Consider the following 57,671-nt stretch of genomic DNA (forward strand, 5'->3'; position numbering starts at 1 on the left):
TTCATGACTATATGCATTATTATAATCATGAGCGTATTCAACTTAAATTAAAAGGACTGAGTCCTGTGCAATACAGAACTCAGTCCTTGGGGTAAACTAAACCGTCCAACATTTGGGGGTCAGTTCAGCTTTGAGGTTTTTTGTTATCTATAAGTAATGAAAGTCAATATTTCTTATCAGCCATTATATAGTAGCACTTAATGTAGTAGCACTTAACATAATCACTTTTATTATAGTAGCCCTTACTTATCGCCATTCGCTTATGAGGTCTGTCATGCGCAAAATCCCTGTTTATACCCATCCTGCTGCTGGTTGGCCAGCGCTGATCTCATCAACTCGTAAATTGATGGATTACAAGGCGCTTATGCGCGGTAGTGTCAGCGTCTTACATAGCAATCAGCCTAAGGGCGGCTTTGACTGTCCGGGCTGTGCGTGGCCTGACCATAAGACCCATAAAGTTATCGATGTCTGTGAAAACGGTATCAAAGTCATTGCCAGTGAAACCATGAATCAACGTGCAGATGCGGCGTTTTTTGCCAGACATAGCGTGACCGAACTGCAAAGTTGGTCAGGCTATGAGCTTGAGCATAGCGGGCGCTTATCAGAGCCGTTATATTATGATGCAGCGCAAGATCGTTACATCGCTATTTCTTGGCAAGCGGCTTATGAGCGTATCGCTGATGTCTTAAAAAATCTTGATTCACCAGATGAAGCCTTATTTTATACTTCAGGACGCGTGACCAACGAGCCAGCTTTTATGTTTCAGCTGTTTGTACGCTGTTTTGGCACCAATAATTTGCCAGATTGCTCAAACATGTGTCACGAGCCAACGTCAGTGATGCTTGGCAAACAATTAGGCGTCGGTAAAGCCACCGTAGTTTTGGAAGATTTTGAGCAAGCAAAGTTGATTATGCTGTTTGGGCAAAATCCTGCCACCAATCATCCGCGTATGCTTGAGATGCTAGCGCACGCTCATAAACAAGGCTGCCGTATTATCTCTATTAATCCGATGCGTGAGCAGGGTTTAAGCAAGTTTAGAAATCCGCAAAAACCAACCCATATGGCTGCAGGACAAAGCGATGAGATGGTCGATGAGGTCATTCAAATTCAAATCGGCGGTGATGTCGCTTTATTGACTGGTTTGGCTAAATGGCTGGTAGAAAACGATAAGATTGATAGTGAGTTTATTAGCACTCATACTTCAGGGTTTGATGATTTAAAACAATGGCTGATCGCCCAATCTTGGACAGATATCGAACTTGGCTCTGGTATTACGCAAGCAGACATCATCAACCTTGCCAAGCTCGTGGCAGACAGTCCTGCTACTATCTGTACGTGGGGCATGGGCATTACCCAACACGTACAGGGCGAAGATAATGTCGCCATGATTACCAATTTGCTGCTGCTGATGGGCATGATTGGTATCGATGGTGCAGGCGCCTCGCCCGTTCGTGGTCACTCCAATGTGCAAGGCGATCGCACCATGGGTATCCATGAGCGCCCTAAACAAAGCCTACTTGATAGCCTTGAGCGCGTGTTTCAGCGCCCTATGCCGCAAGAAGACGGGCTTGATGTCATTGCTGGAGCTAAAGCATTGATGCAAGGTAAACTTAAAGCCTTTATCAGTATGGGTGGCAATTATGCCGTTGCCGCACCCGATAAGAGTGCGATTCAAACCGCCTTAACCTCTACTCAGCTTAATGTTTTTGTCGCTACCAAGCTCAATGAAACCATGCTATATCCGGGTACAAACAACTTAATCTTGCCTTGTATAGGGCGCACCGAACGCGTGATAACGGCTAAAGGCGAGCAGTTTGCGACGATTGAAGACTCTATGTGCCAGATTGTGCCCACACAAGGACGTCTAAAACCGATTAGTGATGATTTAAAGTCTGAAGCGCAAATTGTGGCTGATATGGCAACCTATGTGCTTGGGTCTGATTCGTCAATTCCATGGCAGACCATGGGTAGCGACTTCGATATCATCCGTAATTATATTGCCCGTGCTATTGACGGCTTTGAGAACTTTAATGAGCGTATCCGTGAAAGCGAGCGCGGTTTTCATTTATACCACCCAGCACGTCATCGCGTTTGGAATACCGATAGTGGTAAAGCCCAATTTGAAGTACCGCAATATCCGATTACTTATGTCGCCGCGCAAATGGCACAAACGAGCGCGGACTATCATAGCAATGGCAGGAGCGAAAATTCTAAAGATAGTGATTTTGCAGACAGTAATCTTGAAAATGGCAATGTAGAAAAAAATACTGAGCAAAAAGTATGGCAATTGACTAGCGTCCGTAGTCATGATCAATTTAACACCATGATTTTCGGGTTTAAAGACCGCTATCGCCAAACTAACCGCCGCGATGTGTTATTTATGCATCCCGATGAAATCAAGCGCCTTGGCTGGCAAAAAGGTGATAGCGTCATGGTATCGCGGCAAGACAGCAAGGATGAGCGGCGCACCTTGGGTCCTTTGATACTTACGGAGATGGACATCGCTGCTAACGCGGTGGCAACCTATTATCCTGAATGTAACGACCTTATTGACTTGGACAGTCATGCTCCTGACTCGAGGACACCGGCTTATAAGTCGGTTACTGTTGTTTTACAGCGCGTTAATGAAGGCAGTTTGGCAGCTACCGCTTAATAGCGCTTAATGTCCTACGATAATGGTTAAAATAATGGTCAATAAAAATAACTTAACGACAGTAGATACTTTGGCAACAGATGCTGCTGAGGCGTCAATGGATAATCAGACAGTGCCATTATCGCGGCTGCATTTGGCACAAAAACATCGTTATTTATCTACTGAAAACTCTACTTATGCAACCAAAGAAATAGAGATTGATGATAAATCAGCAATGCTAGCAGTAGAGGCGGCCGTTGCAATTGTCATTAATGGTATCCATTATGCGATATTGATGGCAAGCCCCTATCAGCTTGAATATCTTGCCATTGGTTTTTTATACAGTGAAGGGCTGATTCATCATAGTCATGAGCTATTAGATTGGGAAATAACGCAACTGACCGATATCGCAAGTTATCCGAGATTCAGCAATGACTTAACGGATGATTCGGCTACTGCAACGACTACTTTTGAGCAGTTTTCAGCGCAGCTACAAGACTATGACGTGTATGTGGTGGAACTGGTATTAAATCAGCGCTGTCATCAGCGTATTCAAGCGCAAAAGCGGCAGCTAGCAGGACGTACAGGCTGCGGAATGTGCGGTATTACAGGACTGGCGCAAGCACTTCCTGATTTAAGCAGTTATTCAGCGCCAAACTTAGAATCAGGCGAAAAACTATCAGCATCAACTATCCCTACTCTAAATTATTTATTGCAAGTACGACAAAATATTAACGCCGCACAACATACGCATCAATTAACCGGTGCGGTACATGCCGCTGCCACCATGCAAGGCGCTGACTTATATCTATTCGAGGACGTCGGACGCCATAATGCCCTCGATAAACTCATCGGTTGGCAATTACGCCACAAAGCAGAGCTGACATGCGTGGTGATGACCTCGCGGCTGTCTATTGAGTTGGTGCAAAAATCTATTCGTAGTCGCCTATCTTGGCTTGTAGGCATGTCTGCACCGACCAGCACTGCGGTACGGGTTGCTGAGCGCTATGGCTTGGGGCTGGCTGGCTTTTTACGCGATGACCGAGTTACTTACTATACCAACACCAACTGTCCAAACGCTTAAAACACCAGTCTAGAGTGTACCCTGCTGTTATATCTATATAGTTAATCACACCTTACACCACTCCGTTACTATGCACTTCTATTACCCTTCCCGTGCAAGTTTTGACTTATCCATTCGATTAAGCTTTTTTAACTCCATCTTGCTCTAACCCTGATTACAGTTATTATTATAAATCTATCTATTAGTTTGCCTTAACCATCCTTGACTCAGAAGTTTGAGGGAAAATTTGAGGTTAGAGACAGAATAGGTTACTCTTACCACACAAATATGTTACGAATATTTAACATAGCTGTAGTTTTATTTATCAATGATAAGTAAATGAGCACCATAATCCCAATAAGATTTTACTTATTATCACGACAACGGATGATAGCTCACACGCAATAAATTGAGTAAAACGCTACTCTAATTATTGCTTATCACAGCTGATATAAGCTGTCTACATTTAGCACAAGTCATACAGTTTTGGCTTAGTGCTTATCCGTAATTTTGCTATGGACGCTTACCATGTAAGCCTCGTGTAGCCTATCGCTACTATCGATGATGCCGTATTTGACCGCGTAATGGTTTATCCATTAGCAGACGCTAATTGAGAGTTGCCGCTGTTATTTTTCATACAAGCTTTTAGTCGATACTTTTTATTAAATATTTTAATAGCCTGTGGCCAATGAAAAATTAATACACCCTCTGACCTTAGCGTTTGGTTTTTATAACCATTTATTTTATTGCGTATTGCTCGTTGCTAATTGTACGCACGGGCAAAATTGTATGCGCGTGGCAAATAGGCTGAACGCGCGTTTTTATATTTTCGCCAGTTTGTAAGTTTTACTTTAAAGCGAACTATTATTCTATTAAAACAATTGCGAGGTATGAATTTGAAAACTGAGTCATTGTTCCAATTCTCATCGTTAACCATTCTTTTATTATTGCTAGCATTTTATGGTGGCACGTATTTACTGTCTTTATTAATCAAAAAAGACAAGGAGACAACTTCAGGATTTATGGTCGCCGGTCACAGTGTTGGTTTCGGCATGGGCGCAGCCAGTATGACCGCCACATGGATTTGGGCGGCGTCGTTTTATGCAGCGGCTACTTCTGGTTATAAATACGGCGTCTCAGGACCGATACATTACGGTTTTTGGGGTGCTTTGATGATTTTGTTCATCTACCCTTTTGGTATGCGCTTTCGTGAACTTGCCCCAAATGGCCATACCTTAGGTGAACTCATCCACGCCCGCCACGGCTCATCAAGCCAATTAATTTTAGCCATATCCAATATTATGGGGAGCTTAATTAGCTTGATGGTCAACTTCACCGCTGCTGGTGCTTTGGTATCCGTACTGTCACCCTTATCGTTTCAGACGGGCGTCATCATCGCAGGCGTTGGGGTGCTCAGCTATACGTTAACCTCAGGATTCCGAGCCTCCGTCTTTACCGACTTTGCGCAACTGGTCGCCTTGATGGCCATTGGTGTCATCATCATCCCAGCGGTACTATTTTCCATGGGTGGTCCGTCAGTCATGGTCAGCGGACTGTCGAATTTAACCTTTGAGCAGCAAGATTTCTTTTCCTCTGAAGCCTTCTTTCAGCAGGGTGCACCATATTTTGTCGCCGTATTGGCTTATGCCATCGGCAATCAAACCATTACCCAGCGCCTATTTGCCATTGATAAGACCAAAATTAAGGCGACCTTTATCACTGCCACGGTCGGTTATGCCGGTATCGTCATTGGGCTTGGTATGATTGGACTCATGGCATTAACCATAGGTATCGAGCCACTTGATGGCAATATGAATAACTTAATTCCGCAGATGGTCAGTACTTATTTGCATCCGGTCTTTATCGCATTATTCTTTATTTTAGTGATAGGTTCGCTGTCCTCAACCGCTGACTCAGACTTATCAGCGTTATCAACGATTATGATGGCGGATGTCTATGGCAAAAACCTTGCCAAGGGGCGCGTTAAACCAAAAACTATGATGCTTGTCGGTCGCGGAACCATGATTGTCGCCACGGCAGCAGGATTGATTTTTGCCAGCTTTAAGCTTGATATATTGGTAATGTTGGTCTTCGTTGGCGCGTTATGGGGTGCGATTGTTTTCCCAGTGATTGCCAGTGTGTTCTGGAATCGCGTCACCAATGTCGCCTTTACCTCAGCGGTCATCGTTGGGCTGTTATTGTTCTGCGTTGCGCGCTTTGAGCTGATACCGATTACCGGCTTCACCGCCTTATTCTTTGAGATATTGGCCAGTGTCGGTGCCGCAGTGGTTATTGGCCTTATGGTCTTTGGCTTTCTAGGTCGTAAAATCGGCATGGTCGCCGCCGCTATCACGCTGGTGCTGATGTTAATCTTCGCCACTGGCTTCCTACGCCAGTACATGGTTTTACTCGCTTCACTGACTGCTTACGGCGCAAGTACCATCGTCTGCGTGCTTGTCAGTCTGATGGGTGACGAGCATTTTGACTTTGACCTCATTAAACAGCGGGTTGGCGACTATGATAAAAAGCCGCCAGTACAACCGCTAGCAAAATCTTAAATAAGATTAATATTATCAAGTGATGGTTGGTCATTAACTGGCTAACCATTATTAGAAGCCAGCAAAGCAAAGTAAAAATCAACAGCAACAATTACTAAATATAAGGAGCTATCATGGACAACGTCTTTATCTATGGATTATATATCCTCATTTGGCCCGCTATTACGCTGGGTGTACTGATATTGATTTGTACCGCAACCTATCGTGATATTAAAAAAGCGCAATATAATAATAAAGATATCGTTTAGCACACGGTATTAGACGATGTGTTTTATAAAGCCATCATGTATCAAAGGCTTAGTGATGGCTTCATTTGGTCTAACAATACTTCGAATTAGCGTTAATTTATGGGCAAATAACCACAACTGAGCAGATAAGTGGCATTTAATTAAAAAATGACTTGTAATTTAAATTATTTTTGCTAATATAGGCATCCTTGATTGGCTGGGTGGCAGAGTGGTCATGCAGCGGACTGCAACTCCGTTAACGCCGGTTCGATTCCGACCTCAGCCTCCAATTATTTAGGTTAAAAATATTATAAATATTAGGTTAATTTTAGCTTGCTTTATTAACATAAATGCTTATAATAGCGACCACTATCTAACAAGTAGCAAGCTTACTTTTAGATAATACAAGTTTTGCCCGGGTGGTGAAATTGGTAGACACAAGGGATTTAAAATCCCTCGCTAGTAATAGCGTGCCGGTTCAAGTCCGGCTCCGGGTACCATTATATAGTCCTATACTACCTTATAGAACAGCTAAAGCCCCTGATATCAGGGGCTTTGTTGTATCTAGCGTTCCATACCGTCCTATGAATCTATTCTAATCCATGCATCTGATGTACACTACTATGTACACTGGTTTTTAAATGTACATTGGGGATGTTAGTCATGGAAGCACGTAAACCTATCAGTTCTGATCGTAGCATAAGTAGTCACAAAGCTGATGACAAAGAATATCTGGTCTCTGTCAGAAACCATCCTATGCTTTACCTCATGGTCAGACCTAATGGCACTAAGTCTTGGGTTTATCGCTACCTGTCTCCTACTCACTCAAAAAATAAACGTATATCGCTTGGCGTGTATCCAAACGTATCGTTTTCACGTGCCTGTGAAATCTGGCGTGACTATGAAGAGCTGTTGAGCTGTTGAGCCGTAACATTGACCCCAAAGATCACCGTGAAGAAATAAAGAAAAGTGTTATTAGTAAAACTAAAAACTCTTTTAATCATTTTGCTTGGGAGTATTTTGAAGGACTAGAGCAGACTCAAAAAGGTAATACGCTCATTCGTAAGAAAGGCCGCTTAGAGCTTATATGCTCATACATAGGTAATGACCCTATTAGTGAGATTGGCTCACCTAGAATGCTTGAAGTGTTACTAGACATCCAAGCCAACTCATTAAACAAAGCTGGCAAGCCCACAGATAAGGCTGAGCGCTGTGCAGGTATCGCTAGTGATGTATTCGTCTATGCTGGCGCGCGCGGCTTTTGTAGCAGCAATCCTGCGGCATTAATCAAAAGCCAATTGGCTAAATCTAGCTATGGTCATCGTCCTGCCATCACTAAGCCTAAAGATTTAGCTAAGCTACTACGTGATATCGAGACTATAGAAGGTGATCCAAACACTATCAATTCCCTTAGGCTATTAGCATTACTCTTTGTGCGTAATGGTGATCTACGCCGTATGCGCTGGGCTGACTTAGATCTAGAGGCTGATAGGTGGCGATTAAAGCCTTTAAAAGGCCAAGGCAAGGTAAACATGGTCAAGGACATGGTCGTGCCCCTACCTCGTCAAGCAGTAGCTATTTTGCGTGAGCAGCAGCAAATCAATGGTCATACTAAATTTGTCTTCTACAGTGAGACAGCAAAAAAGCATCAGATCATATCTGATGCGACAGCGAATAAGCGTTTAAAAGATTTAGGCTATAAAGACATTCACTGCGCTCATGGCTTTAGAGCCACAGCGAAGACCATCTTACAAGAGCAATTAAAGTATCCTCTTGTGCTTGTAGAGATGGCGCTTGGTCATACAACCAAAGATCCTAATGGCACAGCTTACGGACGATTTGAGTACATTGACGATCGTAGTGAGATGATGCAAAAGTGGGCAGATTATTTAGATGCTTTACGAGAAGGCAGAGATACGGCAGAGTTTAGAGCAGATGCAAAGAGCAAAGCTGACTCTACTACCCATCTGCAAGCATTGATTGACCAGCTGGGAGAGGATAAGGTATTAGAGATGCTTGAGGGCAAGCTGCAAGTCATATAAGTATTGTTAAACTGATTGAAAAACATACTATTATCTAAAAATCTATTTCAAAGCCTTTTAGCATATACAATGAGATAGTATTCATATTCAGAATATAACTCTTAAGGAATCTGGCATATAGCGGCTATAAATCCATACCTACACCATTGAGCTCGAGCCATTTCACCTTGTCTTTATAATCTGGCATAATCTTCTCAATATCACGCCAAAAGGCATTAGAGTGGTCGAAGTGAATTAAATGTACTAGCTCATGCAATACGATATAGTGTAGAACCTCCATAGGTGCCATAGCACATTTCCAATGTAAGTTAATATTGCCTTTGCTACTACACGAGCCCCAACGGTTTTTTAATTCTAATACACGTACTGAGTTGGCGTTAACACCTAGTTTTTTTTCATACAGTTCAACAATAGGTACTACTTTGTCTATCAGCTTTGATTTATAAAAGCTTTTGAATAAGTCTGGTGCAATATTTAATTGGTTTTTATTTAACCAAAATCTACCTTGATACAGTTTTAGGCCGTCTGTTTCATTGTCTGTTAGTTTTAAACGATAGTTACGCCCAAAGTAAATAAATGATTGCCCGCTGATAAAATCTCTATCAACGTGACGTTCATTTGTCCGTCTCCATTCAGCAAGGTTTCGATGAATGCTATATTCATATTTTTCAATTAGCTCATATATTTGTTGGTCTGATAAGTCTTTAGGCACACGAGCAGATACACTGCCATCTCGTTCTACGAAAATACTAGCAGTCTTACGTTTACTTTTGACTATCTCAATATGAATGCCATTTAAAATCATATCTACACGATCAACCTACGATGTAATGGTGACGTTTTTTAGCTAATTTCATTAAATCTTCAGTGATTTGAACTTCCTTATCATCAAACTCATCTATGTCTGAAATAATCAGTGCTTTTGTAATATCGCCTTTAAGGTTTCTCTGTTCGCTAAATTTCATTTCCCAAAAATGAGGAATATTGATAGCATCAACAATAAGCTGGTAAACCTCGTTAACCAGATCTACCAATAACGTTTGTTTATCTTCAGGCACATCGTCAGTGAAAACCAAGTCCGCCATTATGTCATAGAAAACCTGTCCATTTTCATCTAAACCATCTAACGTCTGCCTCTCACCGTCTTTCATATCTTCACGTAACAAAGACAACTGAACTAATAACTGTTCCCAATTATCTTGATACCTTTTCATAATTTCATTCAAGCGTTTATCAAATGTTTTATAACGTGCTGGATCATAATCCACGTTAATTTTAATATGTCGCCTGGTAGCATGTACCATTTCAGAAGCTTTAGCTTTATCAGAAGAACCAGATCTGCCTAAAGTACTTAAGAACTTATCTGATAGTAAGTCCACTGGTTGCGAGGTCTTAACTACACCTTTACTCTTAACGTATTCGTCAATAATGGCTCTGACTTTTGGTCTAGCATATTGGATATCCATTGTTTCATCTTTATAACGCTCTTTTACACACGTTGCCAAATAACCTAAACGTTTTGCTGGTATTTGATAAAGCTTTGCAACTGCTGTGGTACAAAGCAAATCATAGCTATCGTAAAAATCTGCTAAGCCTACGTTGAGTTCAGCTCTAAAGGGTATGCTTAAAGTTAGGTCAATACACTCCTCTAAAGTATCGTTGTCGGCTTGCTGATCATTGATACGCTGATTGATAAAGTCTTCAAAGTTATCAACACCATTATCGGTAAAGAGTTGAACTAGACGCTTATAACGTGACTCAAGGACAGGTATTTCTTCATTAATGTTTTTAATAGTATCAAATATCTGTTTGACGTCTTCTTCTTCCTCGCTACCCCAAATACTCAAAGCTTCTTTGAGGTTATTCAATATACCGTAGTAATCTACTAATATGCCCTTAGACTTCCCTTTTTTAGTTCGGTTAATACGCGCAATGGCTTGTAGAAGGTCATGTTCGCGTAAAGACTTATCAAGGTACATTACTTGCGCTATGGGTGCGTCAAAGCCTGTTAAAAGCTTGTCACACACGCATAAAAATGCAACACCTGAATTTTCTTTGTCATTTTTCTCGTTAGTAAAATCAAAGCCTGCTTTAAAGTTTTTAATTGCATCCATTCTTTTCGCTTTTTGTCTTGCTTGAGTGATAAACACATCTTCATTATTATCACTTTGAGTCACGATACTAGCGACCTTTAAAAACTCAAGTTTCTTGATTAACTCACTATCAGGTGTCTCTTTAGCTTGCTCCAGCTCGATACGCTTATTGATTGCTTCGATAATATATTTTTCATATCGTACAGCAGCTAAGATGGAGTTAGCAACTACCATCGCTTTAAAGCCATTTGGTAAGATATTATCAATATAATGATTGACCATATCTTCCGCATTTTTACGAATTCTATCCTTATTGTCTAAATAAGCTTGCATTGTGCCATAGCGTTTTTGTATAGCATCTTTCTTTTCAGTAGATTCGTTAGCGAACTCATCTTCAAATTTTTGATTCAACTCATCTGTATTAAATATGCAGTCTTCACTAGTCTTACTTATATAGACCAGATCAAGCGTCGCTCTATCTGCTACTGCTTCACGGATTTTATAGGTATCGATAAACTCATTCGAGTTACCGAAGCGTTGGTATGTCAGTTTTTTGTGGCGCTCTGTTAATAAAGGCGTGCCTGTAAAAGCAATTTTTACTGCATTTGGAAAGGCGTTAAAGACGTTGTCACTCATATCGCCATTGTGGGTACGATGCGCCTCATCTATCAGAAGTACAATCCTATCAGAGTCATTGACGACACCAAATGAATCAAATGACCTCATCTCCAAACTATCAGCATCTTCTTTATTCGATTGCAATGATTTAGCATGCTTGATTTCTATTTCATCGCCAAACTTATGAACCATAACCATATATACAGATGAGTCATTACCACTTAATTTTTCAAACACCTCTTTACGTGATTTAACTATATTTTTATGGTTAAAGTAGCCTGAAACTTTAGTAGTATCTGAAAGCTGTTTTTGTAAATCAACTCTATCCACCATTAAGATGACCTTATAGTCTTTAAGGTCTGGTAGTGATTTTATTTTGCGAATAAAAAATGCCATGGTAAGTGACTTGCCACTTCCTTGAGTGTGCCAGACAACACCTGAACGGCTATCGCCAGTATTATTACGGATACGTTCGATAATCTTACCAGCAGCACGATACTGCTGATAACGACTGACTATTTTGGCACTAGTGTTTTCATCCTCTAAAAATATAGAAAAGTGCTGTAATACATCAATTAAGATCTCATGATTCAATAAACCTTGAATAGCTACGTTTTGACGAACTTCAGGTGTTTTACGTAAGGATCTTAATGTCTTACCACTTGATTGAAATGTTTGCTTTTCTTCATCAGAGTATTGCTTGATATCAAAGGTCTTATACGATTCAGGAAAAACATCCTTCCAGTTGTAATAATATTCATAATTGCCTGAAATCGTGCCAAATCTTGCTTCTTCGCCATGTGTCACGATAGACAGTAAGTTATAGTGAAATAGCCGTTCCTCCCCTTCAGTTAAGGTTGGATCTTCACCGTTACGCTGATTTTCATAACGCTTGATCTGGTCAATACCAGCAGACAAAGGGCTTGCCACATCAACCGCTTTACACTCAACCACAATCAAAGGTAAACCATTCACAAATAGCACGATATCTGGAATGATTTGTTTGCGAACGTTTAGTGGTGTATCAATTTGGAACTGGTTAACAGCAATAAATGAGTTGGCTTGCCAGTTATCAAAATCAATAAGCTTAACAGTAACGTTTTTTTGTCCTGTTAGCTCATTTCTATCTACTTGATCGCCTATTAACAGCTGATTAAAAACGGCTTTATTTGCTTCGTATAGGGATTGATTACCTTTTTCAGTAGCGGTGATATTGCCGTACAATTCTTCAAGTTGTTCATCCGTAAGCCACGACTGACCATCGATCTGATTAATAGCATTGACGGCCTGTTTAAAGGTATCTTTTAAAGTGACCTGCTTATAGTCTGTTCGTAGACTAGTAGCAACGTTGGTTTTACCACCTGTTGATTGAATGGCTTTTTGATCAATAACTTGCCAACCAATTTGCGCCAATCTATTTAAAAATGGCTTTTCGACCAGTTGATATTCCTTCTCACTCATTGCGATACCTTGTTTTTATTCATTAGTTGTTATCACGACACATCATCAGTTTGTACTTCAACCTTACCTGTTAGCAGGTCTTGCATCAATCCTGCTTTGATTTGTTGATACTTTTTAAGGGTGTCTTGTTCGGTTTGGATTTTCCTATCCATAGCAATCATTCTGTTAACGATAGATTCTTGTTCTACTAAAGTAACTGGAAATAACATATAAATAGCATTAACATTTTTTACAGTAATTTGTGGTTGAGCACTGCCTGACAATACTCTTTCTAACTGTTTGCTAAAAACATGCGACAAAAGAAAAGCTTTAATAAATTGATTGGCTATCTTCTCACTAACTTTATTGCGCAAAATTAACATACCAGAGTTAATTCTAATATGCTCATAAGTGACACTATCATCATACATGGCAATGTTGCCCACTGTACCTCTAGTGGTAATAATAATGTCACCTCTATCTAATTTACCATTACCCATTAAATTATCACGCTCATGTGAGATGAAAATATTTTTATTAAATGCAAAACCACTTTTTGTTACGTTCTTAGCACTTAGAAATAAGCAGTGACCTTCAGAATGGAGCTGACTTTGATTTGGGTAGGCGTGACCACGGTCACCATCAATAGGTATAACAAAATCCTCGAATTTACTTAACTCCCAATCTTTAGGAATCCATCCTAATTCACTTTCCTTATATAAATCTGGTCGCTCTTCATAACTTAGTCTTAGCTTACCTGTATTTACATCTATACCGCGAGTAAATAGATCAGTCATCATGCCTTGTTTGATGGCTTGGTATTTTTTGATTGCTTGCTCAGTTTGACTAATTACCGTATCGCAAGTGGATAATATTTTAGCTATTTTTTTTTGATTAATAATTGATAATGGGTAGGTTAATTCTATTTTCAATAATTTCTTTTGTTGAATACCTATAACCGTAGAGCCTGTTGCATTCTTATAAAGTTCTTTTTGGAAGTTATCAAAAGAGAATAAATAAAAAGCATAGTCATTCAAAATTTTGTTTTGATTAAGCTTAATTAGAACAGTTCTCTGACTTAAAATATATTTTTTATCGTCAGGTATTTGGGCAACGTTCCCTAAAGGGGCTTCCATTGTTAATAATATATCACCTTGGGCACAGGAACCCTTATTCATCCATTTACTATATAAAGCTTCACTTGCGTAATAGCACTCTTTACTAAAGTCTATTTTTCCTTGAGTTACATTATTAGCAGACAGTGCTCTAATGTCTCCACCGCCCCATTCCATACCTAGCTTTAAAGGTGTTTTACCTCTAAAGTCTATAATTTTATCAATAGCATCACTTAAAGGACGGGTGGCTAAATCATTCATAACCCAACTCCTGCAAGAAGCTATCTAGTTGTTGGCTAGCTTGTTCACGGTTGGCCACTATATTTGTCAATGTGGTTTCGTACTTCACATATACCTGCTCAAGCTCTTTAGTTAATGCTCTTTCATATCGATGCACATAATCCATTACCGTATTATGTAAAGTTGCCTTCCAACGCACTAAAATTAAAACCTTAGCCTCATCATCACTTATACTCCGTCTAGCTTCAGCGACTTTATTATCACGCTGGTCTTCAATCTCTTTAATCGTCGCTTTACGTAACTTTAGCTCATCTGTCAAAGCAGTATGCCCTGCTATCTTACCTTCAATCGTTACCTTTTGCTCTTCAACACGACTAAGCTGTTTTTCTTGATTGACAAGTTGGTTTTGTAGGTCGTTTATCACCTTATTAATATCTTCCTTATAAGAGTCATCAGCCTTTAACTCTTTAGTTAATGCTTTTATCCTAGCATTTGTTGCTTTGATCTCTTTCTTAACTTCACGTATCTTGGCATTGTGCGCTTTAATAGTGTCTTTAAACTCTTTAATAACTGCTTTAGGGTAGACCTGCTGAGCGTCGTCGTCTACATCACTATCGTCATCAGTGTCAGCTTCGTCGTCAGCTTCTTCCACCTCTGCAAATAAAGCTTCTAACTCATCCTTGCGGGCTTGGTTCTCAGCCAGTTCGATAAGCACTTCTGGGAACTGTGACTGCAAAATATCATCTGCTGGTATAAGCTGCGCATTCCAACCACTAGAAGCAACTGACTTTAAATCTGTCTTTAAGCTATTCCAATAACCAGCAAATGCACCTCGGCTCTTATGAATATCTAAAATACCTAATTCACTTAAATCTTTAGATAGACTTGATGCAAAGCTCCGATACAACTCAAAAACATTCTGTTCGACAGGTAAAGCTTCAAGCTTCTCCAAGTTTTTTTGCCACCACACATCTACACTATCTTTATAAGCTGTTTGCTTACCGATTACATCAGCATGAGCCTCAATAGTCGTTTTAATATCTTGTTTAGCAGTAGCATTAAAAATCAGATATCTCTCTTTTGAGTCACTAAATATATCCTTGCGTAGGTTTGGGTAATTGTTCCAATAATGTTCTAGATCATCTACCTCTACTATGGGTATGCCACCATATAAATGTGCTGTCACATCGTTTGGCTGTGTTGGTGCACTATTATCAACGTAGCGACGGATGTTGAAGTTGTGGTCTTCTTCAGCAAGCTCTTCTTTGCTTACCATTTTGGCATAAGCTGGCATGTCTATCTTTTTACGATAGGCATAACTGATTTTGGCAATGTCTTCGGGTCTAAGCTTATTCTGGTTTTTACCTTCTTGATATTCTGCATCAGCATTAATGAAGAACACACCGTCACGTGTATCTGCACCTGCCTTATTTATAATCAAAATACTTGCTGGTATGCCAGTACCGTAGAACAAACCTGCTGGTAAACCGACCACGGCTTCTAAGTAGCCTTTATCGACTAGCCATTCACGCATACTCTTTTCTTCACCTCCACGGAATAATACACCGTGAGGCATAACTACTGCCATACGCCCATCTGATTTCAAAACGCTGATCATGTGCTGTACAAACATAAAGTCGGCTTTTTTCTTTTCTGGCATTTTGAAATGAAAGCGCTCTTTATGGTTGAAATCAGCATATTTGTAATTGCTAGAAAATGGTGGGTTAGCAATGACAATATCAAAACGTCTTAACTCATTAGCTTTATTAGGGTCAAAATGAGCAGGTTCGGTCAGGGTGTCTCCTTGCTTTATATCTGAGTCATAAATGTTATGAAACAGCATGTTCATACGACACAAAGACCATGTTGTACCATTCTCTTCTTGACCAAAAAAACTTAATGGGCTGGCATCACCATAACGTGCTTCAACATAGTTTTTTGACTCAATTAACATACCGCCAGACCCAACAGTAGGGTCATATACATCAGCAGTTCTAGATGGCTCTAATAGCTCAACCATAAGCCGAACCACTTCGTTTGGTGTATAGAATTCACCACCTTTTTTACCAGCACTGTCTGCAAAATATTTAATAAGGTATTCGTAAGCAGCTCCTAATAAATCAGGAAACTCAAACGCATCATCTGTTAGTTTTAGTCTGTTAAAATGAACAATAAAGTCCATCAGCTTAGCATCACTAATCGTCTTTTTATTTTTACCAATGGTCTTGTTAAAGTCGACATTGGTTAATACACCTGATAGCTTTTTACTATTGGCTTCCTCTAACGCTTCAAGCGCAATATTAAGCTTATCTCCAATATTCTTTTTAAGGTGCAAAATACCATCTTGCACGACCTGACCATCATCAGTGGTACGTTGATAGTTCCACCTAGCCAATTCAGGTACAAAGTATTCATAGCTATGCGTTTTGAGCAGTTTTTCAATTTTTTCTTCAGCAATTCCTTCAGCCACATAGTCTGCTGTAATTCTATTTACATCGGCTTCGAACTTATCATTAATACGCTTAATAAAGAGTAGCGCAAAAATATACTCTTTAAACTCTGACGCATCCATGTTGCCACGTAAGATATCACACGCTTGCATTAAGAAGCTTTCAAGCTGTGGTAGGGTTATTTTATCTGACAATTTTATGACTCCGTAAAAAGAATTTTTGCACTTTATATATAAGAGAGGTTACTGCTGTAATCAATATGAAATTAAAGGTGGTTCTAAGTAATTGGCTTTATTGAACGTCATATTCATCCAATCTTTTATCATTAAACCGCCAATGATCAAGTGCTAAATCCATCAAGATATTTTGTCGTTTCTCAATAGACTCTATGCCCCACTCTTCAAAATAATAACCTGATTCATTGCGATAACGATTTAAGCCAGTATCCTTACCAATAACGTACTCATTACTCAATAGCTTGGTCATCACACAGTTAGAGTTCAAGTACTGTTTTTGTTTTAGCTGGAACCAGTCACTTTTCATATCATTAAAGCTATTGATAGCTTGATTGATTTGGCTTTCTAGAAGTGTGGTATTACCCAAACGATAAACATACTCTTCAAATACTTCATTATCTGAAAAAGCTATACTGGCATCTTGATTGGATGGCGTCTGAGGTAAGATATGTTCGATTTGTAAATTTTGGACATCTTCATTATTTAAGGGCTTGAGTCCTGCTTTAAAGCACAACTGCGCATTCAAGCGACCTAATATATATCTCTCACGATATTGTGGGTTATAGCTATTATGATTGATTTTAGAAAAACTGTTTTTAAACTCACCTAGATATTTGCGCATAAACGGCGCAACATCGCTATTAACCAGATCATTGATTATATTTAGTTCACTTTGACCTCTTAGCTTAACAGCCCAATCTGTAAGTCGTCTTTCATAGTTTTTCGTTTGCATCTTGATTGTATTGGCGAAAAAGAAAAAGCTTTCAAGCTGTTTGCCTAGATAATTTAGCACTTCATCACCACAACTAAGATCTAAAGCCATTAATACAATAAGATGCTGTCGAGAACGCTGTTTATTGATATATCCAATATTAACCATTGCTGGGAATTTTGCTTGCCCTTGGCTTGCTTTATCGTTATTAGTAGCTTGTACTAGAAAGCTATACCTTCTTGCAGACTTTGTCATTTCGGTCACTAGACCTAACGGATTAGCCTCATAATCTAAGCGATTTTTACCTTCCTTGGATATAATCCAAGAATACAAGTCATCCTCTCGTATTATGCCATTATGATATCTTGCAACTAAGAAATAACGTAAGAAACGTAATGGATTATCCCCTTCATCACATTCCTCAAGGTAGCCCATTATCTCCTTCCACTTAGTCTTAATGGTACTAAATTGACTTGGAGAGGCTTTACTGAACATAAGATTTTTCACTAAATCCATCGCATTCAATCCAGCACCTCGCTGGTTAATTGTTTCAAAAATCTTGAGAGCGCTACCTAAGTTATCAGATTCAATAACTACTATATTGACGTTGGTCAAAAAATATTGAACATACTCTTCAAAAACTTCTATATTCTGGTTTATTAAGTTTTGTAGATGCTCGTAAATGCGTTTATAGGCTTTTTCCATTTTATCAATAGAACTAGTGATATCACCATCGTACTTCTCTTTCTTGATAATAGTATCTAAATAACCATTACTTTCATCATATTGCAGCTCAAGGCGAGGAAGTGTAGCTTTAGACTTAAGATCGTATTTATAAATCCAGCTCTTAATTAGGTTCAGTATTTCACTACTTTCATTTGTCAATTGACCATCTGATTCTAAGGTTTCTAATAAATCACGCATAGCACATAGGCTTAGCACGATAGTCGTCAACCGTTGTTGCCCATCAATAACATCGTACTTACCATTATTCTCAATAATAATAATAGAGCCAATAAAGTAATTTTGTTGTTCACTGGAGTGAGCTTCAAACTCATCATCAATATCAACGAGAAACTGGTAGATGTGTTTATCTGCTTCCCATACATACTCACGCTGATAATCAGGTACTACGAAAAAATAATTTGAAAGATCAAGAACACTCAAGACGTCAGCGTCGATTTTCATTACTCATCTCACCTTTAAAAATGGAAAAAATTATTCAAAATAATATATGTTAGCAGCATCTTAGTTTTTAACCTAATACATAGATGCTACTTCCTAATATCACATCTAAACCTTCATATCACACAGGTAGCCTAATTCACCTAAGAAGCACCCCTTCATGCTCATTCTATCAAAACTATATACATGTGCATGAGGCGCTTCCCTACAGCGTCCTACTAGCGGCTGCTTTTGATCCGGCTTGCCATTAGCCAGCTCTATCAATCCTGAGCAAATTGAACAAGTTGCAGTAAACTCTGTAACTCTCGCTACATTCAGCTTATCTTTATCCCAATACATCTCAATATCCGCATTGACGACATTAATATTTGCAAAGAACATAGGTGCTTTAATAACACGATAATAAGGCAGTCTATATAACGGCACAAAGAAATATCGCCAGTTAAGATAAGCCAGAGGAATGAATGCCACAAAAATTATGGCTTGCCAAAGCTTAAAATCTGGCAAATCGTTTAGTAATAAAATGACGAGTAACGAAAATATAGCAATAAAGATATCTAATAAAAAACTTAGCATCAGCAAGATCATTAGCAAAACGCCTCGAAAGCTTAAGATCTTTAGCTCACCCTTATTGAAGAAAAGCCGAGTGAATAAAGATGGCTTAATCTCAGAAGCCGCTTTGCGCTCATAGGTAATACTATTTAGATTCTCAGCATACTCGTCTTCTGTGTCTCCATCCGACTCCACACCAGTTGCTTTAAGTATTTGCTCGTGCTGTACTTCCCCTTCGTCAATAGCCTCGATATCCATCCATATTAATGCTTTGTTCTTTGGACCACCATCTGATGTTGAAGCAATTATTATTGGTCTATAGTTCAATTGCAAAAATGCTTTTTTACAGTCTGGTTGCGAGTTGATAAATGCCTCTAAGTTTGCCTTTAACTTTGAGGTATTGACTGCATTTTTAGCAGTTTGGCTATCTACTTTACTGTCCTCTATTTTCTTAGCTCTAGCATAAATTTGTTGCCTTGATAGCTTCTCGGGTTCAAAGCCAATTTGAGAATACTTAAACTGTTTGAGTTGTTCTTTAACGATAATTTTTAAGTATTCATCCCATAGCGTATTACGAGGATAGCTTAATAACTGACTATTTAACTCATTAAAGACATCTAAGTGTTTGTTTTCCATAGCATTGCACCGGTTAAACTCCTATTGATATCCCAATAGCAGTCTGTTTTGATAGTCAAATTTTTCTCATAATTACCTCACTCCTAACCAACTAACAAGAGGATGGTAACTATGTCAATGTCAATCGCTGTTAATGAGCAAAAGCAAATCGTCAATGTTAAGCAAGTCGAGCGAGGGCTGGCTTGTATGTGTTTTTGCTTTGAATGTGATGAGCCTGTTGTGGCTCGTAAAGGTGAAAAGAATGAGCATCATTTTGCGCATCTCAACAATAAGGAAAGCTGCACTATCCACCCTGAAAGTATCCTACACAAGTTTGCCAAGCAAGTCATTATGCAAGAGAGGTATTTAACACTGCCATCTCTACCTGATGACGAAAATAGCGGGGATAAAACTTGGCAGTTTGATCAATTAATCGAAGAGCAAGCTGTTGGCTGTATTCGACCTGATATAGTCGCAACGGTTGACGGGGAAATGATGTTTATAGAAGTTGCTGTGACTTCTTTCATAGATACCGATAAATCGGATTTTATTAAGCAGCTGGGTATTAAGACTGTTGAGATCGACTTGAGAGAAATCATCACGCAAGGTATTGAATTGCCAAGTGGGGAAGCAAAGGATCATATTTTAGACTGCGTCACTAATAAGCAGTGGATATTCCCATCACCTAACTTATTATCAATACCAGTAGCCCCTACACCATTACCTGAGCCTATCTATAATTGCCAGAGCAGCACTGATGAGAATAGCAACGGAAGCTTTGATAAAGGCTATACCATCTATCGCTTTACCATCAACCACGCTTGGGTAGATGTCAGAGTCTTTAATTCAGGAATGGTATCTATTAAGTGCGTGAATTTTAACCACGAAGTTATCGAGATACTAAAGCAGTGGCGTAACGAAGGCGGCGGTCAGTATAACCGAAAATATAAGTCATGGAATTACTTCAAGCCGTTTTCAGATACCGTCTTGAAACGACTGCAAGAAATGGATATGACCCCTACTGCTTAAACATGATTCTATTTGATAATACGGAGAATAAAACTATGACACTCACTACTATGCTACTAATTATAATACTGTTGATATTAGCCATGCTTGTATGGGCTATACAACGGATACAATTACAAAATAAGGCTTTGCTACAGAGTGAACGAGATGTTGCGCAAATTAGGAACGATATGATCGAAAGAGAAGCAGGCTTTCAACAGCAATTAGCAAAAGACATTAAAGAGGCTCAAGAACGTTCCAACAATATGCAGCGCAATATCTTAAAAGGTCAAATTGGTGAACAGTTCACGCCCTTTATTACTGACTTTCCTTACAACCCTTCAGACTGCCGATTCATGGGTGAACCGATTGACTACGTCATCTTCCAAAACTTGCACGAATGCGCTGATGGCAACGTGCCTATCGAGGACGTGCATCTCATTATTGCAGAAGTTAAAACAGGAAATGCTAGGCTAAACCAACGACAGAAAATCATCAAGCAAGCTATCCAAAATGGTCAGGTGAGCTTTAAGGAGCTTAGGATAAAATACTGTGAAGATACGGAAGATATGCGTGTTCAAACAAGTACCTGATAGTACATCATAAAGATTAATATGCTATATTATCTTCAAAACCACAATATTTTGTTAAAAGTGACTAAATATGATTACTTATATTCGCTTTAATAATTTTTACTCTTACTTAGAGTCTACTGACGTATTATTCACTCTGGGTAAACAACCTACTAAGACTGACTATGATTTTTATGTTGATACCACACAAGATCAGTATAGATTAAATAAAGTCACCGCTGTGCTTGGCGCGAATGGCTCCGGTAAAACGCAGCTATTAAAAGCCATCGCCTTTTTACGTTGGTTTATGTGCGAATCTACTAACAGCCTTGACTCAGAGCAACCTATTTCTTTTAGCCAGTTTGCCTTAAGTAATAATGAATTATCAGAATTTGAATTTGGGTTTTTACTTAAAAATGCTGATGGTATTTATGATGAGTATCGCTATGAGCTGACTTTGACACAGCATAGCGTGGTCAAAGAGGCATTGTACAAAAAGACCAGTAGCCAATTTAGCTATGTATTTATACGTCGTCATGACGGTGACAAGCTTAACTATAAACATCGTAGCTTTGTTATCCCCTCTTTAGCTGATGATGTGAAGAAAAACGCCTCACTTATCAGCTATGCCAATTTGCTCGATGAGCCATTGGCAGAAGCCATTTTTGATATGTTCAATCACTACAAGACTAATGTAGTCTCAATGGGTAGGCTTGGTAGCCTTAGCCAGTCTATACCTGAGATGACTGAATTGTTTGCAAAGGATGATGGTTTAAAACAGACTGCTGAAAAGTTACTTTGTCAGTTTGATACGGGCATTGACGAGATTAGTATAAAAAGCGTGATGATGGTAAACGAAGGCAAGCAGCAAGAAGTACTGCTGCCCTTTGGAGTTCATAAAGTCGGTGATGAATCGTTTGAGCTTATGATTTATGAAGAGTCTAATGGCACACAATCCGCTTATAGCTTGCTTGGCCTAATACTACCTGTGCTTAAGAATGGTGGCGTAGCTATTATCGATGAGCTTGATAACGACTTACATCCGCTGCTGTTACCGGCTATTTTTGACTTATTTCGCTCATCGCATCATAACCCTCATAATGCTCAGCTTATTTTCAGTTGCCATACTCCAGAGGTGTTTAATCTATTAAATAAGCATCAAATATATTTGGTCGAAAAATATGAGCAGGCTTCAGAAGCTTGGCGGTTAGATGAGATGGAAGGGGTTCGTAATGACGATAACCTTTATGCAAAATATATGGCTGGCGCGTTTGACGCGATACCAAATCTATAAGGGGCTAGATTATGGCAAAGCGCAAACCTACTAGGTCAGTCAACAAAACCACCCTACTCGTTATGGGTGAAGGTGAACACGACAAGGCATTTTTAAGTCATATGAAAAGTATCTATCATGAAAGGCGCTCTGGTAGTAAAATCACTTTAGACTTTTCAAGTGGCGGATCACCACACGATATCATTAAAGATACGGTCAAAAAGAGCCTACATGTTGGTTACGATAAAAAGTTCATTTTGATGGATAGCGACGTCCCTGTTAATCAACAAGATATTAAAGCTGCTAAAGATTCAGGCATTATTATTTTATATTCAGAGCCGCTATGTTTGGAAGGCATGTTACTGAGCGTGCTAGGTCAAAACATTCCCCATACAGCGCAAAAATGCAAAAGCGCATTACACCCTCAATTGTCTGATAGTCCTGCTCTGTCAAAGAGCTATGAGACTTTATTCTCTAAGCCTGTACTCGATGAGACCAATCATGCCACAGTCGTGACACTACGCTTATTATTAGGTAATAAGCAAAGAAAATAGCTGAGTCTTCTATAAATTGGACTGCTGATCTCTACCTTGTCCCTCAAAATTAGCTTCTTTATTTTATATTTGGTCAATGGAGTTGCCATTAGCAGTAGATTCAATCATTTATAAAGGGGTGGTTGAGATTGATCAAAAAAGCACGATAACGGCAACGATAAGCAATTCATGCTACTAGCCATTTGCTAAGCCAGTTTTTTAATGGCCGTTAATTTACAGTTATATCTCTAAATGCAGCGTTTATAACTGTCTGATCCGTAAATCTAACTTTGCTTGGATATCTCTTTTCTAGTTCGTGGCTTTTGCAGACACCAGCTGACGGTAGTTTTCATCTTCGCTCATTTATATGGCGTTCAGTGCTGATCTTTCTATCCATCCTTGTACTAAACCATTAGAATCACTTTGTTCTGTTCTATCAGTGCAATCATGACATCCTTATGGCAGGCTATTAGTAGGCTATCGACGATTGTGATTGGGGCAGATACTGACTATTTTGTTTATCACTTAAAGTACTTTTTACATGCGTAAAAAAAGCTTGAACCTAATTTATTAGATTCAAGCTTTTTATTTTACAACTATTTAAATATTAAAACGTTGTTTGTAGCGCGATACTAGCGCCTTGATCATCGTAATTGTCACGCCATTCCCCACGATAACCTGCTGATATTTTCATATTAGGCGACGCTGTATAGCTAAGACCGATACCGGCAATACCAATCTCACGACCAACTTCCTGACCAATAGTAGTGAACTTATCATTAGGCATACCAACGAAGCTGGCAGTAATATCAGAATATTTATCGCCATTCTCAATTGCTGCGGCCAATTGACCCGTAAGCGCAAGTTTTGGTGTTAAAAGCTGTGACATACGTAGCCCAGCTGTCCAACGCATTGATTCATATTTATTTTCATCGACGTTTAGATTATAAACACCAGCGCCAGTTTCTTGATAACTATCACTCTTCGCTTGTGCATAGTTCACCTGAGCAAATGGCGTTATATTACGCTGTACATCGCCGATAAGATGACTCACACCCAATCCTGCTTGTAAGGTATCAACAGAGTAATCCGAGGTTGCAGTAGCGTTTGATAAGATGGACAGATGGCGCTCGCCCTTCACATCACTGCTGCCAGCACCAGCATGAAAGTTCACATCAGTGCCTGCACTTGCAGCATAGTTACCATAGCCTAGTATCTGCCAGTTTTTAGCAGTCAGCTCATGGTCTAAGTTGCTACCATCAGTATCTGCATCAGTTTTGATATAGGACACTGCAACACCTAGATTTAGGTTGCTATTAATAGGGGTATCTAAACCAACGATGGCACCGTAACCGTCAGAGTTGTAACCTGTAATACCATTTTCTGCATCATGACTACCTTCACTACCAATGATTTTTGCCCAAAGATTGCGCTCAGGCGTGGTTGGACGATGCTCAGTAATCGCTTCGCTAATCGCATAATTGGTATCGGTAATGATACGATTAGTGGCACCCATAAATAAAGGCTGTAATTGGTTGGCTGCTATGGCTAGCTGAGATTGGTTAAAGTTAACAGTTGAGCTAATTAAATCATCGGCCAAGTCATTGTTACCATTCGCTACTCGGTCTGCAACTGCTCTATCTAGGACGGAAGCGAGACTTAGGGCGGACCGATTGGACTGCTTATTGATAGCCTCAACAAACGGTGAACTAATAGTCGGCTTAGGATCGGTCGGTTTAGGATCGGTCGGCTTAGGATCGGTCGGCTTAGGATCGGTCGGTTTAGGATCGGTCGGTTTAGGATCAGTTGGCTTAGGATCAGTTGGCTTAGGATCAGTTGGCTTAGGATCAGTTGGCTCAGGATCAGTTGGCTTAGGATCAGTTGGCTTAGGATCAGTTGGCTTTTGAGCAACCATTTTTAAACTAACAGCACTAGGATCGTTATATTCTGCTTCGAAGTCGACTAATAGACTATTGTCACTTACTGCTTTAAACTCACCTTTTCGAGTATTACCCTTCACAACATCTTTAATATTAGTGTCTGTTTTTACTTTCGCTATATTTTCAGCGTAAACGTATAGATCGCCTGCACTAATATCAATATTACCATTAACAACAAGCTTGCCATACTCATTGTTGTCGATGATACCGTTGCTATTATCATCATATACGCCAATAGTTAGTGTTTCATCTTTTGCCATTGAGTAATCACCGTTAATTTTAAGTGTACCTTCTGCCACACCTAAATCTCCAGTCCACTGCTTACTACTCATAGAAAACTCAAGATTACCTGAACCTGTCTTTACGAAACCACCACCGTCCTTAAAAGAAATCTTGCCAACGTTTCCTGTAATGACCGCATTTGGATTGATGACCACATCAGTTGCAATATACTCATCAGGCTTATCAGCACTAAACACGTAAGCTTCGGTTTCAAAAACGACGCCTTTACTACCTAGTTTAATAATGTTGTCTTTAGTAAAATTTTCAAACAAGTTTGGCTGATCTGCTTTGATTTCAACAGTTGTCCCATCTAGGTAAATATCAGACTGCTTTGATGCTATATTTCGTTCTATACCTTTAACAGATAAATAGCTATCTATTCCGCTAGCCTTGAGTATACCGGAGCCAGTATTACCAATTACAAGGTTCCCTGTTCTAAATGAGGCGTTATTAATATTCAACGCCCCTTTAGCTTCTTGAGCGTTTTCACCAAAACCTCCGACGTAAGTAGTGTCGCTGATACTGACCTTACCAATACTGTCAGGCTCATTATTCACATTCAGCGTACCATTACCTTGCTGTCCTACAATCATGTTTGCACTGTTCAAACTTGATGCGCTTAGCGTGACATTTCCTACAGCGCCTTTGTTTTTTCCGATCACAATGTCATTAGAAAACGTAGATACTGAACTATCTCCTTCTAAATTCAAATTCGCAACGCTGTCTACACCATTAGCGATAATGATATTCTTATCAGACCGCAAACGTGAATCTGCGCTCAAAGTAGCGTTAGCGACCGTACCATCGCCATTAGCGAGAATAAAATCATCTTTAGAAGATACTGATCCATTATCTAAGTTAAGACTCCCTGAGCTACCAGTTTGATTGGCGACGATAAAGTCAGTCTTAGAGCTAACACTACCAGAAGTAGAGATTTTTACAGCACCTTCACCCGCATCACCTATTATGACTTTGCCAGCATTAATAAATGAATGAGGCCCACTCCTGCTTGGCGTTGACACTTCAACTAGGTTGTTTTTACTGCTCGCTTTGCTACCTACGATAAGGGATTCTTCGATATTCACTGCGCCTATATTCTTAACAGTGAAATTTCCAGTACCTTCATTTCCAACATATAAGCTACGATAGAGATCTAAATCAGCTCCGCCACCATCAATGATTAACTTACCATCACCAGTAGTTTTATTGCCTATATAAGCGTCTGTATAAACGATGAGCCTGTTTCCATCTCCTTGCGCTTCATTAGGGTCATCATGTTTCAATGTGAACAACCCTTTACCAGCATCACCAATAGTCAGGGCATTTTTGAGATAAAGTGGAGATTTACCTTCAATTAAAACCTCACCATTCGCGCCTTCGTTTTGGCCAATAGTAAGTGTAAATGTGTCTAAAGCCCCATCATCAACTAAGGTTAATTTACCGTTGCCATTTTTACCTACAATCGTTGGAAATTTGGCTTCTATTTCAGTACCTTTACCACTAACAATAACATCTTCCGAAATAACATAAGGATTATCATCAATTACGTGAACCTTGCCATCATCATAGGTAACTGCCATTGCAGTGCCCGATAAACCAACCATAGCTACAGCTAGCGGAGCAAATATAAGTTTAGTAGATACTTGAGATTTACCTGAGGATTTTCCACGAGATTTAGCAAGTTCAGAGACACATTGATAAACGCCTAAAGAGTGATTAAAAACTACACGATAAACATGATTCATACTTATACCTTAAGGAATGGTTAACGGTTATATAACTCTCTATTAATTATATATCAGTATCTTACGCTAGTAAGAGCTATGGAAACAATTGTTTACAGGAATATCTATATTCGATAAACCTTCAAAAGAAGATATGTGAATATTTCATTATTGAGCTACTTCCTTCAAAGAAAGGAAATTTCTTCATATTTATTTTTTGGCTGATACCAAAAGCTTATTGATAGAATCGGCCTTGCGTAGAGAAACGTAGACCAGAAATTGCTGAATAATTTTTTATACTTTAAATTTAAAAGCTAAGTAAATGGTAGCCTTGCTGCTTAAATTGCAGTTAGATCTTTCACAATTGACCAAGTGAGAAATACTGCAGCTATTTTAGGTAGCATACATGGTAGGTATTTTTATGACATTTTGACCTTGATGCCGTATATGCTCTTTACTGAGCATTACAAACCGATGAATGTGACCTACACCATGTATACTTAGTAATTTCTAATAAGAGACACAAGGGTAAGGTTCGCTAAAAAAAACTAGCCTACAGAATTGTATTATTTACCCAAAAAAAATAAGCCGCCTTACTTTCTAAAGTTAAGGCGGCTAGATAAGCTTAAGCCGATCTTGAATCTATCTTATTATTAATCCACTCTGCAATCTCGCTTGCTACCCATACTACCCTTACCTGTGTCAGTTGAACCTTCTTAGGAAACGTTGGGTCGTAACGATCAGATTTTTCATTGACCATCTCGTAGATTGTAGAACGACTAAGACCGGTATAATGACCAACATCTTTAATACCCAGTAGCTGCGGTATATGATTGCATTGCTCGATTACTGGTTGTGTAGCGTTTAACTGTTCCATGGTGTTCTCCTTTATAAGTTAATGAGAGCGTCATCTCTCATACAGTTAGGGAGTCCCATATTTTTTTACGGCATCCCATGTAGTCCAGTGACTGGCCTTGTATGAAACAATAAAAGAAGGAGCTGAATGATCAGCTCCTTCTTATGTCGCATCTCTAGCCCGATGGTTTTAGCTCACTGCTGTCACGCTTTTTCGTAAGCCTTGCTCAATGCTAGTCACGTTATGGGCGGCTAACCCATTCTGATAGCTACCCTGCTGATTGCTACTGATGTCATCTGTCTCAATTGGATAAAACTCTTCGACCACATCAAGTAGACCATCGCTATCAACCTCAAAGCACGAATTGCTATAACCACCCTTAGCCGCTTCCTCTAATGCTGCTTGATCAAAGCCGTGTTCACTAAGCTCCGCATCTATCGCTTGTGCATCCTGCACCGCTTGCTTTAGTGTCACCCCATCACGTAATGTTAAGTCAACAAAGTAAATCGGCGTTCGATAGCTTTGTGTGGTGCTTTTACCTCTCAACGTTAATTGCAGTGGCAAGCATGACAGCTTATTGCCTGACACCGCAGCAAAGTAGCTCAGCCTTGCGGCAAGTGTACGAATGCTATTAAAGCCTGTGGTGCGAAAGATAAACGTGCCCAGCTCATCTTCTTCAGACAGATTCACGTAGAGTCTGCCATATGGCTTACAGGCTCCGCCTTGCGCTAATGGGCAACGGTCTGGTGATGGGCATGGCAGTGTTTCCACACCATTGTTTGTACGACGCTGGCATTGTTCACCGTCACCGACGCATAACGGTCTGCCCGTTTGTCTATCAAACAAGGTATATTCAGCTCGTAGGTTTAATTCAGGATTATTAAACAGCATACGAACGGGAATTTGCCTCAATTTACCGTCATTATTTTCGCGTAGCTTTGCATCGAGTGGGTGGTTTACCCAGCCGTCCTTATTTTGGACTTGGCTGGTGATGGTGAATTGATCGTCTTTGGCAGGGAGACGTTTGCCATCTTTGACGATGACACGTCCAATGCTGATACGACCTAAAACTGGTGGAGTAATCGTTAGACCTTTAATCATAGTGATATTCCTTATATGTTTTAGTTAGCCATAAAAAGCCCACCGATTAGGGTGGGCTGTTATGTGCTTACTTTAATCGATTATCTTTGATCGGTTGATGAATGTATTGATGGTTAAGTAATTGATGGCTTAATCGTTTAAGACCACAAAGCGACGACTACCTTGACGGGTTTGACTGAATGTAGCTAATAGCTCAGGATGGGCTTTAATGACAGCTTTACTATCCAGACCGACACTGTCTTTCGAGCGCTTCCATGAAATAGCTCCTTTCTCAAATACAGCGACCTCATTGTCGGCAATTAGCGTTTGCAGCTGGTGCTTTACCTGATCATGACGCTGCTCTAACTCTTGCATGTAATCACGATAACTTAGCAGTTGCTCAAACAGTTTATTAGCGCCATCATCATCCGTTAGATCGACCTTGCTTGAAGGCTTAGTGTTTGGATACAGCTGTTTTAAGGCTCTTGCTGCTGACTCACTATGATCAGGCGTTGGCGGGGTGTCGGTCTGCACGTATTGCCAGAACAGGCGCTCATGCTCCATGATGGACTGGATTAAGCGTTCGTCACGCTCAACTTTATAAATCTTCGCTTCATGACCACATAGCAGCACGCAGATGTGAGCAGCCTGCTTACCCGTAACCGCTAATTGATGTTGCACTTGGCAGGTGACATATAACGGAACACCATCCTTCCACAGCTTGGCACCATGCTCCCCAGCAGTTTTACACTCTAATATCTGTACTTCATCACTACCAGTGATTGCATAGTCTAAATTGGCGAGCATAAAGTGCTTGTCAGGATTAGGATGCTGCAAGATGGCGTTTACGCGGCGTACCTTATTGCCTGTATGCTCTTGATAGTATTTAGCCACCATCGGCTCTAAGGTATTGCCCCAGTATAGTGGCGAGTAGCCCTCGATGCTCTGATCGATATTTGAGCTCATGCGTCCTGTCTTAATCATCCATAGCTCAAGCATAGATATGTACGGATGGATACCACAAGCGGCAGCAGCATCAGAGCTGCCAATACCTTGCTTGCGAAATTGTAGCCAGTCTTCACGACTTAACGATTTGGTGTTAATCAAACGCTTAGCTGTGGTTGATGTATTTGCTTGAGTAGGTCTACCAACCGCTTCATTTTGCTTTAGCGTGAGCTCTGCTGGTTTGCCCTTGGTTTCAGGCTTAGCAGTTCGCGATGCTTTACCCTTAACGGTTGCACGCTTAAGTCTTGGCTGAGTGGTAGTTGTATTGTTTAATGCGATCATGTTCATGATGAATTCCTTCGTTAGATTTATTATTAATAAGTAATGCGGTACTTTGTTTGATTGACGGCATAAAAAAACCACGCGCAAAGGCGTGGTTGATTCATCAAGTAAACAAAGTCATTAAGAGACTAGGCAATTAAGCGCAGCGCTTCATCGAGGCTTTTATCTTTAAGCTTTGCTCCGGCACCAAACCAAGCTGAGTCTAAGCGATGGTCCCTCGACATGGCACGGCGTTCATGATCAATAAACTCCGTCATGGCAGACAGCAAGCCATAAGCGGTGTCTTTAGCGGAGGCTAGATCCGCTCCTCGACCTTGACCATTAAACATAGTCATCACCTGATTCATCGCTTTAGCATTCGGAACCGCTTCCTTTTCCTTCTTAGCCGTATTAAATAAAATGAGGCCATCGTCTTTAACATCGTTAAACACGCGGTTTAAATAATTGGCGGCTTCTGCTTGCGTCACTCGTCTATTGGTTAATTGCTTCATCTCATAATTAAAGTCATCCCACTGACTAACAGATACGCCTAGTTGCCGTTTTACTTTGTCTGCATCAAAGGTGGTGCTATGCGGTACTTTCACCACGCCTCCTGAGCCATCAGCCAGACTGATTGCTAAGGTGTTATTACACACCACACGGATATTGGTAAACTGTGCGGTAGTGGCAAGGGTGCCATCACAAGCGGTTGCAAGGAGCAAATAGCCATGACTAACATCACCACCTTTGAGTGTTGCAGACTGACCAGTACGAGCCAATGCCCAGAACTTACGACCACCTTTTAAAACCCCTGCCGTTTCAAGCTCAAAGTCTGCTTGTTCAGTCAGATCCCGATAAAACTCTAAGATCTCATTCGGTTGCACTTCTTGATAGCGCTGACTGACCACTGATAATGGCTCTAAGTTATCAGAGCGGTAAAGCACCTTATTGGTGTCAAAAGGCATGATTAGACTTTGTCCTTTTTCATTGTTCGCCATATAGCTGACGTCTGATGATTCAATACGCCAATCCATTCCCGCCTCACGTGCCCAGACTTCGATAGGCTGCTTGGGAGATAGCTCGTTGCCAAGACCGTGCCAAGGGGTGTCACCGACGTACGCCATAGATTCGAGTAAATGTGCCATGAGAATATTCCTTTTATTGTTGAATAAAATAAGTGGTTTGATTGATTTCATGCTTTGCTACATGAGTCATTGAGTGATTAAATAAATGAGGGCGTCAGAGACTAAAGCTATGCTGACAGGTACTGCACAAATAGCGCGGCAGGACAGCCGATATAATGAGTGGCGGCTGCATCAGTCTTTGTTGTGCCAGATTAATAACGGTGGCAATGGCGCTGCCTGCGACCATGCCAATCATGGGATTGATCTTGTAGTACTTGCAGACGCTCACACCAAGACCAACGAATAGCTTTGGTGAGCACAGATGCTCTGTTATTCCTTGCGTACTGGTCTCTATGTTTTCGATAACGTGGGCTGAATGACAGCTCGGACAAATAGGTTTCATAGTACCTCCTTGATAATGGCGCATAAAAAAGGCCTGCTACAAAGCAGACCTTGATGATACGTTTAGGATTAGATTGATAAGGCAACGCTGACATCGATGCTCATCTCATATGGATGCTATATATCTGTAATTATTTTGATATGGATGGTAAGCCTCTACGTTTAGGCGTTCTATAAATACCGTGACCAAAGGTGCGCATGTTTGGCATCCACAGTTTAAGTTGCTGTTCATGCTTGCTTGGTTTGGTTAGATATAAAGCTGACGTTATCGCGTTTTCAACTTCCCTAGGATTATCACGATGGATCATGCCAATACCCAATTTGCCATTTTGCTCATACTTCTGCTTAGTCTCTGCATCGTGATAGTTATAGTACTCACCTAGGCCACCTGTCATCATTTTCCATTTTTCACCTACCTCTTTTGCTAGATACCAGTCATTTCGTCTTTCTGAGCCATCGAATATTAGGAGTAAATGACAGTGCAATCCGCCCTCAATACCGCCTTGTTCAAGAGCCCATGCATTACCTTGAAGATGTTCAAAGCACGTTTTCTTATTACTGATCAGCTCTCTAAACTTTCTCATGTGTTGGTCAAAACTATCAATGGACACATGATGGCTGGTTTCCTCTGCGTACTTTAGATCGATACGAATAAAGAGCAGTCTTGAATAATGGCTAGTCAGATTATTTACATAACACTCTAACTGTCTCTTATTTTGAGATTCCTGATAAATGAACGCCTGACGTTCATTATTAATATCATTTTTATAGCATGACAGTATGTTGATAAAACACTGTGTTTTATCATGGTCCCAAATCACGTTCTTTGGATAGGTATCACCAACGATCGCTTGAGTGCTACTAAAAAATGCTAACACTGCCTGTGAATAAAACAACTCAGTATTGAGATGATTCATAAACAGGTTGTACAAACCGTTCAGTTTATCCATGGTCTCATCAAAGCTGATGGTATTTGCCAGTATATCTGTAACTAGACTATGAACATTAGCGACAACTAGCGGTTGGTTGAGATGTGAATACGGCATGGTAGTGCTCCTATGAAGTTGGTTTCATAGGGTAAGGTCAGTCTGTATTTTTATAATATTCGCTGAGAGCGCAACTCTCAGCACTAGAATAAATGATGACTGTATTATTAATAATATATATAACCCACTAAGGGGGATATGCTAAAGAGAAGCTTTTTGCTTGTGTGGTTAAGGTTTTTTTATCAGGGCTAATGGTAGATTGCTGTCTGCGCTGGAGTTTTTATTAAGATGGAGTTAGCGGACTGGATCTGTTACAACATGCCATTAAGTGTTCTTGCTTAGTGATGAAATCACCCATTCAATTGAACGCAGATAACGCCTAAAAGAAGCATTTATATTAGGCTGCATTTACTCATACTTATTGCTAGAACGAAACTTATATACAAGGTATAGTCAAAGCAGAAAGATGAAAGAATAAATTTAGTCTATTTTAAGCTAAAAAAGAGCATAAGACTGCTCATGCCTCTATATTAGGGAGTTTCTATGTAGTAAATACATACTTTTTTCCTACTAAAATAGACTATTAACCCACTTTTTAAGAGTTTTCTTGAAGGAAATCTGGCTATGATATACGCTAATAATTCGAATTATAATGATGGGAGTTCGGCTCATATTGATGATCGGCTGAGCGACAATTACGAAACCTCGGTTGAAAAAAGTGGAGATGTTTCGACGGCTTTAACAGCTACATCTGATAATAATGGGGTTTTAATAAAAGTGGATAATCAGCCATCTGCTAGTTTAAATCAAGAAGTGCTAAATCAAGCTAATGCATATTTCTTGGCTCAGCAATATAAATTTAGTACTGACTCGTATTTTTACCAGGCGAAGCAAAGCTGGAAGAACTTAGAGGACTTTTATAATACGATTGGACGTTTTAATGAGGACGATTGCAAGAGCTTGGTATTTGCGCACAATATGTATTTGGGGTATTTATCAGATAATATCGAGTTTGATAAGGGAGCCTTCAAATCCACTTTGATCAGGATATTCAAGTCTCAACCATATCCAATTCCATACTTTCACGAGCTAATGCAATTTAAAATTAATAACCAGCTGCCAGATAGCTCATTGAACTGGATAAAAGGTGATCTCCGTAGTGCTCTGCATATCGCTTATTTAGTTCGAGGTATTTTTTACAATAAAACTATGGTTGGAGGTAATGAGTTAATTGTGCACATTTTAAATTACTTAAAGCATGAGACCATTAATTTCAATTACAACCCTCTTATCTTACCGTACTATGCAAACCCCGTAGACGTAAACAATCATCCGTTAATTGGGCGTATAGAAACAATCAAATCCAACTATTTTAGAAACCGCACTGACAGAGAAATCAAGTGGCTTAAGGGTGATGATAATGATCAAATTGAATGGGCTTATAACTATTTAAGCTCAAATAAGAGAGACCACTTCATACTTCAGAATGTTTTCATACCCTCTTCTCTAGAAGACAAGTACAATTTAATTTTAGCAAGTCTCGATGTCCTATCAAACGTAGATTACACGTATGAAATCTTTACTCAAAAGATAGATACAAATGACCCTACAATTGATTTTGAGTCAATATCAGAAATATCATATAGAGCTAAAATTATAGATAACATGAAAGACGCATGGATTAAAATCTCGGCGAGCAACAAGAACGAAGATTTAAGTGAAGTCAAGATATATAAGAAAAATCAAGATCAATTGGATTCTATCATCAAAGCTAAAGGAACGACTGCCAACAAAGTTATAAGCCAAATAATTGAAGATGCGTACAAAAAAACTTTCAATAAGGGCTAGATAACTTAGGCAGATAGGGTTAATCGTCTAAGGATAGCTTTTGGTCGATAGTATGTTGAAAATTTCAATTTATGTACACCCCTATGTACACTATTAAAATTAAATAATAAATTAACTTTTTAAATCAATAGGTTATAACGCAATCATTGTTCCGGCTCCGGGTACCATTACATTGAAAGGCTTCCAAGCAATTGGAAGCCTTTTTCTTATGGTGTCGTTTTTTCATTAGATTAATAATTCCCTCGTTTATTGCTAGCGAAAATATTCTGAGAAAATAACTGTTTTATAATATTTGTCAGTCTAGACCGGTTAATCATAGTTTTAATTTAGTTGAAAGCTCATACTTCATACTTGCTAATAAATTGAAGCCAAAAAAATCCGACCCCATGAAGTGATCGGACTTTTAATATTTGGTGAAGATGGCAGAAACTAACTATCAATCACAAACCATTGATATTAAAAGTTTTAAAACATCAATGATATCAACCATTATTCTTTATTATTACTATTTTAAAATACCTAATTAGATTTTTCATTTCTAACGTGATACATGACCTATGCTTTCATAACATGTATAGTTCTGAGAATTAAAAGCCTGCCTCGGCCTGTGTTATCGCTACTATCTTAATTGGTACTGCACACGACCAAGCCATGCCAGCTGTACAATAAAACATACCATCCCTAAAAGACACTACACGGGCTGTAAAATCATTATTGGCTAAATAGGCCATAGCATCCTGATCGCAACCATCATCTACCGCACACCAGACCTCTTGATGACCCTCTTCCAACATTACACGAGTTAGTTCACTTCCTGTAATTGCTGCATCCATACCTATAGCTCCTAATCATATTTTACGATTATTAAGCCAAACAAGTGGGTATATAAAAGCTATACCTTGACCATCTCTGAGACTTTCGCATTTATGATTTTGTATTTTTAAATCATAACGGTACAGTAGACGTGCCTAATACTATTTTTTAATACATAGTATATATCTTTATTCACAATAATGAATATGATTTATAGTCTAATTATCAATTAACTATACTATAAACTAATGTTTATTAAAATAATATTAATTAAATTAGAATTTTTCTATAACCCCACTTCTTCTTGAGTAATTTCAACCTTTTTAATTGGTATCGCGTATTTCCATCTACCACCTTCTTTACAGAGAAAGTGACCATCCTCAAATGCCACAATATGCATTATAAAGTCACTGCTGACATTGATAATAGTCTCCAGAGCATGCTCAGCACTTTTATGACTCACAGCGCACCACACTTGCTCATCACCGCGCTCTAGCATAGCTCTAGTTAAATCACTCCCTGATAGTCTATTATTCATGTCTCAACCTTTATTTCTAACAGTTAATTTCAGCTTCCAATCTTATACTTTAATAATATGTTTTTATGTCTACTAATGTTCACGTATTGTATATAGCATATTGCGTTCGGTAAACTGACGTAAAGAGAACTCATAATTCTAGTTAAGAGAACCATTTCGTATTTTGATAACTATCAATCTCATGTATAGCCTTATTATCCCACCCGTCATCGAGGTATTGTTCTACTGGCTTATTAATTAACTTATTTGCAAGCTTTGAGATTGTAGGATGATTAACGTCCTTGCAATTTTTCCGGTTGAAGCTTTAAAGAATACATACTGATCTGAAAAGCCTAGTTCTTTGATCTCCTCCAATACTTCTATTGCTTGCGGTTCTATGGGCACAATGTGCAAACACCTAGTTTCACCAATAAAACCCCATCATAAGCATTGATGTCTTTTAATAGTTTAGGTAATTACTGGCTTGTGATACGGCTATGATTAATGGTTCTATGTGGTTTGATTGCTTCGGCTAAATCGGTGGCTGGGTTGTGCGTGGCTAGTCCATTGAACCGCCCTAGGATTATCGGAGACTCAACATTCCGAGAAACACGTCAATCTCAAGGCTGTTTATTATTATCCATATTAACCGGTATTGGCACTGAATAAGGTTGGGCTGGAGCGCCTTGCATTCTGTTAATGCTTTCTTTGTTTAGACCGATAAGCGCCTTAATCGTCCAATTGTCTTCAATGGACTTCTGATCTGAAACACAAGGCCGTAGCGATTGTTCAAACTCTTGCTTGGTCGTCTTATAGTCTGCCCATAACGAGTCTAGTATGCCGATATTGCTTTCATCTATACCGATGCCTTGAGTGGCTTCAGCTATGATTTGAGCGTAGCCTTCATGACTTTCTTCATCAGGTTCAATGAAGTTAAAACTTCTTTGTTGCTACTGCCCTACTCGCGCAGCTAACCAAATAAACACGCCACTACCTATAAACCAAAAAGACATAAGAACAAAAGTAAAAAACGAACCCAAAAGTAGCTTGTTATGCTTTTGGTACATCTTAAGCGCACTCTTGTCATTAATTAAAGGATACCAAGCCAATTGTGGTATTTTAAATGAACCATATTTTTTATATTTTAGGTGGTAGTTCATGTAAATGCTTGCCATTGCAATGATAAAGAAATGTATATCATAACCGTCCATCTTTTTATTATAATGTTTTTTGTCTGAATACAAAATGTAGGATATATCTTCCTTATTCCTTCTAAAATAAATGACGCACAGTTGATACGTTATCATCCATGTGACCATTCCACCTATACCAACAGCTATTGCAAGCCATCTAAAAATTTCTTGATAGTTCAATACAAGTGCTCCTATTGATAGATTAAATCAGCTAACTCTGCACCACCTACACTACCCCAATAGCCACCTGCGAGTCCCGCTCCAGCTGCCACTACGCCAACTACTAGAAATCCGATACCTCCTGTACCTATACCGAATGCTGTAGCTGCTAGCATCACTCCACCTGATGCAAGACCTGCACCTCCTAAGCTTCCTTCAAGCTTTAGAGTCTCTTTAATGATCGTTTTTTGAGTATGACTACTATCTCCTTTATCATACGCCACACTTACATTCATAGTTGCATCAGCAACGCTGACAGCTACAAGTAAATTACCTCCTACTCTTGTAAATTTATCTACTTTTCCCATATTCCTGAAGTTTTTTACGTAAGCTCTAATTCCTCCTTTATATGTAGGAGAACGGGCGTAGACGTTTTTCTTTATTTGCTGTCTTAGCTTTCCTGTTTGTATACCAGAGTTAAATTTAAAATAACTCTGTGAGAATGAATTATCAAAACTCTTAAATAGTTTAGCGTACTTTTTTTTGAATAATTTAAAGTTCTTAGGATTAGCGAATTTAGTCTTATTAGACTTTTCATACTCCATGGCTTCGACAATTTCTGCGTATGCTTCTGTTACCTTTTTATTACCTACTTCGTTGAAAGTAACTATTCCTTGGGAAGTTCCTGCAGCGATAGCTGCATAGTTAACACTATTTGAAGGTAGTTCAGAACTATTAGCTTTTTCTGTTAAAGCTACATATTCTGAACTCAAAAATACATCATGTAAGAAGTCTATATTTCTTGCAAATCTTTCACTATTAAAACCAAATTCTTTCTTTACTTTATCAAACTCAACTTTAGCCTCTCTAGCTTCTTGCTTAATCTTTTGCAGTTCAGAATTATTACTATTCGCAGTATTAGATAATATGACAAAGTCACCGGGCTGTAAGCTAAGAACTGGAGTGCCTGTCAAATGAGGATTATTAGCTCGAAATATATTTTCTTCTTTGTTCGTTGGCTCATACTTATATATTTTTCTAAGGAATTCTTTAACTGAATAATGTTCTTCAATTATTATCCATCCCACTTCAGTAGTGTCGAGTAACACTTTCTTAATAGTATTAGGATCTTTTTTAGTCCCTGCAATCGTTGTGTTCAGTTCATATTTACGAAACATGCCTTTGATTTTGTTAGGCTTAGCAGAAATGTTTTTGACTAACTGACCGTTAACCTTAATATGATAGTTAATGCTTTTAATATCACCTTTGGGTAATTGACGTTCGATAGTTTTGCCTTGATTGTTAAACTTTTGCTCAACGTATCGCTTTGTCTTTGTACCTGTTGTCCTTTGATAAGTCGCTTCTCCAGATTTATACTGAATCACTAAGTCATAGCAGAATTTGTGTATATCTACGGTAGAAGGAACTGCAAAAATAAGCCCTGTATATTTAGCTACCATAATTACTCTGCCTCCTCTACGCTATCATCGTCGTCTAAATCAATTTCTTCATGGACAATGGCATGCAGCTCATAGTTTTTCGATTCATCATCAACAATCAGATTTAACTTACCTTCATAATCAGTCGTGTGTATCTCGGTTGAACCATCAGGTTTAATCAGCATACATTTAGTAAAGGGAAGTGGATTATTATCTTGGTCATGGACGATATAGCGCAGATAGTAATCTAAGTTTTCAGGTAATTTGGCTGTTGGCAAATGCACAGCAGGAAAACTCAAACCACCCCCACTACCCCAATCCACCTTACTGGCCTTGTAGCCCACTTGACTTGGTGTGATAAAGGTCACATTACCACCCGATATCTCGATACCACTGCCCGCCGCTTTTAGGGTTAGCGTATCAGGCGCTATAATCTCAATACTGTCTCGACTATGGATACGCAGCACTTGCTCACTATCGAGGCGCATCTCATTCTGGTGCGCTTGAATGGTGACATCACCATGAGCCGCGGTATGGGTTTGCGCTTTGTTTGAGTAGTAATGAATATCGCCTGCGACCAGTTGATTCATCTGGGTTTGGCTATGATGATGAGTGTTATCTGTCGCATGCGCGTGAGTATTCTTAGTACTGGTATGCTGGCTATGTTGCCCGCTTAGTATGGCAAGATGACGTTGAGAGTCGATAAGCAAGTTTGGTTGTTGCCATTGACCAGCTTCGCTGAGCGCCCTGTCGTTGGTATCTTTGCTAAAATCGGCGAATGGGGTTTGAGCATCTTCTTTACTGTTACTCTTATTCTGGTTGCTCTTATTATTGCTACTGCCTTCTAGTCCCACTGGTCGATGAGTGTCAGCGAGCTGCGCGTAAGCTTGTTGATGCTGATCAGCGGTTTGTAGTTTGCTATGACTGCTGTGACTCATATGCTGCTTTGATTGACTGTCAGCTTGATGGCTGCTGATGTGTATGCCTGTACTCCCTTGTACATTAGCGGCAGCTTGCGTTTCAATGCTAATGCCTTGTCCGCGAGCTTGACCGCGAGTGTGGTCGCTATGCTGATATAGATGACCGATGGTTAAGCTAGACTGGAAGCTGCTGCTATAGAGGTTAATTTGTGGACTCTCAGAATGAGCATCAAACATCAGCTGGTTATAGCCGTTACTCAAGCTGTCTTTGTTGGCTTCTCCTGTGCGACTAGAGTCAATACTTTGAGTTCTGATGCCGTCTATGGGATAGGCATGGCTTTGATTGATGAACCAAGCTGGACTGGTGGCGTCAATGCTACCTGAGTCACTGACGATACTATTATGCTGAGCGTCACTATTACCTTGTCCATTATGAGTGCTACCAATGATAATGGGATGGGTGATGTCGCCACCGATGAAGTCGATGAGGACATGCTGTCCATGACGCAAGGGATGCGTTTGCCCCATGTGGTCGGCAACTAAGTGACTGGCGATGGGTATCCAGTGTGCGCTGTCGCTTCCATTACTGTCATCAGATTGCCAGTGATATCTGATATGTGCACGATGATTACGGTCATGGGTGATAGCACTGCTATTCGTATCAATAACACTGGCGCTCATTAGGCCAGTGAGGCTTGGATGCGGTTGTCCAAGTTTAGCAAGCTGTTCACCATAAGGAATATGATGATGATGCGGAAATGGCAAATAGCAAGCCGTAATTTGATGGACGTTGTTATCATCATTATCGTGGCTCGTATTAGGCTGTAAAGTAATGGGGTCAAAGGGTGACGTACCTAACCAATCGGTGGGCAAATGATTATTTATATGATGGTGAATGGAGACTAGGCTTATAGGCTCAGCCACATAAGGATTGCCCTCAATGTAATGAGCGCATGGCAGATTCAGATGACGAATATTGCCTGTTAGGCTGCCTAGATTGGCAAGCTGCTGCGCGTTCTGTTGGTAGCGGGTGGCAAGCCTATCGAGACCCGCATCATCAAAATAGATATGACTGTGCAAAAAGCGCTGATGAGTGCTGCTTGATGAGTTAATAGGTTGCTCGCTACTGCTACTGCCTGTATAAGTATCCATCAGACGGTTATCATAGCGATATAGGTTGCTTCGTTGGGTATGCTGAGCAATACGTGGACGAATGGCAGTGATGCGATCTTTTCTATCAGCGAGATTAGCAGGGTTTTGACTTAAGATGCTTTGAATATCGTTTGTGTCTGGGCGTAAGGCTTCAGCGTCGTGTGGCAATAAAACCAAAATATGCTTATCGCTCTCATGACGGTAGTAGCCAGTGACACCATAGAGGGCAAGGTATTGTGTTAGATAGGCGAAATCGGTTTGATTATACTGAACGCTATGCTGAATATGGTAGTTACTATCATCACTGAGGCGCTCGTCAAGCTCGATGTCCATATTATACGGGCTGAGGATTTGGCTAATAAGCTCACTTAAACTGAGATGATGGTGGCGGCGATTATGACTATTAAGACGTAATTGACTTAAGATAGGCTCGCAAATAATGCGATAGGCAGCCATACCACTGTTACTACCTACGGCAACTGCTTCAGTAATAATGCCGTGGCGAATTTGGCTTGGTAGCATAGGGTCACTAGTGTGCCAGTGTATGGCCATACTTTGCCCTAACCACTCCTTTATATCCAGCCCTACTTGTGGATGCAATAACGTGATACTAATACGGTAGCCACAATACAGTGCAAGTTGGCGCTGCTGATAAGACTGCGCTCGTTGATATTGATGGTAAGGACTTGGATAGGCATCAGGCGCTGGCATAAGCGCGGGTTTCTGCCAGACACTGTCTGGCAGCGGCATACCAAGCAAACTTTCGACAATATCTGCCTGTTGAATAAGACTGCTGGCAATATCAGGATGCGCACTACTAATTTGCAGATGGCGATTTTTTTGTGTCCATACCATGATAAGCCCTTCTTTATCAGTCCAAAGGTGTAAAGTTTAATATCACAAGATCACACATTCCGCAGAGATTGCCAGTGGAGAAACCGCCCCATCAATCCAACTTTAATGCTCATCATTAATAGCTATCGTCAGACGATTGTCGTTTCGGTTGAATACCAACCATGTCAGAGATCATGGATAATTGATCTTCGTTTTTAATGATATGAGCCAGCCATTGATCCAACGGCATATCGGCCCAATCAATCGCTCGACCCAGCAAAAAAGTCACTGGACTGTGTGGCTCATTGGTCGCAAAATACTCTTGGATTTGAGCCAGCAATTTAAGCGCTTGCCGACGATTGCTTTGATGATCGCGGTTACTAGGATTAAAATCAGTTAAGGTGACATTTTTTGTGCTAGCTAATGATTTATTACCGTTCGACTTCGTACTTTCATGATCATCTGTACTGCCTCCAGTATCGGCTACGCCCTCTTGGCTAATACTATTAGTAGTATCGGCATACTCTGGTAGCAGTGGGTGCAAATGTTGCTTCAATGCCATTAACAGATCCGTCACAGGCGCAAATACAGGTGCATCCATACCCATTAGATCATTGAGCTGATCAGTCAGTGCCTGCCACTGCTCAGTAACTTTATTGAGATTGCTCATGAGTGTTTTTTGCCAAGCTTTACTACTGTTCTTTATGGCATGGTTGTAGTCGCTTAATGTTAGTTGATTGGAGGTTTCGCTATCGGGGTTTTGCTGACGCTGCTTATCATGATCACGAGCAGTTAGGTAGTAGTTATAGTTATAGCTTTCTACCTTGGTATCAGCGAGTGATAGTTGCTTGATATCATCAGTGAGCGCTTTGACAAACCATGACAGCAACCCTGCCCTGATATCCATGCTCTCTTCTTCGCCATCTAGTGGCGGATACATGGTCAGCCAATAGTCATCGTTCAGTGTCTGCAATAGACTCAAACCTTGGCTAATACCCGCTAAATGATCGGTATGACTCAATGCATCCACATACCAAAGTGCGAGCTTCATATCTTTACTGGTATGGCTCAGCAACTCGGCACATTGGTTTTTGACAAAATCCCAGTCGGCGACTTTTAGCTCAGTGACCCAGTTTCCTTGCGCCAGTAATGGGTCATCCTCTTGACGAGCGGCCACGATAGCATCGATACGTGGATCAAAGATGAGATCTTCACCGACCCCATGATGGCTGCCATCGATTGGCGCGATAAGAGTATCAATATTGGTTGCTAAAAAGTTATCGGTATTCATTATAGTGCCTCTTCCTTAACAGCCTTTTTACTGACCGTTTTTTTCACTGGCGGTCTTTTAACAGCAGGCTCTTTAGTAGTAGCGTTTTTGGTGACAGACTTCTTAGCTGAAACTTGTTTGCTTGGCGCCTCATTAACTTTATCTTCAGTCTTATATTCACTGTATTGCGCTATTTGATTGAGCGCTACAACAGCTTCAGTATCAAGACGATAGGCAAAATTGTCGTCCTTATCGACAAGTACCGTGATATTTTTTAGCACACTCTGACTGTCATCATGGGCAAGCAGTTGACCCGCCAGCTGCGGTAGCAAGGTATGACTAATAATCGCATCGGCGTTACGTGCACCAGAATCGACTTCATGACAACGTGATAAAATCAGCTCAATTACCTCAGGATCAATGACACAAGGAATATCGTAATTATCACGGATACGGCCAGTGATTTTGTCGAGCTTTAAGCGAATAATTTCCGCAAGCGCATCATCAGTCAATGGATAGTAAGGAATAACGGTTAAACGACCCAAAAATGCAGGTTTAAAGACTTTATACAAATGCGGATTGATGACCTGTTTTAAGCTGTCGCTGTCTGGTAAGCTAAAATCAGTGATGGCTGGATCGGTATTGATACACTGCTGCATAATCGCGGAGGAACCAACATTACTGGTCAATAAGATCAGCGTGTTTTTGAAATCAATCAAACGCCCCTCACTGTCTTCCATTACCCCTTTATCAAAGACCTGATAAAACAAATCCAGCACGTCTGGATGGGCTTTTTCTACTTCATCGAGTAAGAGCACGCTATAGGGACGACGACGGATAGCCTCCGTCAATACGCCACCCTCACCATAGCCAACATAACCTGGAGGCGAGCCTTTTAAGGAGGCAACGCTATGTGCTTCTTGATATTCTGAAAGATTGATAGTGATAAGATTGCGCTCACCGCCATACAATACCTCTGATAACGCCAATGCGGTTTCTGTTTTACCAACACCACTTGGCCCTACTAACATAAAGACACCTTGCGGGCGACTAGGATCATCTAGCCTAGCTTTTGCAGTATGAATCCGCTTCACGATAGCAGCCACAGAATGATCTTGCCCAATGACACGCGCTTGCAAGGTATCAGCCAAATTTAAGATATGGTCTTTTTCATTACCTGCTATGTCAGTCAGGGGAATACCGGTCCAATCTGAGATAATCTGTTTTATAACCTGCCGATCTAATACAGGATGGATCAGGCGCTGCGTCTCTTGAATCTGTTTTAGCGACTGCTCGATATTTTGATATTCAGTTTGTTTGTCTAAGCGCTCTTTTACACTAAGCGTATTCGTATTAAAGGCATCATCTGCCTTGCCATTCAATTGCTGATTGATTGCATCAAGCTGATCATTGAGCTGACGTTGCTGCTGCCAGCGACTTGTCATGTCAGCGATGCTTTGTTTATTGGCCTGACGCTGCTCATCAAGCACAGCAATTTTTTGGCTGATTTTTTCTTTTTCGTCAACACCGCCAATACGCTCAAGCTGTTGACTAAGATTATTGATATGCTGCTCTAGTTGCACGCCTTTGGCTTGTAGTCTATCAAGCTGATTGGGCATGGCTGTCTTTGATAAGTTTACTCGTGCCGCTGCCGTATCTAGTACACTCACCGCTTTATCGGGTAGCTGTCGGTCACTGATATAACGTGCTGAGAGCTCAACGGCTGCTTGCAGTGCATCATCATCTATCAAAATCCCAAAATGATCCTGCATCTTGACACTCAAACCACGAATCATCGCCACCGCCGTATCGATATCAGGCTCATCGACTTTGACTACCTGAAAACGACGTGACAACGCAGCGTCTTTTTCGAAGTATTTTTTGTACTCCGACCATGTCGTCGCAGCAATGGTTCTAAGCTCACCACGAGCCAGCGCAGGCTTTAATAAATTAGCCGCATCATTCTGACCTGCCTGCCCGCCAGCGCCAATCAAGGTATGCGCTTCATCGATAAACAGGATAATCGGCTGTAGCGAGGCTTGTACTTCTTCGATGACTTGCTTGAGACGGTTTTCAAACTCCCCTTTGACACTCGCCCCTGCTTGTAGCAAGCCCATGTCGAGACTACGTATCGTCACGTCTTTTAGCTGATCAGGTACTTGACCGGCGACTATCTTTTGCGCCAAGCCTTCTACCACAGCTGTTTTACCAACGCCTGCCTCACCTGTCAAAATAGGGTTGTTTTGACGACGACGAATCAAAATATCGATCAGCTGATGAATTTCAAACTCACGGCCTATCACTGGATCTATTTGATCGGCACTGGCCTTTGCGGTCAAATCATAAGTATATTTATCTAGCGCAGGAGTTGGTATTTTGGTGGTCTGGCTTAGTTCTGATTGCGTGTCACTGTTATCAGACCTATCACTATTGGTATTGGCATTCTCACCTAGCGCCACCTTGGCTGATTGGATAGTGCCACTGCCTTCAGTACTGCCAAGACACTGACGCTCATAATCATCTTTTAGGGTAAAACGATCGATATACTGGAGCTGTTCAGGAAGGGTTTTTAATAATGGCTGATAACGCTCATACGCTAATAGCACGAGCAATATATGTCCAGAGCGGATTTCTAGAGGACTGTTATTATCACTTTTATTATATTGGCTACTGGCAAGCTCCCACGCATCTTCTAACAACGCCATCAAGCTTTGACTAAATACAGGCGTTAGACCTGTTGCCTGCCCAAAGGTATTGAGCGAATCTGTTATGTCTGCTAAGAGTGATTGCTGGCTAACCTTATTAGCTTTGAGTATTTGAGCCACATCATTGTACGGGGTAGCAATCAGTTCGTGTAGCAGATGAACCGTATCAACTTCACGGTGCCCGTTATTGATACAAAGTCTAGCTGCCTGCTGCAAACACTGTCGGCAACTTGGACTCAAGCGGGTAATTACAGCTTTTAACTGGCTCATAAACCTTTTCCTTTGGCATTTTTAATAGACTGCATATCATTTTTGTAAAACTAATTTATGGCTCTTCACAATAGGTAAAACCTATCTATATAAAACTTAGGATTGCTGATAAATAGACAAGCAACCTATCCATTGGTAATAAAATATTTACTGAATAGGCAACGCATAACGAGTGTCATCATGATGCTTCGTCGCAGGCTGCGACACCAAAAACCCGCCCTGACCCAAACCGCCAAAACTATTTTCAGATAATGACAAAGGGGTGATATATTGCTTATCTAACTCTAATTGCATTTCAACTGCCAAGCTCACGCCGCACCATTTGCGAATAAAGTCAATAATGACGTGATACATGTCGCCCGCTGGTAACAGCCTTAAATAACGCTTGGCATCTAACTGGTGAAATACGATTCTAATTTTGCTATCAAACTGTACGACACGCGCGCCGCAAAATGCAGAGAGCCCAAGTGCGGCGTGCTGCCCACCAAGTGCTGTTTGCTCACTTGCGGGCAGATCAAACCATTCAGGCACGAACTGCTCGACACTAACGGTACTATCCAAAAAATGCGACAACACATGCGATAATTGATCGGCAGTCAGACGCCCTGGGGCAATCATGCCAGCATAGGCAATCAAGCTATCGATTGCTGTGAGCTTCTTCGGCTGCCGCGCAAGCGCACGCAAGCTCAGTAGATAACTGTCCTTTTTATTATTTATCTCATATTGTAATGGCAAGTTATAAAACCAACTCGCCTGCACATATAAGTCGGTTAAACGATGATTAAACAAATCTAAAAATGCCGGTGCTGCTTTATCTTTTGCATGATTGACTCGCGATGCCAGATGATCGGTATACATCGCTGGCAAGGCCGCCAATGGACCTGTGAGTCCGATAACTGCTGGATAGACCTCTATCTGCCTACTCTTTACTTGATCCGCCTTTACTGAACTAGCACTGCCTTCCATATTTTCTTGAGCAATGAGCGCCATCGACTCAATTTCAGCTTGCGGATACGCCAGTGACAACGAGGCACGGTAGCGCACTTCAATAGGCGTATGCCCCATACTGACTTCGCGCTCAATCAAACGCAGCGCTTGCAATAGCTCATAGGTTTGCGGCGCAGCGATTAGATCGGTTAAATAAGAGGACTGAGACCACTGCGTGGTTGACATCTATATATCTCCTCTTTGGTAACAGCGTCGCTTATGGACACTTCAACAAAGCTATTTAAACTGGCGTGATAGCCAAAAACATGCGCCAATAAATGGGCAAACTGGCGGATACTGACCCCAGCAAAATTCTTTTGGTTAATTTGAATATCAATCACAGTACCGCGTGCAAAACCCGGTTGCGGCAAACGCTGAATACGTCGAGCTTTAATACTGGTTGCAACAGAGACAATACCTTCAACCAAGAGTTTATTAGAGGCGGATTGGGTAATATCATATAGCGACAGATACTCTTTCATTAGCTCCGCATCTTGAGCAGCCAATGATAAAAAGTTTAGACTAATCAGCGATATCAAGCGCCAACGCTCCTCGCCTGTATATTCAAACCGTGCCGTTCTGGTCGGCTGCTTTAATAACGACAAACTGCTAAAACCTGTCATCCCTTCGCTAAACAAATCGCCGCGGCTTTGACCAAACACCACTTGGGCTGGCAAGTCTCTATTGGTACACAATAAAGAAGCACTCATGCTCACCGCGCCGGATAAATCTTCACGGTTTTTTTCCACGAACATAATCTGATATTCAAAACCTTGCTTGAACTCAGCCATATCCTTATCACGTTTGATATGGTAATAACGACCGTCATCTTGCTGCTCATAATGATTGAGCGCATAAAATGGATGGTATTCACGCTGTATTAAACGACTGTCACTCTGCTTGGATTCTATAACTTTATTAACTTCATAGATTTCATGCTGAAACAATGCACGGGTATCGGGCACCAAATCATAATAGATAGAACGATGAGTGACTTGAATGGGTTTGGCGGCTGCCTTGAATAAGTTGACGACGGGTGTGCAAAACAGCTTGATGCTACTGGCACTCAGTTGCTGTAGATTTTTTAGCCGGATGGTGTTTTTTTTATCAAATTTAAAATAACAGCGAATCTCAAAACCATTGCTATCGATCTTTAAATCAGGGCAAATTTTTCCAAGATTTAGACGTAAAAAATTGAACTTTTCAGGAAAATAAAAGTATTCCTTTAATAAGGCAGAGGCCGCATTACTCACTCGATGGCTTGGAAGAATTTTCTGCTCAGGGTCAAAGCCTATAATCTCGAACGGACTACCCGATACCTTGTTGACTTGCTTGCCCTGCAGATGGGTTTGTCTCACATCACACCACAACAAATCCCAAAGGCTTGTACCTTGACTCGCATCTTCATCTACATATAAATCTAGCGAATGATTTAATAACGCTTGATAATCAAAGCTCGGATTAAGACCTTTGAATTTAATACTAATACAACCATTAAGCAGTCCATGCTGATTGTCGTACACTTCTTGGTGAGTCTCAAAACTGACGTTATCTATCTGCAGCGGCAGTAAAGTCACATCTTGAGTTGACTGGAACTGACACGGCGTCCCGTTTATTTTTTGTGTGGCAAATGGGCTTTGTTTAGGAACTAAAACCGCCTCACTCATCGCATTGCCCTGTACGCCTAAATTAAACTGCGCGATAGAGACCGATGGAAAAGGTTTGAGGTAATCAGGATAAACCACTTCTAATAAGGATTCGGTAAAGTTAGCGTATGAATCGTCCAGCTTTTTATTGATGCGCGCGCTAATCAACGAAAAAGACTGAATAAGGCGCTCAATATGTGGATCATCTACCGTATCGTGCCCCATCAATAGCCGATTGGCTATCTTGGGATATTTCTTGGCAAATTCTTTTGACTGTTTATTAAACAGGCTAAGCTCATGCTCAAAGTAAGGAAGTAAACTGTCCATGATGCCTCAGTATATTGATCGCTGCCAACGACATAGATTGAGCAGTATTTATTGCATTAAATAAATAATGATTATTTTATTAAGTAACGCTGAGAGCTTGGCTCAAAGAACGCATCAAAACTGACCAGCTCTTGTGCTGGATAAACTTTTAGTAAAGCTTCAATAGAAAAACACAGCTGATTGACATCGACCGCGCCAATATCTAATGAGACTCGAACGTTTTTTAATCGAGTATCTTGTTGCTCAACCGTTTGAGCAATTTGACGACAGATATAATCACAATCAACAGGATTGGCACTGCTTAATCCAACGAAGTCCAATATGCCAAAGTTTAATATCGATGAGCGCACGTGTTGATAGGCTTGTAGCTTACTTGACACCACACAACGGGTATTTAATAAAGATTCCAAATCTTGGGCGACGGACGATTTCAATTCATCAATATTAAGCCTGCGAACCACGAGCTCATGCGCTAAATGCCGAGGCTGATCATCGAACAGTTGTTCGAACAAGTTTGGGCGAAAACCCACTTCTTTATTAGAGGCCTTAGCAGCGTAATTCATTGATACCATCGTCCCTAATTGAATAAATAAAAAAGAAAGGCCTAAATATAAACCTTTCTTTTCGGCAAGATATATAAATGGATAACACCTAACACTATCTCGCTTAAGCGGTATAAGTAGCAGTGTTATTGGCTAGCGACCACTTCTTAGTCACTGCGCCTTTAGCAGTACCATCGATATCCTGCTGAGTGTACGTCCACTCAACCGCCGCATACTTAATACCGACTTTTTCGATTGGCACACCTTCTGAACGTACCGTAGGCTCAACACTTGCAATAAGTGCATGCTTCAGTTTCACTTCAAGATATTTAACTCGTTTATCACCGTTGGCACGATAAAAATCAATTTGAATCTCATCGAAAGTATAGCCAGCAGAACACGCTTCCCATAGCTTAGGACTGGTCGAGTCCAAATCTTTCATAAATGTCATATCAGCATGTTCACAACGCTCAGAAGTATGACCACCAACGCTACTGGCTGTCGCTGATTTTGGCTGACGAATCAAATGATCCCAAGTATTTACTTCAAGCCAACCTTTATGCTCGCTATCACGAGACTCGCCATCAATTTTATATTTGCCACGGAACTGAATATAAATATCTTTCATATCACACACCTTGTTTGAGAAGTTTAATGTTAACGTTGGATTTTAATAAACGATCAGCTGTTGCTAGACTGCGGCAGTTGAGTAACCAGTCGCAAAGAAACAGACAATTCGTCAAGTTGAAAGTGTGGTCTCAAAAAGACCACTGACTTGTAGACACCAGGCTTACCCGGTACTTCTACAACTTGTACAGAAGCTTCGCGCAGCGGATACTGGGCTTTTGCTTCTTGAGAGGCACCGTCATCTAACAAGACGTAACGTGAAATCCAGTCATTTAAAAACGACTCAACATTACCAGGCGCTAAAAAACTACCAACCTTGTCACGCATCATGGCTTTTAAGTAATGAGCAATGCGTGAGACCGCCATAATGTACTGCAACTGAGTGGACAACACCGCATTGGCATTGGCATCGTCATTCTGATAGGTCTTGGCTTTTTGTACAGACTGCGCACCGAAAAAGGCAGCATAGTTGGTATTTTTACAATGCACTAACGGTATAAATCCTAAATCACTTAACTCTTTTTCACGGCGATCGGTAATGGATATCTCCGTTGGGCATTTGAGCGCCAAATCACCTTCATCGGTTTTAAAAGTATGCACAGGCAAGCCTTCAACCAACCCACCTCCTTCAACACCGCGGATGGCGGCGCACCAACGATAATCAGAGAAAGCTGACGTCAAACGTGACGCGAAAGCATAGGCCGCATTGACCCATAAATAATCACTGTGGTCTGTACCAGAAACTTCTTCAACAAAATTAAAACCTTCGACCACTGTGCCATCTTTAGGGTTATAAGGTAGACGGCCTAAGAATCTAGGAACAGTAAGCGCCACATAGCGTGCATCTTCAGACTGCCTAAAAGCACGCCAGCGTATATATTCCGCCGTTTCAAATATCTTTGATAAATCACGAGGGCGCCCAATATCTGTAAATGACTCAAGTCCAAACATCTCAGCTGAAGCAGCTGATACAAACGGCGCATGCGCAGCAGCTGCCACATGAGACAGTTGTTCAAGCAAATACATGTCAGCATTTTGGCGCGTGAACTCAAAATCACCGACAATTGCGGCATACGGTTCGCCACCAAAGCTACCAAACTCTTCTTCATATATCTTTTTAAACAGCGTACTTTGATCAAAGTCGATTGACGACTGAAAATCTTTTGTCAGTTCACGCTTAGTGGTATTGAGCATGCGTATTTTTAGCATGGATTCAGAAGGTGTCTGACTGCATAAATAATGCAGACCGCGCCAACTAGACTCCAGCTTTTGGAATTCAGGCGCGTGCATGACCGTTGTCAATTGCTTCGATATCAGCGCATCAATTTGGGCAATACGGGCATCAATCGATGCTGCCAAATTATCCGATAAAGTTACCGTACCTTGCATGACTTCATTAGCAAGCTCTGCAATTTGTGACTTGGCACGGTTTTTTTCATCATCGGATTTAGCAATGTTGCTCTTACTTACGATATCTTCAAGCAAATCAAAGCTTTCTTCTATAATATCTGAACTATACTGGGCTTGAGCGCTCATACCTTATTCCCCATCGCTTAGATTTTGTTCGGCCATTTTTCTGACTTGCTCAGTATTTTTAAGTACCTCGTCCAATAAATCCTCCAACTTTTCGTTGGCTGAGATTTTATTGCGCAAATCAGCCAGTCGATCACGTGCTTGTACCAACTGCTTCAATGGCTCAATTTGCGCGGCTACCGCTTCTGGGCGAAAGTCATCAATGCGATTGAATGCCAAATCAACGGCAAACTCGCCTCCTTTATCACTCAAGTCATTACTAACCCGAAACGTCGCACGCGGTGCTAAACCTGACATCACCTCATCAAAAGTATCTAAGTCCACTTCGACAAACTTTTTATCCTTTAAGCGTGGTTGTTCAAGTACAGAGTCACCAGAGAATTCCCCTAGTACTCCCACCACAAAAGGAATCTCTTTCGTCTCTATCGAGTCGCCCACTTCAACGTCATAAGTAAGATGCACTCGGGGCGCACGTACTTTTGCAAGCTTCTTTTGTACACTGTCTTGATTGGCCATATAAGTCACCTAAGCAATTGCTATTCTGGTTTTATCACACTGGATAAAACGCACCTGTTTTAACGTAAGATCTTGAATGGATCAGCGGTACTTGATTTGCCGCTATTAGATGGCAAGCTTTTAATCGGTTGTTTAGCGGGTAGCACTTTTGGCGCAACTCGTGGCTTCTGTACTACTGTCTTTTTCTTGGCAGTTGTTTTTACTTTTTTCGGTATAGGCGCACGGTGGCGTGAATTTGATGTGCTTTTCATTTGACGCGCTTTCGGTCTTACGATGGGCGCGGGAGGTTTTGGTAAAGACTCATCATAATTAAAGTCGTATATTGAGCCGTATATCTTGCTAAGGGCATTCTGATACTCTTTTATGAAGTCTTCATCTACATCAGTCGATAAGTAATGCCCCTTGAGCTGATTTTGAGCCACCATAGCACTACTGTTGAGCAGGACTTTTTTCAAAGTCGGCGTGCTATAGCCTTTTTCAACAGCTTCACTGGCGGCATAGACAGCATTAGCATGATAACCATTGCTATAGTAAATCTGAGCCAACAGCTCCCATGCTAGGGAATCGGCAGGATTAACAATAACTCTTTGATTCAATTCTGCAATCAGCTGATGTAGCGCCACAGATTTTTCGTCTGCATTTTTGAGTGCAGCATATCGATTGGTAATACTAGATTCCGGCTCTCTTTCTTGGATTGAAAGCTCACTATGGGCGGCACTCATCCCTGAACACATAATAATAAAACCAGCGATAGCCGATTTAGTCACTTTACTGACATTACCTATCATAAGATTACTCACCGCAGACCCAATTTTTTTGATTCATTGACATACCCTAATACCCAAATCTATTCATCTGACGTATTCAGTAACGTCGTCAAATTTTCCAAAGTTATTTTCAACTCGCTTTTATCACTACTACTTAGCGTCACATCATCTTGATAACTATCAATATTGGTCTCAGTGATTTTGACAGCAGACAACATCGCGAGCTGACGAGCTTCTAGCGACTGCGCGTCAAACTCTAAAGCTTTTGTAGCCGCTCGCAATGAGCGCGCATATTTTTGTGCTTGATAATTACTTTGTGCAATTAGCATCCATTGGGCAGCCGTTATTTGACTCTCATCATCTACTGCGATGACTTCTGGTAAATAAGACCATGATGGCGACTGAAGTTTTTTAGCGATCAGCGGCGGCGATGAAATAGGTTGTGGTGTTTTTTTGGCACCGGCACTACAACCCGTTATTAACACCCCAGTGCTCAACACAATAGACAATAAACTTATAGTAGAAAGCTTAGTAGCATAAATATTATTCATAAGCGAAATGCCATCAATAAGAACGCAAAAATAAGAAAAAACGAGCAATAAAATTGATAAATTATAACTAAAGTTCATCCTCATCATAATTATATTTGAATCGATTATACAGATACTTGACAATATTTCAATAAACTCTATAATTTTCTTAGCAAATAATTTAGCAGTGCTTACCTTTAAGTGACCGGCTGCGTAATATTTTCGCAGTTATCGGAATATCACCTATGCTCTCCAAGACTAATAACATTCATGAAGTATCCATAAATAAAGACTTAGAGGGTACAATTACTCTTAGTTTAACTGCCTTCTCTTGGTCAAGTGCCATTAATGAGACATTACCCAATAAGTTACTGGCTTATAGTTACACTTTTTTAAATTCGAACGAATGTTTGTCTTTATTAAATACATCTGTTTGCTTATCCAGTGCTTTAGCCGATTTGGGTGTAACCTACCGTACAGGTCTTATTCAAGCGGTTTATTACCAACATTCTGATGGTGGCGTGCACTTTTATACGTTAGACATTGTTACACCTGATTGGCAATTGACCCAATCTATACATAGCCGCACATTCACACAGCAGTCTACGCTTAGCATTATCACTAGCATTCTTACGCATTATGATTTTGATTGGCAGGTTTCTGATGCGCTGTTGGCATCAGAGCGCTTCAACGCTTCGCTTCCGATGCGCACTCAATCTAACTTGAGTGACTGGGACTTTATAAAAGGCGTATTAACGGATATTGGAGCTTTTGCCCTATGGCAGCCGGGTGATTCGGTAGACAATCTCGGTACTTGGTATTTGGCCAGTCGTTTAGATGAGCTTGAGCAGTCAGTGATGCACTATCGTTATGCTCAGTCTTCTATTCAGTCAGGACAAGATACGATTAATACGCTACAAATGAGTGTCAAACAGCTGGGTAGCGCTACTGTTCAGGTAAAAGCTGATGGATTGGCAACAGATATTATCTATGAGGGTCAGGCAGCTGATGAATCACCGTTAGCATTAGATGACAGCACTATATTATTTGGCTCCCCCTCTCGTATTAATAGCGATGAAGCAGCAGCACAGCTTGCGGCTCAATGGGTTGCTGCTAATAATTGTCAGCGCGAAACCTACCGAGCTATGGGGGCCATGCGAGGAGTCCATACGGGTTCTTCTGTGAGTATCAGTGACTTGCCTGCGATAGGCGGTCTCTCTGCCCATTGTTTAGAAGCTCACGTGATGGGTATCGAGCCGGACAGTGATAGCGTCTCTTATAACAATCGCACTTTTATTCAAGATTGGCTACGTAAGGTTACCCAGCATCGTTTCATCAGTATTCCTGAGCATGGTTATGAGCTTTTATTTGAAACTGGCATATGGGCATCCGCAACCCTTTTACGTGCGACCACACCCTACTGCCCCTATCCCAGCAGCTTATCGTTAGTAAGCAATAGCTATATAGGTCTTACCCAAGCACGGACTGGTGACACTACCACGCCAAGCTATGAATCACACGTCACTGACAACGGTTTACAGCAAACTATCACTACCCCTGTCTGGTCAGGTATCAGCCCTCATGATGACGGTACTACCCCACCGCTACGTTCATTACAACTGTCATCGGGTGCGTCACATGGCTGGCAGTTTTCTCCAAGACTTGGACAATCGGTACTCCTTAACTATTGGTATGGTGATATAGACAGCCCTGTTATTACCCGCTCTATTTATGACGGTATTGGTATGGGCGATGTGGATGACAAAGATATCACTTGTTTGGATGCAGGGCGGTCTAATCGCCATAACTTGCAAGGCGGATCTTCTCCTCGTTGGCATGGTGGTGGTTTGGGTCATTCACAAATTCAAGAGGATGATAATCACAGTGGTTGGATATCCGGTATTGCGCAATATGGGCTAACTTCTGAGTCTGAGTCTGAGGTTGCTTTCGGTTTTGATGATACGCCACATAAAGTTGGTCTACAGTGGACCGTCAATACTGGCGCACGTGCCAATGCTGAGACGCCAACTATTACAGATCAAGCTACCTTTGCTCCTGACGAGCATGTATTAGAATTGGGCGTACTACGTCATCGCTTTAGTAATCATCAATCAACAGATAGCGGTCAAGGGATTAATCTAGCAACCGACCATGGTTTGCAAATCACCGGCGATACAGGCGTACTGCTATCCACCTTTGATATCAGACATAGTCAAAGCGAGCACGAATCGGCTTGGGTCAATGATGCAGGACAACGTCAGTTAAGAATGGGCACTGAGCTGAGTGAAACTTTTAAAGAGGCAAAGCAGGCGCACTTACAATCTACCCAAGCAATGAATATCGCCAACCCATCAATAGATGCCTTTCAAACAGCGGCGCAAGTAATAGACGACACGCTAAATACTGAAATCTTAGGCGCACCTGATGTACTGCTAGTCAGTAAAGACAGTATCCTCGCATCTGCAAGCAATACGCTATGGTCTGCGAAAACCATCGTCAGACAATCAGGCGCTACGCAGTCGGATGTAGTGGCAGGTAATTATACGCTGATGGCAAATACGATTGACTCCCTCTCTGGGGCTGGTGGTCAAGCCGATCTATCAGGGTTACATATCAGCGCCAATACCAAACCTGTAGCCATACACGCACAAAGCGGTGAGTTGCAATTGCACAGTCAGCAGTCGATGACGATTGGCAGTGAGTCAGGACAGGTGAATCTGTCAAGTCCTAAGCGGATTAAGCTGCAAACGTCAGGTGGAGCTTCAATCACAATCGATGACGGTGGAATTAAGCTTGTGTGTCCGGGGACGATTAATGTTCTGGCGGTGAAGAAGAGTTTGACTGGTGGGGCGAGAACTAATTACTCGTTACCGAGGATGCCTGAGACGATTCCGTTATTTAGTAACAAGCTAGATGTTTATGATTTGTTTTATCAACATAACTTTGAGGATATTGAGTTTCAAATACTGCGCCCTGATGGGCAGCTGATAGAAGGAGTACTCGATGAGCATGGACGTACCGCGCCGGTTATTAGTGATAAAGAAGAAAATGTTGAGGTATTGATAGGGTTTAAAGATGCAGATTGGGGTATGGAGTTTGAACCTGATGAAGATGAAGAAATAGAAGCCTTTAGTGAGAATGACAGTAATAAGTCAAACAATTCGTTAGATCAAAACTCTTATCAGGAAGACAACGATGAATAAGAATAAACAGACATTAATTCAAATACGCTTCGTTGACCTTATGAATAAGCCTTTTTCTAACCTTTATCATGAAGTTAGAGTTTCAGGACATAAGTATGCTTCTAGTGCAGGTAACTCTAATGCTAAAGGACTAGGAGTATGGATTGAAAAACCTGTAGGAACCCAGCTCGATATTCTAGTCCGCAACCCATTGACGAAAAAATTAGTCACTGCAAAACAACATATTATTGTTCCCGCTACAAAGGGGGTTTTTCGCGTTCAGGCTCCCTTTTCTATTCAGACAGTTAAACTTAGAGAACTTGCAAAGAACGCTGGTTCGTACAAAAGAAGTACTCACAAAGTTACGGCCAGTAAAGATGAGTATGAAGTTAAAAAAGGCCAAGATCTATACACCATTGCTAAAATGCATAACACAACATGGCAGATACTAGCGCAGCTCAATAAGGCGACCATAAAAGACCCTGACAAAATAGTTCCAGGTCAATTTATTAAAGTGCCGCCAACGGGCAGTAGCTTAACGGGCAAAACTAATGAGAAACCTGACTCACTAACCTCACAGACTCACTATAAAGTTAAAAAAGGTGAGACGTTATCTAGCATCTCACAAAGAAGTGGCGTGTCAGTAAAACAGCTTCAACGTATGAATGGGATAATTAACCCTACAACATTGCAAGCAGGTCAAACGATCAAGCTACGTAGCAATGGCTCAACACAAACTCACACGACACCTAAATCCTCGCCAATCCCAACTACTAGCCCCCCATCAAAGCCCTCTTCAAAACCGTCTTCTTCTGAGGAAGAGGAAGGATTTCTCGGTAGTCTGCTTGAAAGTATAGAAGATGGTTTAGGCGCGTTAGGCGACAAGGAAAAAGAGGGTCTAGGGGGTATCAATGACGCTATAAGCGGTGACAAGAATGATAAGCCAGCTGGAGGAGCGCCTTCGGTTGGTACTGACTCAAACAGTAACGCCTCATCTACATCAGGTGGTTATACCGTAAAAAGTGGCGATACGTTAAGCGGTATTGCTAAAAAGCAAGGTGTCAATACAA

General features: G+C 40.8%; 42 protein-coding genes and 2 tRNA genes (1 of these 44 running past the window's edge). 16 read left to right on the top strand and 28 right to left on the bottom strand.

Annotated elements, in window-relative coordinates; genetic code table 11:
• From JMX50_RS00005 to JMX50_RS00035, 9 genes are all read left to right on the top strand, one after another.
• Positions 1–95 (top strand): IS3 family transposase (locus tag JMX50_RS00005; RefSeq protein ID WP_201627976.1); only part of this gene is annotated, 95 nt, incomplete at its 5' end.
• A 179-nt stretch (positions 96–274) separates the two neighbouring features.
• Entirely contained in the window at positions 275–2,653 is a 2,379-nt protein-coding gene (locus tag JMX50_RS00010) for an FdhF/YdeP family oxidoreductase (RefSeq protein WP_201627977.1), read from the top strand.
• 34 nt (positions 2,654–2,687) lie between these two features.
• Positions 2,688–3,716: a formate dehydrogenase accessory sulfurtransferase FdhD gene (locus JMX50_RS00015; RefSeq protein ID WP_201627978.1), complete on the top strand. Its 1,029-nt coding sequence runs from the start codon at positions 2,688–2,690 to the stop codon at positions 3,714–3,716.
• An 890-nt stretch (positions 3,717–4,606) separates the two neighbouring features.
• A complete protein-coding gene (locus tag JMX50_RS00020; RefSeq protein WP_201628326.1) occupies positions 4,607–6,253 on the top strand; it encodes a sodium:solute symporter family protein in 1,647 nt (548 codons plus the stop codon).
• A gap of 113 nt (positions 6,254–6,366) precedes the next feature.
• The gene (locus tag JMX50_RS13155) at positions 6,367–6,501 is read left to right on the top strand and encodes a putative transporter small subunit (RefSeq protein ID WP_227670443.1); all 135 of its coding nucleotides are present in this window, start codon (positions 6,367–6,369) and stop codon (positions 6,499–6,501) included.
• A gap of 194 nt (positions 6,502–6,695) precedes the next feature.
• Positions 6,696–6,769: transfer RNA gene (locus JMX50_RS00025), tRNA-Cys, on the top strand.
• A 124-nt stretch (positions 6,770–6,893) separates the two neighbouring features.
• Positions 6,894–6,980 (top strand) — tRNA-Leu (locus JMX50_RS00030).
• A gap of 163 nt (positions 6,981–7,143) precedes the next feature.
• Entirely contained in the window at positions 7,144–7,404 is a 261-nt protein-coding gene (locus JMX50_RS13160; protein WP_227670838.1) for an Arm DNA-binding domain-containing protein, read from the top strand.
• Complete coding sequence (locus JMX50_RS00035) at positions 7,401–8,522, top strand: tyrosine-type recombinase/integrase (RefSeq protein WP_227670839.1); 1,122 nt, start codon at positions 7,401–7,403, stop codon at positions 8,520–8,522. Before JMX50_RS13160 ends, JMX50_RS00035 begins: the two co-directional genes overlap by 4 nt.
• A gap of 124 nt (positions 8,523–8,646) precedes the next feature.
• On the opposite strand, the gene JMX50_RS00040 is transcribed toward JMX50_RS00035, so the two are convergent.
• From JMX50_RS00040 to JMX50_RS00065, 6 genes are all read right to left on the bottom strand, one after another.
• Positions 8,647–9,327, bottom strand: a complete 681-nt coding sequence (locus JMX50_RS00040) for a M48 family metallopeptidase (protein ID WP_201627979.1) — start codon at positions 9,325–9,327, stop codon at positions 8,647–8,649.
• A gap of 10 nt (positions 9,328–9,337) precedes the next feature.
• On the bottom strand, positions 9,338–12,694 hold the full coding sequence (locus JMX50_RS00045; RefSeq protein ID WP_201627980.1) for a type I restriction endonuclease subunit R: 3,357 nt from the start codon (positions 12,692–12,694) through the stop codon (positions 9,338–9,340).
• A gap of 32 nt (positions 12,695–12,726) precedes the next feature.
• A complete protein-coding gene (locus tag JMX50_RS00050) occupies positions 12,727–14,049 on the bottom strand; it encodes a restriction endonuclease subunit S (protein ID WP_201627981.1) in 1,323 nt (440 codons plus the stop codon).
• Positions 14,042–16,672 carry a type I restriction-modification system subunit M gene (locus JMX50_RS00055; protein WP_201627982.1) on the bottom strand — a complete coding sequence of 877 codons (2,631 nt, stop codon included), beginning with the start codon at positions 16,670–16,672 and terminating at the stop codon, positions 14,042–14,044. Before JMX50_RS00055 ends, JMX50_RS00050 begins: the two co-directional genes overlap by 8 nt.
• A 97-nt stretch (positions 16,673–16,769) precedes the next feature.
• Positions 16,770–18,614, bottom strand: a complete 1,845-nt coding sequence (locus JMX50_RS00060; protein WP_201627983.1) for a DUF262 domain-containing protein — start codon at positions 18,612–18,614, stop codon at positions 16,770–16,772.
• A 105-nt stretch (positions 18,615–18,719) separates the two neighbouring features.
• Complete coding sequence (locus JMX50_RS00065; RefSeq protein WP_201627984.1) at positions 18,720–19,799, bottom strand: hypothetical protein; 1,080 nt, start codon at positions 19,797–19,799, stop codon at positions 18,720–18,722.
• Between the two features lie 111 nt (positions 19,800–19,910).
• Between JMX50_RS00065 and JMX50_RS00070 the strand changes: the two genes are divergently transcribed.
• From JMX50_RS00070 to JMX50_RS00085, 4 genes are all read left to right on the top strand, one after another.
• Positions 19,911–20,807: a competence protein CoiA family protein gene (locus tag JMX50_RS00070; protein WP_201627985.1), complete on the top strand. Its 897-nt coding sequence runs from the start codon at positions 19,911–19,913 to the stop codon at positions 20,805–20,807.
• 35 nt (positions 20,808–20,842) lie between these two features.
• On the top strand, positions 20,843–21,379 hold the full coding sequence (locus tag JMX50_RS00075; protein ID WP_201627986.1) for a Holliday junction resolvase-like protein: 537 nt from the start codon (positions 20,843–20,845) through the stop codon (positions 21,377–21,379).
• Between the two features lie 70 nt (positions 21,380–21,449).
• Positions 21,450–22,652: an AAA family ATPase gene (locus JMX50_RS00080; protein ID WP_201627987.1), complete on the top strand. Its 1,203-nt coding sequence runs from the start codon at positions 21,450–21,452 to the stop codon at positions 22,650–22,652.
• A gap of 11 nt (positions 22,653–22,663) precedes the next feature.
• Positions 22,664–23,185, top strand: coding sequence for a hypothetical protein (locus JMX50_RS00085; protein ID WP_201627988.1), 522 nt, complete (start codon positions 22,664–22,666; stop codon positions 23,183–23,185).
• A gap of 586 nt (positions 23,186–23,771) precedes the next feature.
• Here the strand turns inward: JMX50_RS00085 and JMX50_RS00090 are convergent.
• From JMX50_RS00090 to JMX50_RS00120, 7 genes are all read right to left on the bottom strand, one after another.
• The gene (locus tag JMX50_RS00090; protein ID WP_201627989.1) at positions 23,772–27,131 is read right to left on the bottom strand and encodes an autotransporter domain-containing protein; all 3,360 of its coding nucleotides are present in this window, start codon (positions 27,129–27,131) and stop codon (positions 23,772–23,774) included.
• Between the two features lie 604 nt (positions 27,132–27,735).
• Complete coding sequence (locus JMX50_RS00095) at positions 27,736–27,987, bottom strand: helix-turn-helix transcriptional regulator (protein ID WP_227670840.1); 252 nt, start codon at positions 27,985–27,987, stop codon at positions 27,736–27,738.
• Positions 27,988–28,155: 168 nt separating this feature from the next.
• Positions 28,156–29,067 carry a hydrolase or metal-binding protein gene (locus tag JMX50_RS00100; RefSeq protein ID WP_201627990.1) on the bottom strand — a complete coding sequence of 304 codons (912 nt, stop codon included), beginning with the start codon at positions 29,065–29,067 and terminating at the stop codon, positions 28,156–28,158.
• 129 nt (positions 29,068–29,196) lie between these two features.
• Complete coding sequence (locus tag JMX50_RS00105; RefSeq protein ID WP_201627991.1) at positions 29,197–30,339, bottom strand: YqaJ viral recombinase family protein; 1,143 nt, start codon at positions 30,337–30,339, stop codon at positions 29,197–29,199.
• A gap of 122 nt (positions 30,340–30,461) precedes the next feature.
• Positions 30,462–31,457: a DUF932 domain-containing protein gene (locus tag JMX50_RS00110; RefSeq protein ID WP_201627992.1), complete on the bottom strand. Its 996-nt coding sequence runs from the start codon at positions 31,455–31,457 to the stop codon at positions 30,462–30,464.
• Positions 31,458–31,551: 94 nt separating this feature from the next.
• Positions 31,552–31,839: a hypothetical protein gene (locus JMX50_RS00115; protein ID WP_201627993.1), complete on the bottom strand. Its 288-nt coding sequence runs from the start codon at positions 31,837–31,839 to the stop codon at positions 31,552–31,554.
• A 130-nt stretch (positions 31,840–31,969) separates the two neighbouring features.
• Positions 31,970–32,884 carry an inovirus-type Gp2 protein gene (locus JMX50_RS00120; protein WP_201627994.1) on the bottom strand — a complete coding sequence of 305 codons (915 nt, stop codon included), beginning with the start codon at positions 32,882–32,884 and terminating at the stop codon, positions 31,970–31,972.
• 564 nt (positions 32,885–33,448) lie between these two features.
• Here JMX50_RS00120 and JMX50_RS00125 point away from each other — a divergent pair.
• Complete coding sequence (locus tag JMX50_RS00125; RefSeq protein WP_201627995.1) at positions 33,449–34,672, top strand: hypothetical protein; 1,224 nt, start codon at positions 33,449–33,451, stop codon at positions 34,670–34,672.
• A 587-nt stretch (positions 34,673–35,259) separates the two neighbouring features.
• Here the strand turns inward: JMX50_RS00125 and JMX50_RS00130 are convergent.
• From JMX50_RS00130 to JMX50_RS00200, 15 genes are all read right to left on the bottom strand, one after another.
• Entirely contained in the window at positions 35,260–35,505 is a 246-nt protein-coding gene (locus JMX50_RS00130; RefSeq protein ID WP_201627996.1) for a hypothetical protein, read from the bottom strand.
• Positions 35,506–35,771: 266 nt separating this feature from the next.
• A complete protein-coding gene (locus JMX50_RS00135; RefSeq protein ID WP_201627997.1) occupies positions 35,772–36,023 on the bottom strand; it encodes a hypothetical protein in 252 nt (83 codons plus the stop codon).
• A gap of 929 nt (positions 36,024–36,952) precedes the next feature.
• Complete coding sequence (locus JMX50_RS00140; RefSeq protein WP_201627998.1) at positions 36,953–37,375, bottom strand: hypothetical protein; 423 nt, start codon at positions 37,373–37,375, stop codon at positions 36,953–36,955.
• Between the two features lie 11 nt (positions 37,376–37,386).
• On the bottom strand, positions 37,387–38,814 hold the full coding sequence (locus tag JMX50_RS00145) for a hypothetical protein (protein WP_201627999.1): 1,428 nt from the start codon (positions 38,812–38,814) through the stop codon (positions 37,387–37,389).
• A gap of 2 nt (positions 38,815–38,816) precedes the next feature.
• On the bottom strand, positions 38,817–41,720 hold the full coding sequence (locus JMX50_RS00150; RefSeq protein ID WP_201628000.1) for a type VI secretion system Vgr family protein: 2,904 nt from the start codon (positions 41,718–41,720) through the stop codon (positions 38,817–38,819).
• Between the two features lie 115 nt (positions 41,721–41,835).
• Complete coding sequence (gene tssA, locus JMX50_RS00155) at positions 41,836–42,990, bottom strand: type VI secretion system protein TssA (RefSeq protein ID WP_201628001.1); 1,155 nt, start codon at positions 42,988–42,990, stop codon at positions 41,836–41,838.
• Entirely contained in the window at positions 42,990–45,944 is a 2,955-nt protein-coding gene (tssH, locus tag JMX50_RS00160) for a type VI secretion system ATPase TssH (RefSeq protein ID WP_201628002.1), read from the bottom strand. The genes tssA and tssH overlap by 1 nt, the downstream gene beginning before the upstream one ends.
• 147 nt (positions 45,945–46,091) lie before the next feature.
• Positions 46,092–47,117, bottom strand: coding sequence for a type VI secretion system baseplate subunit TssG (gene tssG, locus JMX50_RS00165; RefSeq protein WP_201628003.1), 1,026 nt, complete (start codon positions 47,115–47,117; stop codon positions 46,092–46,094).
• Positions 47,081–48,904: a type VI secretion system baseplate subunit TssF gene (gene tssF, locus JMX50_RS00170; RefSeq protein ID WP_201628004.1), complete on the bottom strand. Its 1,824-nt coding sequence runs from the start codon at positions 48,902–48,904 to the stop codon at positions 47,081–47,083. The genes tssG and tssF overlap by 37 nt, the downstream gene beginning before the upstream one ends.
• Before the next feature lie 71 nt (positions 48,905–48,975).
• Positions 48,976–49,467, bottom strand: a complete 492-nt coding sequence (gene tssE, locus JMX50_RS00175) for a type VI secretion system baseplate subunit TssE (RefSeq protein WP_201628005.1) — start codon at positions 49,465–49,467, stop codon at positions 48,976–48,978.
• 103 nt (positions 49,468–49,570) lie between these two features.
• On the bottom strand, positions 49,571–50,074 hold the full coding sequence (locus tag JMX50_RS00180; RefSeq protein ID WP_025651832.1) for an Hcp family type VI secretion system effector: 504 nt from the start codon (positions 50,072–50,074) through the stop codon (positions 49,571–49,573).
• A 53-nt stretch (positions 50,075–50,127) separates the two neighbouring features.
• The gene (tssC, locus tag JMX50_RS00185) at positions 50,128–51,609 is read right to left on the bottom strand and encodes a type VI secretion system contractile sheath large subunit (RefSeq protein ID WP_201628006.1); all 1,482 of its coding nucleotides are present in this window, start codon (positions 51,607–51,609) and stop codon (positions 50,128–50,130) included.
• Positions 51,610–51,612: 3 nt separating this feature from the next.
• Positions 51,613–52,122: a type VI secretion system contractile sheath small subunit gene (gene tssB / locus JMX50_RS00190; RefSeq protein WP_200662664.1), complete on the bottom strand. Its 510-nt coding sequence runs from the start codon at positions 52,120–52,122 to the stop codon at positions 51,613–51,615.
• Positions 52,123–52,181: 59 nt separating this feature from the next.
• The gene (locus JMX50_RS00195; RefSeq protein WP_201628007.1) at positions 52,182–52,910 is read right to left on the bottom strand and encodes a hypothetical protein; all 729 of its coding nucleotides are present in this window, start codon (positions 52,908–52,910) and stop codon (positions 52,182–52,184) included.
• A 59-nt stretch (positions 52,911–52,969) separates the two neighbouring features.
• Positions 52,970–53,440 carry a hypothetical protein gene (locus JMX50_RS00200; protein ID WP_201628008.1) on the bottom strand — a complete coding sequence of 157 codons (471 nt, stop codon included), beginning with the start codon at positions 53,438–53,440 and terminating at the stop codon, positions 52,970–52,972.
• A 224-nt stretch (positions 53,441–53,664) separates the two neighbouring features.
• Here JMX50_RS00200 and JMX50_RS00205 point away from each other — a divergent pair, with 224 nt between their 5' ends.
• Positions 53,665–56,622: a DUF2345 domain-containing protein gene (locus JMX50_RS00205; protein ID WP_201628009.1), complete on the top strand. Its 2,958-nt coding sequence runs from the start codon at positions 53,665–53,667 to the stop codon at positions 56,620–56,622.
• A protein-coding gene (locus JMX50_RS00210) for a LysM peptidoglycan-binding domain-containing protein (protein WP_201628010.1) crosses the window boundary here: on the top strand, positions 56,615–57,671 show its 5' end (the start). 1,340 nt of this gene lie beyond the right edge of the window; 1,057 of the gene's 2,397 nt are visible here — the first part of the coding sequence; it begins with the start codon at positions 56,615–56,617; the stop codon falls past the right edge of the window. Before JMX50_RS00205 ends, JMX50_RS00210 begins: the two co-directional genes overlap by 8 nt.

The sequence above is a fragment of the Psychrobacter maritimus genome, from assembly GCF_904846345.1.
Classification (GTDB): domain Bacteria; phylum Pseudomonadota; class Gammaproteobacteria; order Pseudomonadales; family Moraxellaceae; genus Psychrobacter; species Psychrobacter maritimus.

What these genes read in the sequence shown, in the direction of transcription:
- JMX50_RS00010 (WP_201627977.1), top strand. Translation starts at nt 275, where the DNA reads ATGCGCAAAATCCCTGTTTATACCCATCCTGCTGCTGGTTGGCCAGCG.
- JMX50_RS00015 (WP_201627978.1), top strand. Translation starts at nt 2,688, where the DNA reads ATGGTCAATAAAAATAACTTAACGACAGTAGATACTTTGGCAACAGAT.
- JMX50_RS13155 (WP_227670443.1), top strand. Translation starts at nt 6,367, where the DNA reads ATGGACAACGTCTTTATCTATGGATTATATATCCTCATTTGGCCCGCT.
- JMX50_RS13160 (WP_227670838.1), top strand. Translation starts at nt 7,144, where the DNA reads ATGGAAGCACGTAAACCTATCAGTTCTGATCGTAGCATAAGTAGTCAC.
- JMX50_RS00040 (WP_201627979.1), bottom strand. Translation starts at nt 9,327, where the DNA reads ATGATTTTAAATGGCATTCATATTGAGATAGTCAAAAGTAAACGTAAG.
- JMX50_RS00045 (WP_201627980.1), bottom strand. Translation starts at nt 12,694, where the DNA reads ATGAGTGAGAAGGAATATCAACTGGTCGAAAAGCCATTTTTAAATAGA.
- JMX50_RS00050 (WP_201627981.1), bottom strand. Translation starts at nt 14,049, where the DNA reads ATGAATGATTTAGCCACCCGTCCTTTAAGTGATGCTATTGATAAAATT.
- JMX50_RS00060 (WP_201627983.1), bottom strand. Translation starts at nt 18,614, where the DNA reads ATGAAAATCGACGCTGACGTCTTGAGTGTTCTTGATCTTTCAAATTAT.
- JMX50_RS00065 (WP_201627984.1), bottom strand. Translation starts at nt 19,799, where the DNA reads ATGGAAAACAAACACTTAGATGTCTTTAATGAGTTAAATAGTCAGTTA.
- JMX50_RS00070 (WP_201627985.1), top strand. Translation starts at nt 19,911, where the DNA reads ATGTCAATGTCAATCGCTGTTAATGAGCAAAAGCAAATCGTCAATGTT.
- JMX50_RS00075 (WP_201627986.1), top strand. Translation starts at nt 20,843, where the DNA reads ATGACACTCACTACTATGCTACTAATTATAATACTGTTGATATTAGCC.
- JMX50_RS00080 (WP_201627987.1), top strand. Translation starts at nt 21,450, where the DNA reads ATGATTACTTATATTCGCTTTAATAATTTTTACTCTTACTTAGAGTCT.
- JMX50_RS00085 (WP_201627988.1), top strand. Translation starts at nt 22,664, where the DNA reads ATGGCAAAGCGCAAACCTACTAGGTCAGTCAACAAAACCACCCTACTC.
- JMX50_RS00090 (WP_201627989.1), bottom strand. Translation starts at nt 27,131, where the DNA reads ATGAATCATGTTTATCGTGTAGTTTTTAATCACTCTTTAGGCGTTTAT.
- JMX50_RS00095 (WP_227670840.1), bottom strand. Translation starts at nt 27,987, where the DNA reads ATGGAACAGTTAAACGCTACACAACCAGTAATCGAGCAATGCAATCAT.
- JMX50_RS00100 (WP_201627990.1), bottom strand. Translation starts at nt 29,067, where the DNA reads ATGATTAAAGGTCTAACGATTACTCCACCAGTTTTAGGTCGTATCAGC.
- JMX50_RS00105 (WP_201627991.1), bottom strand. Translation starts at nt 30,339, where the DNA reads ATGAACATGATCGCATTAAACAATACAACTACCACTCAGCCAAGACTT.
- JMX50_RS00110 (WP_201627992.1), bottom strand. Translation starts at nt 31,457, where the DNA reads ATGGCACATTTACTCGAATCTATGGCGTACGTCGGTGACACCCCTTGG.
- JMX50_RS00115 (WP_201627993.1), bottom strand. Translation starts at nt 31,839, where the DNA reads ATGAAACCTATTTGTCCGAGCTGTCATTCAGCCCACGTTATCGAAAAC.
- JMX50_RS00120 (WP_201627994.1), bottom strand. Translation starts at nt 32,884, where the DNA reads ATGCCGTATTCACATCTCAACCAACCGCTAGTTGTCGCTAATGTTCAT.
- JMX50_RS00125 (WP_201627995.1), top strand. Translation starts at nt 33,449, where the DNA reads ATGATATACGCTAATAATTCGAATTATAATGATGGGAGTTCGGCTCAT.
- JMX50_RS00130 (WP_201627996.1), bottom strand. Translation starts at nt 35,505, where the DNA reads ATGGATGCAGCAATTACAGGAAGTGAACTAACTCGTGTAATGTTGGAA.
- JMX50_RS00135 (WP_201627997.1), bottom strand. Translation starts at nt 36,023, where the DNA reads ATGAATAATAGACTATCAGGGAGTGATTTAACTAGAGCTATGCTAGAG.
- JMX50_RS00145 (WP_201627999.1), bottom strand. Translation starts at nt 38,814, where the DNA reads ATGGTAGCTAAATATACAGGGCTTATTTTTGCAGTTCCTTCTACCGTA.
- JMX50_RS00150 (WP_201628000.1), bottom strand. Translation starts at nt 41,720, where the DNA reads ATGGTATGGACACAAAAAAATCGCCATCTGCAAATTAGTAGTGCGCAT.
- tssA (WP_201628001.1), bottom strand. Translation starts at nt 42,990, where the DNA reads ATGAATACCGATAACTTTTTAGCAACCAATATTGATACTCTTATCGCG.
- tssH (WP_201628002.1), bottom strand. Translation starts at nt 45,944, where the DNA reads ATGAGCCAGTTAAAAGCTGTAATTACCCGCTTGAGTCCAAGTTGCCGA.
- tssG (WP_201628003.1), bottom strand. Translation starts at nt 47,117, where the DNA reads ATGTCAACCACGCAGTGGTCTCAGTCCTCTTATTTAACCGATCTAATC.
- tssF (WP_201628004.1), bottom strand. Translation starts at nt 48,904, where the DNA reads ATGGACAGTTTACTTCCTTACTTTGAGCATGAGCTTAGCCTGTTTAAT.
- tssE (WP_201628005.1), bottom strand. Translation starts at nt 49,467, where the DNA reads ATGAATTACGCTGCTAAGGCCTCTAATAAAGAAGTGGGTTTTCGCCCA.
- JMX50_RS00180 (WP_025651832.1), bottom strand. Translation starts at nt 50,074, where the DNA reads ATGAAAGATATTTATATTCAGTTCCGTGGCAAATATAAAATTGATGGC.
- tssC (WP_201628006.1), bottom strand. Translation starts at nt 51,609, where the DNA reads ATGAGCGCTCAAGCCCAGTATAGTTCAGATATTATAGAAGAAAGCTTT.
- tssB (WP_200662664.1), bottom strand. Translation starts at nt 52,122, where the DNA reads ATGGCCAATCAAGACAGTGTACAAAAGAAGCTTGCAAAAGTACGTGCG.
- JMX50_RS00195 (WP_201628007.1), bottom strand. Translation starts at nt 52,910, where the DNA reads ATGATAGGTAATGTCAGTAAAGTGACTAAATCGGCTATCGCTGGTTTT.
- JMX50_RS00200 (WP_201628008.1), bottom strand. Translation starts at nt 53,440, where the DNA reads ATGAATAATATTTATGCTACTAAGCTTTCTACTATAAGTTTATTGTCT.
- JMX50_RS00205 (WP_201628009.1), top strand. Translation starts at nt 53,665, where the DNA reads ATGCTCTCCAAGACTAATAACATTCATGAAGTATCCATAAATAAAGAC.